Source organism: Paenibacillus sp. LHD-38 (assembly GCF_031157315.1).
Taxonomy (GTDB): domain Bacteria; phylum Bacillota; class Bacilli; order Paenibacillales; family Paenibacillaceae; genus Pristimantibacillus.
In genome coordinates, this window is sequence record NZ_JAVIFU010000048.1 from 1 (window position 1) to 48,928 (window position 48,928).

The window sequence follows — 48,928 nt, forward strand, 5'->3', positions numbered from 1 at the left end:
AGGCATAAAGGGCTGGCGGAGCAGGTGTTCGAGAAGCGAAAGCAAGTCTATGAAGCTGCGAAAGCCTCGCACCCTAATCGCTGGTCAGGTGCTACACGTGATTGGAGTTTGGAAGAAGAAGTTTGGCTTAACCCGGAAAAAGCTATGCCTATTCTGGCTGAGCAAAAAACGCAAACGTAACTATCTTATTTTCATTAAATCGCGACAACTATCTTGACAAATACCGGGGTTAGCACGCTCCATTACGAAGCCAACAGCAGCGAGTAAAAAACAAATTAATTCTTCGACACTAACCCTGCCATAATGCTGTCAGGGTTGATGAAATATAATTAAGCTCATAATGAGGAATAAGGAAGTTATGAGGAGGTTTTGGAGAATGCGTATAGAAACATCTCAGCACACCGGTTCTGCTTCGGCAGCCATTCTTAGCAAACGGCAACTAAACCGCGCATTGCTGGAGCGGCAAATGCTGCTGCAGCGCTCACGCGTTTCCGTACTTGAGGCTATTGAGCAGCTCGTTGCGATTCAAGCGCAGGCTCCTAATCCGCCATACTTCGCATTATGGTCACGGCTTGAAGGCTTCCGCCACGAGCAGCTCTCTAATTTAATGAATGAGCGGAGGGTCGTGCGTATTGCCCTTATGCGTTCTACAATCCATATGGTTAGCGCGCGAGATTGCTTGGAAATGCGCCCCTTGCTAGCAGAGGTTTCGGAAAAGGGTCTACGAAGCGCTTTCGGCAAAAAGCTGGCGGAATTAGATCTGGACGCTATTATCGCAGCTGGCCGCGCATTAGTCGAAGAGCGTCCACGCACCTTCAACGAGCTAGGCAAGGTGCTCGGAGAGCAATGGCCTGATGCTGAGCAAGCTGCTCTTAGCGCGATCATTCGGACCCATATCCCGCTAGTCCAAGTGCCGCCGCGCGGAATATGGGGTTCAAGCGGTCCAGCCGCGCATACCTCTGCTGAAGCTTGGCTTAGCGAGCCTCTTGCCGCGGCTCCTTCGTTGGATAAGCTGCTGCTCCGTTACCTCGCGGCCTTTGGTCCAGCCACCATCAAGGATATGCAGGTATGGTCGGGTCTAAGCAAGCTGCGCGATACGGTAGAAAGCCTTCTCCCTAAGCTGCGTACCTTCTCAGATGAGAACGGCAATGAATTATTCGACCTGCCGAATGCACCCTTGCCGCCTGCAGATACGATAGCGCCGCCGAGGTTCCTATCCGAATTCGACAACATGCTGCTCTCTTACGCCAACCGAAGCCGCATCATGGATGAGAAGCATAAACCCCAAATATTCACGATAAACGGCATTATTCGGTCAACGTTTCTTGTAGACGGATTTGTGCGAGGCACTTGGAAAATAGAACAAACGAGCAAATCAGCTGCTTTGCTTATTCAACCATTCGAGTCGCTGAGCGCGGCTGACCGAGAAGCGTTGGCACAGGAAGGAGCTCGGCTGCTCACATTTGCAGCTCACTCCGCCAGCACGCAGGACATTCACTTCATAGAATCGCAGTCAGTCAATGAGTAAACACTGCTGCTAACATCCTAGACTCATCGAAAAAAGAAGCAAACTATACGGTCTGCTCCTTCCGTTTTGTTTACAGCTTGAATCGTTTATCTCCAGCTGTATTATTTAACGCTGTCGAGGCCTGCTGCACTTCGTTTTTCCTATTGTGAATAGGACGTACTTCTCCCGTTCACTGCTTATATCCTTTTGTCCAGTTCCTATAATCTAACATCCACTACTGGATGATCTGCTAATTTCCGGATCGACCGCGGTTTGCCGCTAACAGACCAATAAGTCCACATCCGCAGCAGTCGCTCAAGCGGTCCATTTTTGAACCTGAACAATATAATGCTGGACACGACGGCCTGCACAGCATAAATGAAAAGTGCCAGCAGCAAGCCATTTAACATGCCAATTTCTCCGAACCAGCCGAGCCCATAGCCATAAAACAATGTCGTACAAATGACCGTTTGCATCAAATAGTTGGTCATGGACATCCGTCCAACCGCTTCAAACGCCGATATAACTAACGAGCTTTTTGCTAAAAACGATAATATAAGCGCCAACCCAAAAATATATCCGAGAGCAAGTATGCTCGCCCCAATATGCATCACCACACCGCTCCAAACCCAATCCGGCTGCAGCACGCCCAAGCTCTTTAACAATATGCCAAGCGGCAGCATACTGGCGGCTGCAAAGGCGTACCTTCGCCTCTCCCGTTCCGGGTTATGGAACCACTGCGCTTTGGCAGCCGCTATTCCAAACAGAAACATGGGCAGCATCAGCAGCGGCATTAAGATCATCAAAGCCACCATGCCGGCCAGAGGTAAATCTAGCGGGTCCTCATTTAAGCGAAAATCCATTATTTCCTCATATGTCCCGTCTCCGTAGATAGAGATAGACTGCATCACATATTCCTGCATGCGATCTTGCTCTTTTGGCGTACCTTCCTCTGCCCCATAGCTGATTCCCGCCAGTAACAAGGTTAAAGCGATGCCCCAAATGATAAGCGTCTTGGGCTTCCTTTTCACAAATAACAACAAACAAAAGCCCGTAACTCCGTAAGCGAGTAAAATATCACCCTCCCACAGCAATAGGCTGTGCATGAGGCCAAGCGCTATCAGCATGATAAAACGCCTTACCAAAGACCCACCCGATATTATCCCCTTCGACATCAAACCTTCTCGCAGCTTATACAATCCGTATCCGAACAAGAACATAAAAATAGGCATGAAGCTGCCCTCGACTACGATTTGCAGCGACTGATGCATGACTTCATCCATCCTGGAAGGGTTAAAATGCTGCAGCTCTTCTTTCCCGTATATCCCATATTGAAAAATGAGCATATTCGCTAGTAATATGCCTAGCAAGCAAAAGCCTCTAATCACATCAATAATGCGAATTCGGCTGCTCGTTTCGAATTGCTTAATGATCCCCATCACCTCTCCTATTCATCGCCTTACATACCTGAAGCACGCAAACAGCAATCCATGCGATCCAGCGCTTCGGTTAATCTCGCTACCGAGGAGGCATAGGAGCAGCGCAGGAAACCTTCTCCTCCCCGTCCAAACACATGTCCGGGAACCGTTGCCACTCCCGCTTCGAACAGCATCTTCTGTGCAAAAGCATCAGAATCAAGTCCCGTATGCGCAATCGACGGAAATGCATAAAACGCCCCTCGCGGCTCATGGCAAGGCAGACCGATATCCCGTAAACCCTTGACGAACATCCGCCTGCGCTGCGCGTAAGCATCGATCATCATATCCTTTTCCCCCAAGCCATTCCGAAGCGATTCAATCGCCGCAATTTGACCGAGTATAGGTGCGCACATGACCGTATATTGATGAATTTTCAGCATAGCGGCGATGAGCTCCTGATGTCCGCATGCATAGCCGATCCGCCAGCCTGTCATCGCAAAAGCTTTTGAGAAGCCGCTGATAAGCAGCGTTCTTTCTTTCATGCCCGGCAGCGAAGCAAAGCTAACATGCTTCTCATCATAGGTGAGCTCTGCATAAATCTCATCCGATATAACGATCAGGTTGTTCTTCTCCACCAATTTAGCGATCGGAAGCCAGTCTTCATACTTCATGATTCCGCCCGTCGGATTGTTAGGGTAGTTAATAATAAGCACCTTCGAGCGCGGAGTGAGCGCAGCCGTCAACGCCTCTGCCGTCAGTTTAAAATGATCCTTCGCAAACGTCTCCACCTCGATGACCTTACCGCCATTCAACTGCGCAATCGGGGAATAGGCGATATAGCTCGGAACAGGAACTAAGATTTCATCGCCTAGCCCGATTAACGCCCGCAGCGCAAGATCAATGGCCTCGCTGCCTCCGACGGTAACGAGAATCTCGCTTGCAGGCTCATATTGCACTTGAAAGCTATTGTGTAAATAGCTCCCGATCTCTTCCCTCAGCTCAAGCAGTCCGGCATTTGGCGTATAGGAGGTTTTCCCGAGCTCCAGCGCTCTCACGCAAGCCGCCCTCACATGCTCCGGCGTAACGAAATCTGGCTCCCCTACGCCGAGCGAGATAATATCCTTATTCCCCTCAGCCAAGCTGAAAAACTTACGAATGCCCGAAGGCGGAATTTGCTGTACCAGCGGCGAGATCTGCTCGCTCATCGACCATGTTTTCATGTCTGTTCCTCCTAAATTTAGGTTGCTGTGAAAACAAAAAAGAGACCCATCCCTATAAAGGGACGAGTCTCTACCCGTGTTACCACCCTAGTTTCACGCCAAAGCGCGACACTCTGCCCATGCATCAATCAATGCATGTTCCCGTTAACGCTGGAAATGCGGCAGAGCTTACTCTCGTTCAGCCTGCTTCTCGGAGATGGCTTTCCGTTAGTACCCGAACGTTGGTTTTCAGCTGCCCCAACTCTCTGTTCGATCAGGCCCATAACGTACTCTTTCTCGTCATAGAATGTAAAAGCTATTTAGCTTGTCATTTAGAATTTACGATCATCGAGAAATTTTCACCAATAATAACATCAATTACCCGGATGCGCAATACCCATTTTTTAACTTATGGACTCTCGCTATTTCATAGTTATTACCTATAAAGATTATTAGTTTTATATATTTACGTAATGAAGAAAGAAACTGTAAAATACAATTTAACTTAACCAGGAAGCGCACCAGGAGCACATTTAAATCTCTAGGAGGCTATTTTATGAGTGATATCGTAAAAAAACATTTCGATGCCGTCGCCCCCAATTACGATCAGCAGCGCAGGCAGCTTATTCCTTGCTTCGATGACTTTTACGGCATGGCAGCCGATGCCGTTGCATGCGTGAACCAGGCTCCCCGCATTTTGGATTTAGGGGCAGGAACAGGACTTTTTTCAGCCTTTATACGCAGTAAATATCCGCTTGCTTCTTTCACCTTAATCGATCTGAGCGAGGAAATGCTGAAGGAAGCACGCGCTCGTTTTGGCGATAATCCTGCATTTAACTATATCGCGGCTGATTATTCGAATTATCCCTATACGGAGAAATACGACGCCATCATTTCCTCCCTCTCTATCCACCATTTGACGCATACCGCCAAACGGGAGCTTTTCTCCACCATTCATGAGCGTTTAGTCGACGGCGGCGTTTTCGTTAATGCCGATCAAGCCGCGGGCTCGACTCCTTTTTGGGACGACTACTACATGTCGCAGTGGGTAAGCACGATTCAAAAAAGCGGCTTGTCTAACGACGCGATTGAAGCGTCGATTGAACGCCGCAAGGTCGATATCAACGCGAGTGTGCAGGATCAGATAAACTGGATTTGCGAGGCCGGCTTTGTCCATGCCGACTGCATTTATAAACATCATGGTTTTGCCGTTTTTGCCGCTTTTAAGAACGGAGTCACTGCTTAAAAAATCTCCTTAAAATCTTTCAAAAATAAATTATAATGAAAGACAAGCGAAAACATATAAATTCTTATATATCGAAAAAAGCAGCTGACCCGACTGTAAAAAGTCCGATCAGCTGCTTTTATATTAAACAAGTGTTATGCGTTTGTTTCCGGCTCCGGAGCGGCATTCTCTTTATGCGCTTCGATAAATGCCTTCGTATCATAAAGAATGGCCGCTGCTTCCGCACGGGTTAAGACATGTGCAGGATCAAAGTTTCCTTCTTCATCCAAGGAAATGATTTTGTACAAGAGCGCACGTTGAATGGTCCCCTGGTAATCAATCGTAATATCCTTCTCGTCTTGAATCGGGATAAACATTTTGACCGTTGGATATTGGCCCGTTAGCTCAAGCGCTTGGACGAGGTAATGCGTAAACTGCTCTTTCGTAAGCGGTGCAGAAGGATCAATATCCGCCGGGATATCAAGACCGTTGTAATGCGCAATAATAAAATCCTCCGCATACCACGCTTCATTTTTCACCTTTGTATAATAGTCGTCCGCGACAGGCGCCCTTTTGAAATCAATGGCAGCCAGGCTGATCTGCGTCGTTCTCACGATTAAGGAAATGCCCTGCGCGGCAGTTAGATTATCCTCTGGATGGAACGCCGTATCGCTCACCCCTTTTATGATCCCTTGCTGCTGCAGGGCTTCAATTTTGGCTTTGTTTCCTGAAGTAGCGATATCGCTAAAAGGCGCAGCCGCGAAGGCTTGCGATGTGATTGATGCAGAAAGCATGACTGCGACCGCTGCAATGGCTGTGCTCATTCGTTTCTTCATGGTCGTCCACCTCTTCTGTTCGGTTTTGGCCGTTCCCTTATTTGAACGGACCTGCGGCCAAAAAGGTTGCAGTCACCCTATATCTATGCTCCTTTCCTGATTCGTATATACCTTTCTTCGCAGCTGCATGTACAGCAAGCAAAAGCCGGCTATCCCTGCCGCTGCCAATATGCCGCATAGCTGATACATAGACTGAGGGCCGGCTTTCTCAAACATCCAGCCACCGATAATACCCGCCGCGATGCCGGATAAGCCGCCCCAAGTAAGCGCATAGACAGCCTGGCCCGAGGCTCTGAATTCAGCAGGCACCAGCAGGACGGTTAGCTGCGTGCCAATATAATAATAGCCGCCAAAGGTTAAGCAATGGAGCACCTGAATGAAAATGATTTGCTGCGCGCTGTCCGCACCAGACATGAGAAACCAACGCAAGGCAAACAGCATGCTGATTACCACAAGGCACAGCACCATGGTTCGCGAATTCTTTTTTAAATAACGGTCAAGCAGTAAAAATACCGGTATTTCAAAAATCGATGACCAAAAAGCGGACCAACCGATTAATGAAGCTTCTCCGCCCAGCTCTCTAATATAGAGGGAGATGAATGTGGTATTCATTGAATTAGGGATGGAGATGACTAATCCAATCATCAAAAAAAATAAGAAAGACCGGTTAACGAACATGGAGCGGTAATTAACTTTGCCCGCCGGAGCGGCCCCTCTCACCTCGCCCTTTGGAAGCGCAAAGGCAAAGACTAGTGAGATCAGCATCATAGCCGTATAAATCATCCAGAGATTATCGATGCCGATCTGTCCAATGACAGGCCCGGCCGCAACAGCCATCAGCGCCCAGCCAAGCGAGCCGAACAAGCGAAAAGCCCCGAATTTATGAGTTGTTCCCTCAATGCTGTTTAGAATCAGGCTGTTGCTCTGCGAAAATAAAGGCATTTGAAAAAAGAAGAAGAACAGCATGCTCGCGTAAATGATCGTATAGGATTGATACAAAAAGACGAGCTGCATGATGAGCATGCTTCCGGTAAGCATCACAATGAGAATAAGCCTGACGTTGCGGAGCCGATCGCTCAAATAACCCCATAAAGGATTTGCGATAATAGAGACGATAGGACCTCCTGCCATCAAGGCGCCGATCTCGAGCGTGGTCATTCCTATGGATTGCAAATATAATGCAAAAAAAGTGCTATAGACGGCGATCGCGCCGTATACGAAAAAGTTAAACGCCTTAATCAAATGAAAAGTCCGATTCGAATGGTTGTTCATATCCCTGTCCTTTATCCAGCTGCCAGCTCTCCTTGTCTTTATAGCTCGACCGCGGACGTTCGGGAACGCGTGATCACTTCCTCTGCGTCCACCTCACGTCCAAGCTCCTCCGACATATAGATGCCTTCGCTGATTAGCATGGTATTCAGCGCAATTTCCGCCGTTGGAAGCAGCGGCACTCTGCCTTGAAGCGCCGCAACCCAGTGATGCTGAGAGCTGCTGTAAGCATCCTCATTCTCATAAAGGCGATGCCTGCGCAAATCCATCATATCCAAATCCAGCGTGCTGTCCATATCCATATCGCAAACGGTGCTGTGGAAGCTGAACGGCTGCGCGCCTGCTCCTGTCAGCTCATTCGGCAGGCGTATGCCGCCTTTTGAGCCCGCGATGCTGCTGCCCTCGAAGCCGCCAAGATGCACAGCCCATGCCTCTACGATATCAAGCGTCAAGCCGCCTGTGAAACGGATAAAGCCCGCAGCCAATTCCTCTACATCAAAGCCGCTTTGCACTCTTCGCTCCAGCAGCATCTCCGTTTCTTGATACACTTTGCCTGAAATTCTCTCGACCTTCGGATTTCCCAGCAGATAGAGCAGCTGAGCAATATGATATACGCCCATATCCAGCAGCGCACCTCCGGCCGCCGTCTCCTTACGCGTAAAATAAGGCGTGCCGTAGCCATCGACAAAAGGCCGGTTCCTTCTGCGGAAGCCTGTTGAGCGCGCATGGTACAGCTTTCCGAGCATACCGCCGTCAATCAGCGTTTTGGCCGCCTTCGTGTCTTTACCATATAACGTAAACAGCTGTACATGCAATTGCTTTCCGTTTGCTTTGGCCGCATCGACCATCGCTTTGCCATCCGTATAGGTTCCCGCTATCGGCTTCTCGCAGTAAACATGCAGTCCCGCTTCCAGAGCGGCAATCGTTACCGGGGAATGAAAGTTGTTGTGCAAACATACATCAACCGCATCCAAATCCCCGCGCTTCAGCAGTTCACGGAAATCCGCATAAGCATACGGGATGCCATATTGCCCGGCAACCCGCTTTGCCTCCTGCTCATTGACGTCACACACGGCAACGAGCTCCGCGCCGGCGACTCCTTTATACTTTTCGATATGCATTTTGCCGATTTGTCCAACGCCGATGATACCGATTCTTATATTATTCATCATGCCGCTCCCCTCTGCCTGATTGCTGTTTGGCGTCGATCAAGAGCTTCTTCACCTTAGAAATAAGCAGCTCCGTTTCGGCATATTGATTGCCGGGCGCGTTATACTCCACGCTAAAGTAACCCTTATAGCCTGCTTCCTCCAGCATCAGAATGGTCTCCACAGCTTGGTCTCCATTCGCCGTTTCTTCGTCGAAATGGGTATGGTAAGCCCAAGGAGCAACAATGCTGTCGCCTTCCGCCTGGTTCTCTTTCCAGCGTCCCAGATGCACGAGAAAGCCAAAGGACGGATGATCAACCGCTTCTGCGAGGCGCTTCATCTCATTTGGATTCAGCGATGCCCCCATATGATTTTCCGGTCCGATAAGAAAACCATGCTCCGCCGCATAAGCCGCAAACTCCCGATAGCGCTTAACCGTGTATTCAAATTGCTCTTCGCTCATCTTTTCTTCGTTTTTGTAGCTGCCGCCCGTATCGATCCGAACGGTTTCGGCACCCAATAGAACGGAAGCGCGCAAATGAAGAAGCGCATTATCGTAAAGATACTGGCGCATCTCGTTGTCCGGGTCCCATAAATGCGCCCCGTCGATTGCAAAATTAACGACACGCATTTCTTTTTCATCCAGCGCCTCGCGTATTTTCCGAATATAGCTTTCATCCGCCAGCTTCATGATAGGCTTGCTGCTGCGGTTAATTAAAAAACCGTTCCACAAATCGACTGCATCCATCCGATATCGGTATTTGACGGTTTCCAAATAGCCGTATACATCCATCTTTCCTTCCAAATACATGTTGTTAAATGAATAACCTCCGATAGAAATGTTCATCGATTGATCCTCCAATTATGAATTAGATTCGCGTTCATACCCCATTATAAACCTCGTTTGAAGCTGGCTATGGTGCACTTTCTACTTATAAGGGGGGAAATATCTATTCTCCTGTCAGCGTATCAAAGCCTAGTTCGATATACCTCCTTTTATTTACAAATTCAATACAATTTCTAAATAATGGGATAATAAATAGCTGATAAGATCTAGTAGAAATGAACGACATGCTATAAACATGTTCCGAACAAACGCTGCCTGGGAGGGATCAAGCCACATACATACCGACCAAGGCGTCGGAGATTCGGTTTATACTAAAATACCCATTTGAGAAAGGTGATCCTATTCCATGCAAATGAAAAAAGCAATGGCCATCTCTATGATCGCAGCAGCAATCAGCGCATCGGCAGTCACTCCGGTATTCGCACAAACGGCAGCAGGAAATCAAGCTGTACAAATCAGCGCTTCAAGCTTTCTCGTTAACGCGAACCCGGTTTCCATCCGCACGATTGTAGATGGGGGCGTCACACTCGCTTCCGTTCGCGACATCACGAACGCTATTGGCGCTACGCTGCATATCAACAGTGACCACACGGTTGTCGTTAAGTTCGGCGAGAACACGCTGAAGCTAAAAAACGCTTCGAAATCCATTACGGTTAACGGCGCTGCCACTCCGCTTTCGCATCCGGTGAAGGAAGTCGCATACTCTACTTTTATCGAGCCTGCCGCATTCGTTAAAGCGCTTGGCGGAAGTTTTGAAAATAATGCCATCAGCACGGTGAAGCTGCTTGACGGAGCAGAGCATGCGATTTGGGTTAATGCTTCCCAGCTGATTGTGTCGGGCACAGCGGGCGAAGGACGCGAGGATTTCTTAGTTGATGCCGCTACTGGAAAAAACGAGCTCCTGCTGAAGTCCGAAGGCGCTTCCGAGCTCGTTCTTTCTCCTGATGGCAAAAGCGTCGCTTACTCCGATGCGAACGGTGCCGTATTCACGATTGACCTGAGCACGAAGCAATCGAAGCAGGTAAGCACGGACACCTCGATCAAAAATGAGCTGCAATGGTCAAGCGACGGCTCTTCCCTCTTCTTCCTGCAAGGCGACAAAAGCTCGGTTATCGCAAAGGTTGCCCTGGCTGATGGTAAAGTGACCAAGGTATTGGAAGACAAGGTCGACTACAAAGCGAACCTTGAAGTATCCGCTGACGGTACACAGTTTGCTTTCTACGTCTTCAAGCAACCGAAAGTAACTGCAGACAGCAGCAAGGACGTTGAGCTTGATGATGTCGCTATCGATGCTACGGGCACCGAGCCGCAAATCTACTTCTACAATACCAAGGCAGCAGACAACAAGCCGCTGCAGCTTACTAAAGATACGGCAGATAAGGTTTTCCTAGCACTGTCAGACGACGGCTCGAAAGTCAGCTACGTCAGCGTAAGCGCAGACGAGGCAAGCATCGGACAACTTGTAACAGTAGATAATGCAGGAAAAGCAAGCACGCCCCTGTTCGCTGACAAAGATGTTTATCAGCTCGTTCAAGGCGGAAGCAAACTCTATCTGTTAACAGCAGATGGAAACAACACCAACGCAATCTATGAGATCGACAGCGCAACGGGCGCAAGCAAGCTCGTACAAACGGTATCGGACAGCGCTTCGGAGCTGGTGGTTTCGAACGGCTCGGATATCGCGGCACTTATCGACGGTCAACTGGCTGTATTAACGAACGGCAGCTGGAAAAACATAACTAACTAATTTATGGAGGTTATTCCTAATGAAATGGTTTAAACAATTAACGATCGCAGCGCTCATCGCCGTAATCGGCTTCAGCTCCGTTCCTGCTTCCACGCCTACTGTTACCGCAGCTAGCAAGCTAAGCGGCAAAATCGTCATCAACGGCTCCTCTGCCCTTCTGCCGCTGACGCTTCAAGCAGCCAATGAGTTCAAAAAGCTCAACCCTAAAGTAAAAATCTCAGCTTCCGCTGCCGGTTCGATCACAGGGCCACAAGCTGTGCGCAAAGGCATCGCTAACATCGGAGCTGTTGACTGGGATGCTTCGAAGGATGTTCCCGGCTTCAAAAAATTCGAAGGCCAAGTTGCTCATAAAGTAGCCATTATTCCTTTCGCTGCCGTTGTAAATAAGAACGTAACGGCAACAAACCTAACGACAAAAGAGCTGCAAGGCATCTTCTCCGGAAAAATTAAAAACTGGAAAGAAGTTGGCGGCAAGGACGCTGAAATCATCGTTGTAAACCGTACGTTTGGTTCAGGCACTCGCGTAAACTTCCAAGACAAAGCGCTTGACGGTACCGATTTCATGACGAAAGGCGATAACTACAAGGAAGTAAAAACGAGCGGCGACATGAAGTCCGCAATCGAAACTACTCCTAATGCCATTGGTTATATGGACCTTGCTTATGTAACAGACAAAATGACGGCTGTAAAAATCAACGACATTGCTCCTACTGAAGTGAATGTCATCAACGGAAAGTACAAAGTATGGGGCTACGGCTACTATATGACAAAAGGCCAGCCGACAGGCGCAACGAAAGAATTCATCAAATATGTACAAAGCACGAAGTTCCAAAATGGTTCATTGAAGAAGCTTAAATTCATTCCGATCTCGGCAATTAAATAGTCTTTCTTCAAAGGAGCGGTCGGCTTGCGCGAATAAGCGCCTGAGTCGGCCGTTCTTTCCTTCAATGGCATTAATCATTATTCCCATTTATATTTCATAGCGAAAAGCGTCTGGGAGCCTAAAGACAAGGCCGGCTTCAGAATGCTTTTGCTTAGAGGAGCTTACCGTATATGTTGGAATCCACTCATGCCGGACGGCAGTCGCGGCCGCGGCTTTCCGCCGAGCTCGGCAAAGCCATACTGGCTGGCAGCAGCAAGCCTTTCGACCGAAGATCCCGCCTGTTCTTTACCAACCGTCTCTTTCGTTATCTCTGTATCGCGGCAGCCAGCTTCGTATGCCTGATTCTTTTTCTGATCCTGCTGCTGATGTTCCGTACCGGCGTGCTGACCTTCAGCCATATTTCGCCTATGGATTTCTTCTTCAGCACGGAATGGAATCCCGAGAATGAGCAATACGGCGCTTTGATCTTTATTTTTGGCACCTTCGCCCTAACGGCATTAACGCTGCTGATCTGCGTGCCCATTTCTCTGATCATTGCCGTGTTTCTATCTGTCTTTGTACCGCCCTGGCTCAAAAACATGCTTCGTCCGGTGCTTGACCTGCTCGTCGGCATCCCTTCCGTCGTTTACGGCTACTTGGGCTTGACGGTTCTGATTCCCTTGATTCGGAATGTGACCGGAAGCGGCATGGGCGATGGTCTGCTTGCAGCGGCGCTCGTGCTTACCATTATGGTTCTCCCAACCGTGAGCCGCATAAGCGATGATGCAATCAGCGCGGTTCCTTCCAAATTCAGCGACGCCTCCTACGCGCTCGGCGCTACCCGTTTCCAGACGGTGTGGAGAGTGCTGCTTCCTTCGGCCAAAAGCGGAATCATGTATGCCGTTATTCTAGGCATGGCGCGCGCGGTCGGCGAGACGATGGCTGTCGTTATGGTCATCGGCAATACGCCTCAGTTGGCCGACAGTCTGCTGAAGCCGACCTCCGTCCTCACAAGCAACATCGTTATGCAAATTTCGAATGTTCCGTTTGATTCCACGTGGAATTACGCGCTTTATTTGATGGGCTTCCTGCTCCTCGTCATATCGCTGTTCATGATCGTTGCCATCCGCTGGCTGCAAAGAAAGGGGTCACAAGCATGAAGCAAGTCCTAGATATTAACCCTTTGGCAAATCCGTTCAGCGGCAAAAAAGGACTCAACCGGCTCAAAGACCGCGTGTTCACTGGCGTGGTCTGGTCGCTCGGCATCCTGATCATCGTCTTTATTTTCGGTCTCCTTTTTTTAATTTTGCAGGATGGACTCCCGAAGATTACATGGGACTTCATATTCGGCCTGCCAAGCGAGATTGACGAGGGCGGCGGGATCGGTCCGACTCTGCTGAATTCCTTCTACGTTTTGTTTATTTCCTTGCTGATCTCCATTCCGCTCGGAATGGCAGCCGGCATTTATTTGGCAGAATTCGCGCCGGACAACAAGCTGATCGGCTTCGTTCGCATTTGCGTGGAAGGCCTAGCTTCGGTGCCATCTATTATATTCGGATTGTTCGGCATTGCGTTGTTCGTTGAATATTTCGAGATCGGCTTGACTATTCTAGGCGGCGCGGTCAGCTTAGCTTTTCTTAATTTACCTGTGCTGACCCGCGTAACCGAAGAATCGATACGTTCGGTGCCCAAGGAGCTGAAGAACGCTTCCTTCGCGCTTGGCGGCACTCACCTGCAAACGATCACCCGCGCGCTGATTCCCGCCGCATTAAACGGCATCATCACAGGCATCTGCCTTGTGGCTGGCCGCGCGTTTGGCGAAAGCGCGGTTATCATTTTGACTGCAGGCGTTACAACATCCGGTGAGATGTGGGATTTCAGCCTATTTTCGCCCGGCGCCACGCTGGCCGTCCATCTCTGGTATGTGCAGTCCGAGGCCATTGTCGGCGATGCGCAGGAAATTGCCCAAAAAGCGGCAGCCGTGCTCGTATTTGTCGTACTGCTCATCAATTTAGTCTTCCGTATTCCGCTTTGGCTTAATTCCCGCCGTATGAAGCGTTCCTAACGCGAGCCTCGAACCGCAAGCGGCATGCGCAGTATGCCGCTCCCTCCAGCCGTTCCTCTACGGATGCGGCTGTTTCTTTGCGTGTAAAATAAATGTAAAAAGGTTGGAACGGTACTCTACTACGTGGTGAAATTAAGAAAATAAAGCTGAAAACGCGTTCTACCATATTGTAGTTTCCATCTGGATAACTTTTTCTGATAGAATGGAGAACACAGGCTATCTATCGGAGGTTAAGATTTTGGATTATATTATATTGGATATTGAATTTAATGGACGTAAGTTTGCAAGTGAATTGCCCATGGAGGTCATTGAGATTGGCGCAGTTCGTTTAAATAGCTCATTGGAGCAGACAGATGAATTTTCCGCTTTAATCCGGCCCGTTTATTTTTCCAAGTTGAACAGCTTTATTAAGAAGAAAACCGGTATTCCACAGGAAGACATCGACACGGCGAGCCGATTTCCGAAGGTGATTGGCGATTTCACCGCATGGCTGAAAAAAAGTGACACCTTCCTGCTCTTTACTTGGGGCGGCGAGGACTTGAAGCGAATCGTCTACGATACGCGGATGCATAAGCTCGATGACAGCTTTTGGATGTCCGCTGATTATTTCGACCTGCTGAAAGGTTATATTCGGTACAAGAATGTCACGAATGATGTCAGCGTAGAAGCAGCCCTGCTCGATCTTGAAATTACGGCAGAAGGCTCTGCGCACCGCGCGCTCGATGATGCCCGCATGACGGCAGAAGTATTCCGCAAAATCTTTGGCGAGCTGGATTTCAGCCTCAAGCAGCAGTTTAAGGATATGTACACGAATGCCAAGGAACGCCGAATGGTTAAAAATGCGATTCGTACGATGACCTCGCAAAAAATCGTGCCGCAATGGGAAGTATTCGCCGAACGTTATCTTGCCGGCAAAGCCTCGTTTGAGGATGTAAGGAAGGTCGCGGAGCTTCAGCAGTATTTTGACGCCGAGCTGGAGAAGGCCGCCGCTAAGCCTACCGCCGGTCAAGTCGGTTAAGTCGGTTAAGTAGAGAATATAATACAAACCCCTGATCCTTGAAGAGCTGACGCTTTGAGAGAGTCAGGGGTTTTATAAGTATGGGAGATATTACAACGATGGAACGCAGCACCAAGTCAATCGCAACCTATGAATTGTTATACATTATCGGGATAATCGCTATCTCCTTTTCATCGATATTCGTAAGATGGTCCGATGCCGATGTAGCCGTCATTGCCATGTACAGGCTGTATTTAACCAATCTTATTATGCTTCCGCTCGTTTGGAAGTACCGCGCTGAAATGTTCCATCTCACCGCAAGACAATGGCGGCTGTTAGCCGCTTCAGGCGTAATGCTTGCCCTGCACTTTTTGCTTTGGATGGCATCCCTTCGCCTAACAACCGTTGCAAGCTCAACTGTTATTTTAACGCTTGAGCCTGTTATGGTGATGCTCGGCTCTTACTTCCTATTCCGAATCAAGGCGAACCGCATGATGCTGTGGGGCATGGGCCTTGCGCTTGCAGGCTCAATCGTCATCGGCTCGGGCGATTTCACTCTCTCCGGAGATGCGCTGCTTGGCGATATTCTATCCTTTCTTGGAGCGGCTGCCGTAGCCGTTCATATGCTGATCGGCAAGCAGCTGCGGAAGGATATGAGTGCCTTCGCTTATAACTTCTGGGTATTCGCGCTCGCTGCTACGGCGCTTGCATTCTACAATATCGTACGCGGCAATCCCTTCACGGGCTACAGCTCGAAGGAATGGGGCTTATTCCTGCTGCTGGCGATTGTTCCCACGCTGTTCGGCCATTATCTATTTAATTGGCTGTTGAAGCATATGAGCGCAGCTGCCGTGTCGATGTCCGTACTCGGCGAGCCCGTCATTTCCTCGCTGCTCGCATGGGTGCTTTTGAAAGAAGCATTGACGGGCTACCAGCTCGCGGCCGGAGCATTGATTTTGTTCGGGGTGTGGCTCTTTATCCGGCATGGCAAGGAGTAGGCAGCCTACATGGCATGCTTTATCTTCCAGATACGAGCTTTCATTCGGTTACTGCATTCTGTTACTGCATTCGGTAACCGCATTCGGTTATCGCATCCGGTTACTGCATTCGCTTACTGCATTCGGTTACCGCATCCGGTTACTGCATTCGCTTACTGCATTCGCTTACTGCATTCGGTTACTGCATTCTGTTACTGCATTCGGTTATCGCACCCGGTTACTGCATTCTGTAACCGTATTTTGTTTATACATCGCGCTGTAAAGGCTGATCGCCCTTTATCTACGCTGCAGATAATGCAACGTAATGCTCCTCTAATCGCTCCCTATGGAGCTACATTGTAGTTTGTACAACAGAATCAGCTATATGCGGTTCTTTTTCATATCTGAGTGCTGATTCTGTTGTATTTTCTGCAACGCAGCTGTCCGCTTCGAGGGTCATGTCAGGTTTCTAATGTATTTATTGCAGTGTAGCCATCTACTCTACGCCAACAAGTAAACGGCCGACGCCGTACTTGGCGGCAAAAGCTCGTTCGTTTCGCGGTGAAATATAAGCATCGCACGGCCGGAGCATTGATTTTGTTCGGGGTGTGGCTCATTATCCAGCATGGCAAGAGTAGGCAATAAAAAAGACGGGCTGATTCCAATGGTCAAATTGACCAAAGGAGCAGCCCATCTTTTTTTATTTTGCCAGCAAGTTGTAAATTACCTGCGCGCTTTCGGCGCGCGTCATATTGCCCTTCGGCACAAAGGCATCGTTCGCTCTGCCTTGAACCAGTCCAAGCTCCGCGGCAGCCGATACGGATGCTGCGGCCCACGTGCTAATCTCACTGCGGTCGGTAAACGCCGCTTCCGCCGATCCCGCGGCGCTCTCGTTCGCTTTGCGCACTTCATAAGCCCGAATAATCATAACCGCCATCTCCTCGCGGCTAATCTTTTCATTCGGCGCAAACTTGCTGTCGCTGCGGCCTTTTACGATACCCAGCTCGCTCGCTGCAGCCACATAACCGGAATACCATTTGCCTGTTTCAACATCGGAGAAGCTTGCCGATCCATCCGCTTTAACGCCAAGCGAGCGAACGAGCATGGCTGCGAATTCGGCACGGGTTACGCTTACTTGCGGAGCAAACTGCATCCCGTTAATCCCATTCACGATGTGCTTCGCTGTGAGCGACTTCACCGCCGCGGAAGCCCAGTGGCCGGCTTGAACGTCTGCAAATGATTTGTCGTATTCCAGAACCGCATATTTGCTGAAATGGAATACCTCCGCCGTCATCCAACCGCCGTTCAACGCGCCTCCGACGTACTCCAGCTTGCCGTCATCGCTAACATAATAAACGCCAACGATGTCTTTGTTCACATTCGCATCAACCTTGAAGGTAATCGTAATCGGCTTCTCGAACTTCGAAGCCTGAACCGTTTTCCCATCCTTCATGACTGCGCTTAAATGGAATTCATAAACCAAAGATGCTGCCTTCACCTGAGTCTGATCGGCCTCCACACGATCAAGCAATGCATTAGCATCCGCCGTCTTCACAGCTATTAATTCAAATACAAGCTGCGCGCCGTCTGTCTGGGCGGCTGGAACAAGGGCTTGCATCGCTGCCAGCACTTCATTTGGCAGATTAATCGTAATGCCGTTTGCTTTCAGCTCCAAGTCATTGCCCGCCAGCATAGCCGCTGCTTTAAACGGCAGCTGCACGGCATTTTTTCCATCGGCTATTTGCACCGTGGCTTTGCCGTCCTTGACCGTTTTCAAGCTGCTCTCATCCACGGTTTGAGCATCTGTTTCCTGCGGTGTGCTAGGCGATGGGCCATTGAATGATACCTCGCTCAAAATCACCGTTCCGCCTTCGTTTCTGCCTGGTACGGAAACCGTCAATTGACCATTTGCCGCCACTGTGTACATGGTTCCGCTATATTCATCCTTAACCGTCGCTCCTGCTCCGAAAGGAGCTGTCAGCACAACCGATTTGCTGTCTGCTGCCGTGTTAATGACCGTTACGATATTTACGCCGTTAAATTGTTTGTTAAACGCCAGATAGCCCAGCGCATCCGAGCCCGCAAGCTTCGTCCGCGTCCCTTTCGCATATACCTTCGAGAATTTAGCCCGAATATTGAGCAGCTTCTCATAATGATCATGCAGCGCTTGCTCAGCCTCAAGCTGTTCCCAAGGCATATCCGTCCGGTTTTCGCTGAATAGACCCGCGCTCATATCGCGTGCATTGGCACCCGAGCGGCCCAGCTCTTCCCCGTAATAAATGACGGGCTGGCCTTTGGCCGTAATTTGCAAAGCTGCTGCGATCTTCAGCTTTCCTTTGTCTCCATCAACAAAATGCGAGAGGAAACCATCCTCATCATGGCTGCTCAGAAACTGCCCCATGGTTGTCGTGTTATCCAGCTTGGTCTCGCGGTCCGCCAAGTAAGCGTCCACTGCGTCGATGGCTCCGTTTGCAAAATCTCTCGCTCTGTCATTGAAGCTGAAATCGAGCAAGCTGTCCATTTGACCACTGCGAAGCATACCTCCGTCACCGTCTACCGTACCGCCAAAATACTCGCCAATCAGCTTGAATTCGGGATCTGCGGCAGTCAGCGCATTTTTGAACGCCTTCCATGTCGTGCTCTCCACATGCTTGATCGTGTCAACGCGGAAGAAATCAATCGTATCTCCACGCTCCGTCTTCGCCCGCTCTAACCATCCTGCCTGCCATTCGATGATTTTTCCGCGTACAGCAGGATCCTCTGTCTTCAGGTCTGGAAGATGATCCAGCTCCCCTTCAACCGGATTCGTGCTGGCTTGAACGCCATTCGTCCTCAGCATGCCGTCAAAGCGCGCTTTGTCCTCAGGTGTAATGCCCGGGCGGCTTTCATCCGCCTTCAAGCCATAGCCAGTATGGTTTAACACCACATCGACCATGATTTTGATGCCTTTGTCATGGGCTTTGTTGATCAGCTCCTTGAACGTCTCCATATCGCCAAGATGCTCGTCAAGCTTCGTGAAATCTTTCGCCCAATAGCCATGGTAGCCGTATTGCTTGGCGTTAAAATCAGCGCCTTTGTTAAAATCGATATTATCGACAATCGGTGTAATCCAAAGCGTATTGATGCCAAGCTCCTGCAAATAATCCAGCTTGTCGATCATCCCTCTGAAATCACCGCCGTGGTAAGCCTCGAGATGCTCTTTATCCACGTCCGTATTATTTGTGCTGTCACCGTCCGCAAAACGGTCGGTTAACGCGAAATAGATGCGCGCCTCATCCCAATCAAAGTCCAAATTGCCGGCAAACGTTCTCGCTTTAACGGACACCGAGCCCGTATGCGTATGCTTATTGCCGTACTCGTCAACCAGTGTAATCGGTATTTCTTTTACGCCGGCAGTAACCGTATCTTTTACGGCAATGGTTTGAGCAAGCAGTTTAGTGTCCAGCTTCACCATAGCAGGTCCGCCTAATGCCGTCAGATCCATATAGCCATCCGTAAAAGCTACCTCTTCCGATACGGCGGTCGTGATCGTCAATACCGCATTTTCGTTGTACGAAATCGCAGCTGGACTGACGGTTGCCGTCATGGTGACGACAGGCTTCCGATACGTAATGACGGATTTGCCATCAGAAGTATTTTTCGGATCGTTAATTTCTACTGCCGCTTCGTCCTTCTTCTTCACCACAAAGGTATACTCGTACGTACCGCCTTCTACATTAGCAAGCGTATACGCAAACCATTCCTTCGAAGCATCATAAGCCATATCGTACTCCGAACCGTTTACCTTCACCTTAACGCTGGTCAAATCGCTGGATTGCCCGTTTTTGAACAACGTATCATCCCGGTAGAGGAAGGTAATGCCTCCATCCTTCAGAACAGGTCCATCAATCGTTGGCAAAATATCAAGTTGACTGACCATGCTCGTAATATTGACCTTTGTAAAGGCAGCCCCCGGTGCAATCGGTATGACCCGATCATCCGGAATATCCTGCTTCGCGGTGTTCCAGTCAGTTCCTTTGCGAAGCACAAAGCCTACGCTGGTCGTGTCGGCCGAAATTTCCAGCAGGACCGTAGCCACGCCGTTTTCGACTTTATCGAAATTGATTTGGTCATTTTTCACGCCGGTATTCCAAATCCACAGATTCCAATCCGTGTAGTTCTTATCTGGCCGGATGTAATTCAGCTGAACGTAACGCTTCACCGAATCCGTCGTAACTGAAACCGCCGCGCTCGCCGTGATGCCTTTGTACGTAGCCGTGATGGTCGTTTGCCCTGCGCCGATAGCCGTCACAAGACCGCCCGCTGTTACCGCTACTGCCTCCGGATTAGCCGATGAGTATACGGCAGCGCTCGTTACTTTTTTCTTGCTGCCGTCGCTGAATTTCGCGTAAGCTGCCGTTTGGTGCGTCGTTCCTACTTGAAGGGAATAGCTAGCGCTATCCAGCTCAAGCCCCGTAAGCTCCGGCGCTGCCGCATCCAGCTTAATAATGACGGCTGTCAAAGGCGCAAGCTTAATCTTGCTCGCTGTCAGCTCGAAGCCCGTTGGATCTGCAACGGCCTGGGTGCCCGCCTCGTCGCTGTCCACAACGACCGTGCCTCCCGTCAAATCCTCCGAAAGCGTAAGCGTTCTTTCTTTATTATCCGCATTCATAAATACGTAATAATTTCCCGTGCCGTCGGTTGCTTTGTTTTTATAGCCGATCACAAGGTCATTTGTTTTCATTTCCTCCGCGTTAATGAGCGTCACGTTGGAATCAACCAAATCCTTGTCGCCCAGACGGAACGCATCCGTATGCTTTCTGAGCTCAATTAAGCCTGAAGTATACTGCTGCGTAACATGGTTGACCGGATATTTTCCGGCATCCGTCGCCTTCTGCCAATCGAACTTATTAATGGCATCGGACGAGTCATAGGAGTCATGGATAAAATACCCGAATGGGATGCCTGACGCATCCGCAAGCTCATGGTATTTTTGCTCCGGGATGCCTTCGCCCAGCCATTGCTTCGTCCGGCCGTATTCTTGCCCTGCATGCAGGAAGGCCGTTCCTTGCGACGTCAGGATAAGCAAATTGCCCAGCCGTACCCGATTATGGATTTCCAGATCATTAGCCGCTACAGCAGGATCCTTCTTGATCGATTGCGCGATAACATCGTATAGCGGCAAGTTATCATGGGCTTCGATATATTGCACCATGTCCCCCGGGTCGTCCGCCGGCGTGTTGCCCGGCTGGCCCTTAATGTTATTAATAATCGTAGCGATGCTTCTCTCTCCGCCTGTTATGAATCTCGACTCGCCCTCGGAGCCGAAGCCCGATTTCAATTCATTGCGAATCTCATCGGAGAAGACGCCGACGCTGTCCGTTTTGTCCATCCAAGCCTGGTCTGCGCCCTTATCCTTTAAGGCAGGATCGGAAGCGGCGCCACCGAACGTTTTCCAGCCTTCCCCGATGAACAAGGCATTCGGATTAATGCCCGCAGCCGCGTCATACGCATGCTGAACGGACTCATAAGTGGCATCGCCCATCATATCCCAGCGCATGCCGTCGATTTTATATTCATCGAACCAATACTTAACGGAATCAACCATCAGCTTTTCCGCCATTTTGTGAGAGGTCGCCAGGTTGTTGCCGAAGCCTCCGATGTTGTTGCCGTTCGCATCCTGGAACGCATAATAGTTTGGCACAATGTCGTTCAGGAAGCTTGCTTTTGCCATATGGGTGTAAACGACATCAAGCACAACCCCCATGCCTTCCTCATGAATCGCATCGATGAGTCCCTTTAATTCTTTCACTCTAAGCTCAGGATCCTTGGCATTTTCTGAATAAGCGCCGTCTGGCGAGAAATAGCTGTGCGGATCATAACCCCAGTTATATTCATTATCGATCGCCGAATACTCATTCTCCCTTACACCCATGTTCGCTTCGTCGCCATAATACCAAGCCATGACTGGAAGCAATTGAATATGGGTAACGCCCAGCGATTTGATGTAAGCCAGTTTATCCTTGAATGCGTTGTAGGAGCCCCATCGTGCCGTGAGATCACCGGCAACGGAAGGATCGGATGTAAAATCCCGAATATGCGCTTCCCAAATAATCGCATCCTCTCTTTTCTCATAGCCGTCGATTTGGGCAAAATCATAGTCTAGCGAAGGATCGGTACCGCTTAGATCGACGATGGCCGCTTTCCCGACCGCATCGCCGTCAGGACCAGCCGCCCCTTTCGTATTGACTCTAAACTCCGCCATCGATTTCGCGTACGGGTCGAGTACGTTTTGGGTTACGCCGTCATTCGTTACTTCATATTGATAAAAATAACCCTTCAAGTCGGTTATGCCTTGACCGGCTAAATCGGCAGGAGCAATGGCTGCCGTCCACACACCCTTGTCGCCTTTCGTCAAATCCACGCTGCCGACAAGCTGGGCTGCGTCATTCTTATCGTAGACATTGGCAACGACAGTGCTGGCTTTTGGCGCCCAGAGCTTTAAGATAACGCCGCCGGAGTCATAGTTCGCGCCAAGATCATTGCCCTGGTAGTCGTACAGCTCATCCAGCATTCTCCAGCCTGAAGCGGCCGATATGGTTTTCCCTTGGTAGGTAACGCTGAGCGGAGCTTTGTCTAATTGGATATTCGCCAAAAGCAAGGCTGTTTTTTTATCCGTATTTAGCGTAACCTGATCAACGGCAACGGCTGCTCCGTCCTTATCTTTAATCGTGATCGCTGTCTTCAATTCATCCGCTGCGAGTCCGTCGGTCATCGTGAACCCGAGAAGGAGCTTGCTCTCAGATAAGATTTCGGCGGACACAAGTCCCGTTGGCAATTCGGAGTAAGGGGACACATAGACGTTGTTGTCGTCCTGCTTAATCCACAGCTGATTGTAGCGATCCAGGAGACTGAAGGTTCGGTCCCCTCCGTCTTTATCGCCTGACGTACGGTTAACGACCAGAAAGCTCATTTTCTGAGCATTTTCTAGAAGCGGTACATCCACATAACTGCCATAACGGTCAACATGCTCCGCTGTAAATGCGGATGCTCCCGCCGGCCACCCTGTAGAGGGCGCTGCCACCTGATCCCACAGCCATAGACCAAAATCGCTCTGTTTTTTATCGTCTCTTACATAGTGAATGCGAACGGTGTTAGCCGGAAGCTCTACCGGCTCGTAGTAGGATACCTTATCGGAGCCCTGCTGTATCCAAACCTCATTAACCTCCGGCGTGCTTATCGCTACGGCTTTGTCTCCGCCGTCCTTTGCGCCATCGATGCGGTTAACAATAAGGAAGCCTACTTTTTTGGCGTTATCCGCAAGCGGAATATCGACATAAGCTCCGTAGCTGTCGCGCTTATTTTCCGGGAAGGCGGTCGCGCCAAGCGGCCAGCTTGCCGATGGAGCAGCTACATGGTCCCACGCCCATACCCCTTGGTTCTCGTAAAGGGCATCGGTCCGGCTGTAGTGAACGCGAAGATGCTTCGCAGGGACCGGATCGATATTCGGATCTACCGGGTCCGGGTCCGGATCCGTTTCAACCGGTGCCTTGAAATCTGCCGCTACCGCATGCGTGTTGGCATCATATTTAAAGGTTACCGGCAGATCCGCGGGAAGACTGAGCAATTGATTTTCTTGCGGGTAAGCCTCATCCTCCCATGTCGTTCCCAGTACGATTTTGAACTCGTAATTGCCTTTGGGCACATCCTTCGTGATCGTGTACTTACCGTCAAAATCAGAATCGCCCATCATAGCGAGCGCCGTTTGCGGTGCCCAGTTCCCCGGATCTCCGATTGCCGTCTGCAGGCTTCCAACGATACGCGGGAGCTTATCGCCCGCTAGCGGCGTATAATAGCTGGAATCTGCGATTTTATGCGTAGCGTGATTATAGTAAAAAGTAACCTCAGCTGCTTCAGCCAGGCTCAGCTTGATATTGCCTCCATTCTCTGCGCCACTCGGATTCGTATAGCTGCTAAAGCCATAGCTTTCATCCCAGCCGCCGTTTAGGGCAACCTTATATTCATAAGCCCCAGCCGGCAGCATGGCCGTAAAGCTGTAATAGCCATTGCCGTTATCGGTCATTTTCGTAGCTTCGGCTGCCGGGTCCCAGTCCCCGGTATGGCCCAGCTCAGACTGCAGGTCGCCGACAAGCACTACCCGAGTCGGAGCCGCAGCGCTCGCCTGCATCGGTATGGTACCGGCAATCGACCAAATCATAGCCGCGATTAACAGGATAGCCAGCATTTTCTTTCGTTTTAGAGCAAAGCCCATTCGTGTGAACCTCCCCAAATTATCGTTAATGCTCGTTCAATTCTTATTGAAAAATCCCGTTTCACTGCTTCTTCGCGCTGAATTAACACCTCCCGGCTCCTCTAATCTTTGCGAAAGTGATTGTGCAATCGTTTGCACTAAAGACGAAACAAATGCAAACTTTAATTCAAAACCCCATTACTCAGCTGAATTGCTGCTTGAACAGGAATGAAAGCGTTTGCTTAGTAACATATTAATACTCTCGTTAAAGCGCTGTCAATTGTTTTTCACTGATTTACCTTATTTCGACATGTATATGCATCCCATTTATTGAAAATGACAACGTTTGCACAAAAAGTTGCACAGTGCCCGCTGCCCGAGAAAAATATTTAGCTAGAGCCCCATTATACAAGCGTAAACGGCTGACGCCGTCTTTGGCGGCAAAAGCTCGTTTCGCGGTGAAATATAAGCAACGTATAAGGTTGAATTTTATACTTTCTTATATTTGAACAATGGCAGCCATGGACGGGAAAATAACGTCCTTGACTGCCTCTGCTTCCCCGTTAGTGTAATTTGAAATCATCAACTATTATATTAATAATTCTATATGCTTCTTCTGCCACGGCATGGTTAGCATTTTTATTGCCGTCGTAGGTTATTAAAGCCTTCCATAAAGCCCATCCTCTTGCTCTGTTCCAAGTTTCTTCGTCCATATTTATTACATTCTTGAATATCTTTCTGCTGTTCTCGTCAAAAAATGTCCATGCCATAGCAGCATCACAAGAAGGGTCGCCTACACCCAATATTCCGAAATCAATAACCGCGCAAAATTTCCCATCTTTAACTAATAAATTCCCCGGCGCTATATCACCATGAATCCAAACGGGATCTGAATCCCATTTCGAATCTAATGCCAATTTCCAAATTTCTTTCAATACGTGTTCATTAAAAGCATCTTTATTATTCTCAATTGCATTTCTAGACTCTTCATCGTATACAGCTAAAGCTCCGCCTCTATAAAAATTATGCTTTCCGGCTAATGGCCCGCGCTAGCATCGATAGATTGTAATTCAATTAAAAATGCCCCTAAGTCTCTCGCGAATTGATTTATATCGTTAATATTCTTTGGCGTTAATGTCTCACCCCCCAACCACTTATTGATAGACCAAGGATATGGATATTCTTCACTTGGCTTACCTTTGGCTAAAGGTATAGAAATGGGTAAAGAAAGTTTTTTAGATAATAGGGGCAGCCATTTCTGTTCTTTCTCTACTTGAGGAACATAGGATGCTGCACTTGGTAACCTTACACTCATATGATCGCCTAAATGAAAGGTTCTATTATCATGCCCGCTAACTTTGACAGGCCTGATCTCTAAATCCGACCATTCTGGAAATTGTTCTTTTATTAATCTTATAACTAAATCGACGTTTATATTATCCATTGATTACCTCTCTAACCGCCCAAAATCTAAGACTTGATTTGCTTTTTTCATGCTGTATCCTAATTTTTAACCGCTGCGATCATCAAGAAAATAGGACGGCGAAGCTCGTCGTGCATTTCAGGAATTTGGTCCAGCATCTCTTGCGTCGGTTGAGGCTCGGAAAGCTTCGAGATGCTGAAGCCCGATTCAAGGAGTGCATTAACGTAACTGGAAACCGTACGATGATATTTAACGACGATATTATCGAGAAAATTCGCTTCTCTTGCACCTTCCAAATAGTAGCCGTCGACAGGCCAATGCAATTTCTCTCCGCTAGCGCCATAGTACCAGTCCTGAGACGCCACCGCTGTGAAAACCGGATGCTCAACCGAGAACACAAAGGAGCCTCCCGCGGCAAGCGCCTGATGAACTTTCCGGCATACATGATCAAAGCTCTCGACATAATGAAAGGCAAGAGAGCTGATCACCACATCGAATTCGCCCTCGCTAAACTCAAAATCTTCAATTGCGCAGCGGCGGTACTCGATCTCTGAATCGTTCGTCAGCGTTCTCGCACGCTCCAGCATATTCTCCGAGATATCCGCGCCAACCACCGAACGGGCCTGGCGATCGCGCGCATATCTGCAATGCCAGCCAAAGCCGCAGCCGAGATCTAGCACCTTTTTGTCACGCAGCTCAGGAAGCATTGCGCGGAAGGCATGCCATTCCCCTGCTGCATCCAGCCCGCCGATCGAACGAGACATTTGGCTGTAATTCTCGAAAAAACCGGGATCATCATATTTATTCTGTTTCATGATAAGCAAAGCCTCCCCGTTATGATTTGAGCAGTCTCTCATGATGATGCTATTCTGCTCTTACAGGCTAATCCAATATTCTTACTTTCTGCTGCTGCGCATCCCTGCAAGCACCTTTAAGCCCTCCTGCTTACCCTCAACATATTGTTGGTATTCGGCAGATTCCCTAGCCACAAGCGCAAGCTTACCCGCTTCATTAAAATGAATGCCCCAGCCGTATTTCTTCGGAAGCATCGATGCCCGCATGCATGCCATTGGCTTCGAAAAAAACGCCTCCCGAATTTCTGCGCCCTGTTCGGCTAATATCTCAGGCGCGATCTCCTTGTGGCGCACATGCACCTCGAGCATCAGCTCCTCCTGCGTATAGCAGTAAGGCTGCCCCGCGGCTAGCTCATATTCAAGGCTTGGTTTTGTCCGTCCGCCCTTCTTATCCGGCGGCACCATTCCGAACTCTACCGGACAATCCGCGGATACCGTAATAAACGTATTGTAATAATTCCATTCCATCACAAGTGCCCCCTTTGAGAAAAAGCTATTCCCATTATACCCATTTTTCCGCGCATTTGCTGCCGCTGAGGAAGTTAGTTTTATGCAAGCTTCACTTAGTTTCGTGTATGTAGCACGGGGCTGATATCTCATATAATCGGTGTATTCCAACAAACCTTAGGAGGACACCACTCTATGAATCCATCCCCACTATTGCTGACAGACGAACAAATGCGGAAGTTTATTACGGAAGGCTTCCTGATTTTGAAAACCGATTTCCCGGAATCCTTCCACCAGTCGTTGACCGCTGAGCTAAAGAAGGTTTATGACGAGGAAGGAAACCCCGGAAATAATTTACTGCCGCGAATCCGGGAAATTCAACAGGTATTCGACAGTCCCGTCATTCAAGGGGCCTTAACGAGCGTGCTCGGGCCAAACTATATGCTGCATGCGCATCGTCATGGCCACTATAATGCCCAGCCCGTGGCTGGCGGCTGGCACAAGGACAGCTACTGGGGTTATTCCCGTATGCGCAACCACCATCCATGGTGGGCGATGATCATGTATTTTCCGCAAAACACGCCGATGGAGCTCGGACCGACAGGCGTTATGCCCGGCACGCAAAATTACGAATCACGTACTTTTGTCTCCGACGAGACGGCTGGTGAAGCTTATGCCAGCGGCGAAGCAGGGACATTCGCCCTTATCCATTACGATATTTGGCATCGTTCAACGCCGAATGTATCAGGCCAGGCACGCTATATGCTTAAATTCGAATTTATGCGTACCGAAGCCCCTGCCCAGCCTTCCTGGAATAATCAGGTATCCGAATGGCAGGAGCCATCCGACCTTGCGCTGCCTATCGCTGTCAACGAAACCTTGTGGGAAGAAACTTGGAATTGGTTATCCGGAAGCATGGGCAGCCTGGCCGAATCAAGGGAAGAGAATAGCTTGAGAATAAACGAGCTTTCGGGGGATTTGGCGAATTCGTTTGAACCGACCGCGCTGAACGCGGCTTATGAGCTTGCCAGATACGGTAAAAAAGGCATCTCGGCTCTCATTGCCGGCCTTCGTCACGAGAACGTATCGATTTCGCGCATTTCCGCATACGGTCTTTCCGCAGCCGGCATCGACGCCGTCGAAGAGCTGACATCAGCGCTAACAGATGATCGCGAAGAGACCGTATTCCATGCGGTGTTTGCACTCGGCGAGCTTCGTCACCTTGCAGCTTCGGCGCTTGAAGCGCTTAGCTGCTTGTTATCTCACCCTTCCGCAGCCATTCGCAGCGCTGTGGCCGAGTCGCTCGGCATCATCGGGCCAGCTTCACCGGCTTCGGTCGATGGGCTAATCGCCTGCTTAACCGATGAGGATGTTCAGGTGCGGTTTACGGCTGGTCTCTCGTTATCCCGCCTCGGCTCGGCTGCGGCTTCCGCCGTTCCCGCTTTGGAGGCAGCCTTGGATGATGAGAACCGCTACGTGCGGGCACATGCGCTCGAAGCTCTCCGGTACATCGGCACGGAAGAAGCAAAGGACATCTTAATCAAGTCGCTATTCAACGCCCGCTGGTGCACGACCACTACGCCGGCAACCCCCTTCTATCCTTAATGCGAACAAGCGTAAACGGCTGACGCCGACTTTAGCGGCAGAAGCTCGTTTCGCGATGAAATATAAGCATTGTATAAGGTTGAAATTTATACTTTCTTATATTTTAAACAAAGAACCGCAGCGAATCCGCCGCGGTTCTTTGTTTTTCTTATGCCTTCATGGAAAGCTCCCTATATTCGCTTGGCGACAGCGCCGTGTACTCCTTAAAGAGACGCGAGAAATAGGTAGCATCCATACCGAGCGATTCTGCAACTGCCGAGATGCTTTGCGAAGTAAAGGTCAACAGCTGCCTCGCCTTATCCATTCGCTTGCGGTTCACATATTGAATCGGCGAGAGCCCGGTCGTATTCTTAAACATGCGTATAAAATAATTAGGGTGAAAATGTACAAGCTGCGCAAGGGTATCGACCGTCATATTTTCGGAAAGATGCTCCTCGATATAACTGAGCACCACATTCATTTTCTCGAATGAGCTTGTGGTTGGCGTGTTTATCCCAATAGGGCCGGCCTGCTCCAGCAGCATCGCCATGATCTCAAGAAAAGCAGCCTGCACATGCAGCTCGGCTGTCCATTCCTCGCTCTTATGATGCGCCACGAGGCGTTTGAATTTCTCCTTGAGCCCTTTATGATCGTTCACCGTTAAGATTACGGGCATTTCCAGCATCTGAAACAAATTGAAATTATCCAGCTTCGCAGTAAAATGGCACCAATATTTGCCGAACGTATCCGCGCTCAGCGTGCCGTAGGATTGCATGACATCCGCAGGCAGCAAACAAAGGTCGCCGGGCTTTGGATAAAATTTACGCTTCCCTATCTGGACGTACCCTTCGCCCTCTTGGATGTAATAAAGCTTGTTTACATCGGGTGTATAATCATCGTCCCTCCACGAAATGGGCACCTTCGTATAATTGGCAACGGCCACATGCAATTGTAAGCCGCTCAAATACGTTTTCCAAAATGTTTTCCGATCAGCGTTCACTGTTACTCCCGCCTTCCCGGCTTTTTAACGGGACTGCCCGGACAAAAAGCGGCGCAGCACTGAAACAAGCAAATCATGATCCTCTTGATCCGGCAATCCGGACACGGTGACCGTTCCAATTTGCCCCTCGCCGATCACGATCAGCGGAAATGCCCCTCCAGCTCCTACATAATCTGCGAAAGGCAGTCCATACTTCTCTTCCATGGTGACCCCTTCGCTTTGAAGCCGGCAGGCTGTATGCCACGAGCTGGTGCCAAAATGATTCGCTACATTAATTTTACGTCTGATCCAGTTCTCGTTCTCCACTGACGTTCCCTCCATCGCATGGAGAAACAAACGCTGGCCGGCCCGGGTAACGTCGACCGTAATCCGTTTACCTGTTTGCCGTGCTTCCTCTACAATCGCTAGTCCAAGCGCAAGTGCTGTGTCATTCGTAAATGATGAGAACCGAAGCTCCTGCTCCTCCAGTTCCATCTGTTTTAATTTTTCTTGGATCGTTTGCATCATGGTCACTTTGGCTCCTCTTTGCTTTGCCTTAGTAAAAGATGTGGGTTACCACCTTTATATCAACCATCTTATCTCTTATCGCATGCCTTGCCAACAAGCTCCTTCATCATTCAGCCCGGCTTTGAATGCGATAGGTATGTCCAGCCAACACGGAAAAGTTCTGCTCTTCGCATGCTAACACTTCTCCCGCTTCGTTCCTTACCTCGAATGCGCCCGAGTGTGAAATGGTGCAAATTCCGTCTGCTGCTGCCGTTACGGAAGCCTCCAGCCATTTGCCCCCGCGCCATGCGATATCGACAGTATAGCCTCCCCTTGCCCTAAGGCCCGACACGCTTCCTTCCGGCCATGCGCTAGGCAGCGCCGGTAATAATATTATCGAGCCGTTATGGCTTTGCAGCAGCATTTCGGCAATGCCGGCCGCCCCGCCAAAATTGCCGTCTATCTGAAACGGCGGGTGGTCATCAAATAAATTAGGATGCGTCGAACGGGCCAAAAGCGTGCGTATGAAGCGATGAGCTCCTTCTCCGTCCCGCAGACGTGCGAACTGATTGATCAGCCACGCGCAGCTCCAGCCGGTATGGCCTCCGCCATGGTTCAGCCTGCGCTCCAGCGTCGTCCTTGCCGCAGTCAGCAGCTCAGGCGTCGCTTCCGAGATTTGCTCCCCGGGATGCAAGCCGTACAAATGAGAGATATGACGGTGACCCGGTTCGCTTTCCTCAAAATCATAGAACCATTCCTGCAGCTGGCCATGGCGTCCGATTCGCAGCGGAGGAAGCTTGGCGAGCGCCGCTTCCAGCTCCTCCTTGAAGAGAGGATCAATATTTAAGATCATGCAGGCTTCAATACAATGTGTGAACAGCTCCCGAATAATGCTGATATCCATCGTACTGGCTAAGGATACGCTGCCTATTTCACCGTCCGCCGTAACAAATTTGTTTTCGGGTGAGGTCGACGGATTCGTGACCAGATAGCCTTCCGGTCCCGGCACAAGAAAATCAAGAAAAAATAGTGCGCTGCCCTTGAGCAGCGGGTAGGCCGTATCCTTCAAAAACACGGGATCCAGTCCGAACTGGTAATGCTCCCATAAATGGCGCGTCAGCCATGCTCCCCCGAGCGGCCAAAACGCCCAGCTGGCTTCCCCGCCGCTCGGCGCGGATGACCGCCACAGATCTACATTATGATGGGCGGTCCAGCCTCGCGCCCCATAATGGATTTTCGCCGTCCGCTGACCGGCTTCCGCCAGCTCGCCGAGCATATCAAACAGCGGCAGATGGCACTCGCTAAGCGCACAGACCTCCGCATGCCAATAATTCATTTGCACATTGATATTCGTTGTGTAATTGCTGTTCCATGGCGGCATCAGCTGATGGTTCCATATTCCCTGCAGATTGGCAGGCTGAGTGCCGGGCCTCGAGCTTGCCATGAGCAAGTAACGCCCGTATTGCAAATATAAAGCTTCAAGCTGCGGGTCCTCTCCGCCGCTCCGATAAGCGGTAAGGCGCTGATCCGTAGGCAGCTTCGCTGCCGGGGATATGCCCAAATGCAGCTCAACCCGTCCGAACAGCCGGGCATGCTCCGCCACATGCCGCTCGCGCAGCGCTTTGCAACCAAGCGCTTCGGCTGCTGCCATACGCTTTGTGCACCTGGCGCTGGCCTCGGCCGCTCCGGCGGGTGAAGTATCGTAACGGACAAAATCGGTAGCAGCCGCCAAAAGCAGCGTTACTTGCCGCGCTCCTGTAATATGGAGCCTGCCGCCGGCCGCTGCGCTGACCGTTCCGCCCTCCTGCAGCACCCGCAGCCGAAGTCCAAAGGACAAGCCCCGTCCTTCCTCGAACAAAATCGGCTGCGGATGATCCCCATGATAATTGTCCGCTACATGGGTCGGGCATTGTCCTGCCAGCACAAGCCCGTTCTCTCCAGCCTCCGCGTGATACGGCAGCAGGGAATCTACGGAAACGAACAATTCTAGATTCGAGGCGCTCGCTTCGTAGGTGACCACCATTACATCATCAACAGCGCTGACGTAGGCTTCCCGCTTTACCAGCGTTTCACCAAATCCGTATACGGTCGATGCGATGCCTGTAGCCAAATCAAGCTCGCGTCTGTAGCTGTCGGTCCCTTTTAACGCTGCCCCCGCATGCTCGATCCATAGATTGCCGAGCGGCTGGTAGGGCTCCGTATTGACGCCAAGCATTTTTTGGTTGATAAGCCTCTCCGCCTCGGCATATTTACCACCCTCTATGGAGGATCGCGCGGGCTGCAAATAGCGAAGCGCCTCATAATTGTTCGTATCCCGCGGGAAGCCCGCCCACAGCGTATCCTCGTTTAATTGAATCCGCTCGCGGCGGATGTCTCCAAACACCATGCCGCCAAGCCGTCCGTTACCGATCGGCAGCGCTTCCTCCCACCTGAGCGCCGGCTGCCCGTACCATAAATTCCATGCATGCTCCTGATTATCGTTTACCTTCATATGCCTGCTCTCCCTTTCTTCCTAATGAGCTCTGATCCGCGGCTGCAAAGGAAAAAGCGGACAAGCTTCCCTGTCCGCTCCGCTATTATTTAATTCCTTTTTTCTCTAAATCGGCCAAATGGCGCTCATACATAACCTTCTCTACTTTATCTGCGCCTACTTTTTCCATATCCTTCACGAAATCGTTATAGATATCGTCGAATTCCTTATCCGTACCCGCAAGTACGAGCATCGGAATCGTTTTGTTCCACAGGTTTTTAATTTTGGCGTTAATGACGCCCTCCGGCGTGGAGCCCTCCGGTTCGATATTTTCAAGGCCAAGCGAGAAGCTGTCGAAATTGTATTTCTTGAGCAGATCCTTCGCTGCCGCTTGCTCTGGCTGCTTCTCGTCGAAATCACGTTTTTCTGCAGCATCCCACAGCTTGCCGGAGCGCCACATCAGCGTTGATGCCGTAAAGCCGTATTGGCTGTACCATGCATTATTATCGCTCAGCTCAAGTCCCTTCACTTCGTCCTTCGCTTTCGGCAAGCCGTCGACCATGTCATAGGTTTCGCCTTCTTTGCCGTAACGGAAGTCTAGCTGTCCTTCATCGGACCATGCGTATTCCAGGAATTTAATAATGCGCTCCGGGTTTTTTGCTTTTTTCGTAATGAAGAAGCCCTGCCAGCCCATCAAGCGGCTCGCTGGATAACGCGGCTCTTGTCCGCCGACCTTCAAGCCATCGAGAACGACATACGTTTTATCCTCGCCTAACGTGCTTTTGATTTTTGGGTTGTACTGCGTATACATGCCGTTCATGAAAGCAGAGGTTACGATAAAGTTAGCGCCGTAAATTTTCTCGTCATACTGCTCCTGCTTTGCGATCAGCTGCTGCGGATCAAACAAACCGTCCTTCGCCAGCTTGTTCACGTAACGGAATGCATCGATAAATTTAGTATCGCGCATTGGATACAGCACGCGCTGCGTGTCATCCTTAATCCGGTTTTCCATATTCATTGGGGAGAAAGAATCAATCAAATAATCCATCGACAAGCTCCCTTGGAAGCCCCACATCGATACGTCGAAGGACTCCATGCCCACGGGGCTCAGCTCCGGATATTTTGCTTTGGCCTGCTCCAAGAACTCGAAGAGCTGCTGCTCCGTCTCAATTTTCGGTTCGCCCATCGCTTTATAGATATCCTTGCGTACGAACCAAGGGCGGATGCCCGTAATCGGCACGCCGTTCGTCAAGCGCTCTTCCGTCTCGTAGTTGTTCGGCAAATACCAAAGCTTGCCGTTCACGGAATGGTATTTAATAATTTCCGGGTCGATCAAATCCCAAAGCTTCGGCGCATATTGGTCGATAAGCTCATCCAGGGAATAAAGCATGCCGTTGTTGATCAGCTTCGTCACCTGCGGATGGTTCCAGTCCAGCATGAGCGTATCCGGCAAATCATTGGAGGCGATCAAAGTATTTAAAAAATCATTATCATTGCCTGTTGCAAGGAAACGGTCAATCGTTACGCCCGTTTTCTCCGTAATCTGTTTCATGCTGTACTGATCTTTCCACAAATAGTTTGATGCCCATGTTCCATAAAAATATTGGCGGAACGTAAACGGTGAGGTATCCTGCTTCCATTCCAGCTCATTCGGATCGCTGGATACCTGCGGGGCGTTGCCTTCTTCGCCTGTCTCTGTTTTGGCGCCGCCCGCGTTTGCCGCCGGCTCGTTATTTTTGCCGCTGCTGCAGCCCGTGATCGCTAAAGCAAGCACGAGAATGAATGCCAATGCAGCCGTAAGCGACTTTCTATTTGCTTTGTACATGATGAATGAATCCTCCCTTTTTGAATTGCTTCTATTTGCTTCTATATATCGGGCAGTTTGCCCGTGGAAGCCGTTGCTTAGCCTTTAACCGAGCCAATCATAATACCTTTAACGAAATATTTTTGCAGGAACGGGTAAGAGAATACGATCGGCAGCGTCGTTATAACCATCGTCGCCAGCTTGACGGATTCCGCGGTTACCGCCTTCATCCCGAGATTGCTCGCCATCAAGCTCACGTTGCTGTTGGAGCTGATGATTTGCATTAGGATTTGCTGCAGCGTTCGCAGGCTCTCGCCGCCGTACAGCATCGCGTCAAACCATGAGTTCCAGTGGAATACCGCATTGTAGAGCGCAATCGTCGCAAGTACGGGCTTTGAGACCGGCAGCACTAGCCTCCAGAAAATCGTAAGCTCATGCGCGCCGTCCACCTTAGCCGACTCCTCCATTTCCTTCGGAATGCCCCGGAAGAAGGTAATCATTATTAATGCATTGAATACGCTGAACAAATTCGGCAAAATGTAGGCCATGAAGCTGCCCTTCAAATGCAGGTATTGGGCAATCAGCAAATAGTGCGGGATAAGTCCGCCGCTGAAATACATCGTAATAATGGCCAAAATAAGAAACAGTTTGCGTCCAAGCAGCTCAGGCTTGGAAACCCCATATGAGAAAGCTGCCGTGAATAGGACCGCTGTTGCAGTACCGACAATCGTGCGGAGCACCGTTACAACAAAAGCGTTGATCAGGCTCTCGTCCTGCAGCACCATTTTGTAATTTTCAAAGGAAAGGACACGCGGCCAAAAGGTGATGCCACCCCGCGCCGCATCGGCGGGATCGTTTAATGACGTTATTAATATGTTGTAGAACGGATACAAGGTCACGAAGGCAAGCAGCAGAAGCAGCACGACATTCGCCGCGTCAAACAGCTTCTCCCCCGTTGTCCGGTGTACAGCATTCATACCTAACCCTCCTCATGCGTATTCATCGTGATGATCGCTGCTTTTAAACGCTTAGAATAGACTTTCGTTTGTCATTTTGCGTGATGAGTAGTTTGCGCCCAGCATAAGCACGAATGCAACGACGGACTGGAACAGCCCGACTGCCGTACCGTATGAGAACCGGCCAAGCACAAGGCCCATCTCGTAGGAATAAATAGAAAGCACGTTAGCCTGATCCTGCGTCATCGAATTTTTCATCAGGAACAGCTGATCAAAGTTGGCATTGACCAAGCCGCCTACGTTGAGGATGAGTAGAATGACCACCGTCGGCTTAATGGCCGGCAGGGTGACATGCCATATTTTCCGAAAGCGTCCCGCCCCATCCACCGTTGCAGCCTCGTAAAGCTGCGGGTCAATGCTGGCAATCGCCGCCAAAAATATGATGGAATTCCAGCCGATGTTTTTCCATACCTCCGAGATGACAACCAGCGTGGTAAAGGTTTTCGGATCGCCCATCAGCAGCTGATCCTGCGTGACGAGGCCCAGCCATTGCAGAAGCCCGCTGAGCGCGCCCGTTCTCGGATCAAGCAGCGTGTACATGAAGCCGACGACAAATACCCATGAGATAAAATAAGGCAGGTACGACAGCGATTGAACGACCTTCTTAAGGCGCTGCGCCCTTAGCTCATTGAGCATAATCGCCAGCAGGATCGGCGCCGGAAAGCCGAACAGCAGCTTCAGAAAGCTGATCTTAAACGTATTGACAACCGAATCCAGAAAGCTCGGATCGATAAACAGCTCTTTGAAATTTGCCAGACCCACCCATGGACTGAACGTAAAGCCCTGTACCGGGTTGTACTCCTCAAATGCAATAATAATGCCGTACATCGGCACATAATGGAATATAATCAGCCAAATGACAGCCGGCAGCGTCAGTATCATCAGATAGCGCTGCGCCCATAAGCGCTTGCCGAAATTGCCGCGTTTGGTCCCGCTGGTCACAATAGGCCTTGCGGCCACGCTCAAGTCTTCCATCTGTCCACCTCTTCTCTTGATGTTTTCCCTAACCCTATTGTAGAAGATGGGAATGGGGCGAGATATATCAAAAAGTGTGGTTTGTTTAAAATATCAACGCATTATTTAAACGCTTTCATACGCTTCCTGCAAACAAAGAAGACTGCCTTAGTGACAAGGCAGTCTTCAACCCGTTCCGTTTTCGTTATTTTCGATGCAGCATTTCCTGATATTCGCCCGGCGATATACCGAAGGCGTTCTTAAATACGGTACAGAAATACGATGTGCTCGGTATGCCAACCTCCTTCGCAACCCTCGCTACCTTATATTGAGGGGAAGCCAGAAGCTCCTTGGCTTTGTCCATTCTGATCTGTGCGAGCTGATCATGGAAGGAATGTCCGGTCGTCTTCTTATAAAGCGAGCCTAAGTAGTTAGGAGACAGGAATACTTCCTCCGCTACCGACTTTAAGCTGATATCCGGCGACATAAATTTCTGCTCGATCAGCCTGTTCACCTGGCGGATGACATAATCCTCCTTGCCGTCACGCTTCTCGCGAAGAGCCCTAATCGTTTCCTTTATATATTGAAGGCTGTACGCTTTATTAGAGGCGAGTGTCGGCAGCAAGTACAGCTGCTCGCCTGGATCGCCTCCTCCGTTTTCCTCGTCCTGGCGCGCACCTGCGACAACAGACAGCTCGAACAGCAAACCGCTCACATAATGCCGAATGTAATCGCCGTCAGCTCCTTTGCGAAGCATCACATCATGAAACAATTCTTCCGCGCTCGCAACCGCCTGTGCTTCATCAAGCGCATGAACGCTGTGCACGATCGCTTTCACCTGCTGGCTGCCCTTGTGCAAAAAATCTGCTACCTCGCTCAGAAACCTCGCCCGCTCCCGCTCTGTCTGCTCCAGGCTGATTACGCCGTTTTCATCCCAAAACGATGCATACGCAAGCACATGCTCAGCCTGCTTGACGGACTCCGCAATCCGCAGCAGACCATCTACCGGCGCACCTGCTCCGACCTTCAAATCAGCCGGCCACAAAAGCCCTCCTTGTCCCGAAATGCGCGCGCCAAGCTTGGCGGCGTATTCCTCGGGCTGCTCCTCCGGCTCAGGAATGACGATTACAAGGTGTCCGCTGCGTTTATCCGAATAGGAGACTAAGCTAGGGCCGGTAAACAGGCTCTTCAGCCGTTCAGCGAAGCGGCCTTGCTTTTCATCCGAAATCGCAAATGCAACGAACCTGCCGTGCTCCGAGACGAAGCCCTCCGCTTGGATAAGCTCCCTTATATATTTGGGCTCAAGCGTGCCGAACAGCAAATCATCCAGCCATTTTTCCTTCATCAGCTGACGATGCTCCTCCACCTCAGCCCGCAGTTTATCCCGCTCCTCTTTGGATTGGACATCCTCTTCGCATTCATCTCTAACCTTGCGCAAAGCCTCCAACAGCTTTTCCTCGCTAATCGGCTTCAGAACATAATGGCTCGCCCGCAGGTCTATAGCCTTCCGCGCATATTCGAAATCACCATAGCCCGTCAAAATTATGATCCTCACATGCGGCTTAAGCTCCTTAATCCGGCGAGACATCTCGAGGCCGTCCATGCCGGGCATCCGAATGTCTGTAATGACGATATCCGGATCAAGCTCGAGCGTTTGCTCCAAGCCTTCAATGCCATCGCGCGCCGTTCCCGCAATTTCTATCCCAAGGGAAGCCCAGTCGAGAAAATCGACCAGCCCTTCCCGCTCCCAACGCTCATCCTCAACTATAAGCAGCTTATACATAGGTCACGCTCTCTCCTTGGCAAAAGTAATCATAACCGACGTTCCGATGCCCGGTGCGCTGTGAATGTGAAAGGCATGCTTGTCGCCGTAATAGGAATTTAGCCGTTCTGTTATATTTTTCACTGCGTAGCCGCTCCCGCTCGTACGTTCAATGTTGCCGACAAGCAGTGCAGCAAGCCGCTCCTTTGACATCCCGACCCCGTCATCGATAACCTTAAAGCAGAGCATGTCATTTGCTTCAAGTGAAGCCTTTATCTGCAGCGTGCCGCGATCCCGCTTCGGCTCGATCCCGTGGTTCAGCGCGTTTTCAACGATGGGCTGTAGAATGTTTTTGACCACGCAGTACTCATACACGCGTTCATCAATATCGTAAACGACGTCAAACATTTCTTCGAATCTGAATTTCTGGATCGCAAGATACGCTTTGACCATTTCCAGCTCATCCTTGATCAGAATCTCGCGTCTGCCTTTGTTCAGGACCAAGCGGTAAAACTGCGCCAACGCTCCCGAGAGATGAACGATTTCCGTCGATTTGGCTTTTCGCGCTACCCAAGAAATCGTAGCAAGCGTGTTATAAAGGAAATGCGGATTGACCTGCGACTCCAGCGCCTTTAGCTCGGCCTCCCGCTCCATCAGTTGGCTTTTGTACACCGTTTCGACCAGCTCATGGATTCTCTCCGTCATATGGTTAAAGCTGATCGCGATTTGCGAGAATTCATCATTCGACTGGACCGGTACCGATACGGTGAGCGAGCCTTCTTTTACCCGCTTCATCGCAAGCACGATCCTTTTCAGCCGTGACAGCAAAGCATTTGTGATCAAATAAACGATAAAACCGAGTACAACGAGCGCAATAAGCAAAATGCCCGTAATCGAGAACGCGGACTCCTTCATTTTTTCATTCAGACCGCTCACCGGAAAAATGCCGATTAAACGCAAGCCAAGACCATGAAGAGGGACGGAAATGACAACCGATTTGCGGCCATTCACATTTAGCACCTGGTTGAAGGACTTTTCGAGCGGAATCGTCGCCAAGCCTGCGTCCGTAATCTTCTGCTTAAACAGCTCGCTCTTATTGCTGGATACGACATTACTTTCCTGGTCGATCATAAAAATATCTCCGATCTGCCCCGTGCTCTCCGTATTCAAAATATCGAATAAATCGCTTTCCAAAATTTCAATTTCAAGCAAACCGACCGTGTCAAAATAACGGATCGAGTTGATTTTTTGATAAAAGGAAAAGACGCTCTCCGGCTCGCCGCGCCTCGGAATGTTCAATAGAAACTTCTCGGTATGCAGCCCGCGCCAGCCGGATATGTTGGAATCGTTTTTCGTAACCTCGCTAACCCACTGCTGCTCCTTGATCCGGCTGATCTGATAAAAGCTGTCATAAACCTCCGGAATCGACGGATTCGTCATATAGACTCTGAGCGAATGCACATTCGGATTTTGCCGCAGCACGTTTTCCACGTACGGGCTAATGTTTGACGTATAGTCGTCATAAGCAAACGAATTGTTATTGAAATCGCTTCCCAAAAACGTTTGAAGACGAATATCCGAGGTCAGCAGCTTCGATATATTTTGAATCATATTCATTTTGTTCATGACGCTGTTTCGCGTTTGCAGTAAATTTTGCTCCATGACCATCTGTGCTTGCGAGATCGCCGAGCCCGACAGCTGCAGATACAAATAAATACCGCAGGCGGACAGGGATACGGCCAAAATACAAAGAAAGGTCGCGACAAACTTCCAGGTCACGCTTAAATTACGAAACAGCTTGGTTATCTTTTGCATGCGGCATTACCTTCTTCTCTGGCATAAACGGCGAAAACCGGCTTTCCAACGATGCCGGTTTTCTCCCTTTAATATGATTAACTATCCTTTATCGGCATATCCATTGCCCAGTACCGTTTGAAGCCACTGCTTCGCGATTAATTCATGACCGGCTGCAGTAGGATGGACGCCATCCCACAGCCAAAACGCAGCATCCGCACGGCTGCAAGCTTCATCGAATGCCGCCTGCAGCGGCACAAAGACGGCGCCAAACTGCTCGGACAGCGCTTTGACCGTTTGGCGATAGGCCGTAATCCGCTCGGACCAAGCCGGCCAATTTTGCGAAGGAGCACCCGTATTTAGTATAAAAGGCTCGCATAGCACGAGCTGCGCTTCCGGAAGCACCTGCTTGGTTTCCTCCAGAATGTGGCGGTATGCCCTTTCAAATCGATCCGTAACCCCGCTCGGCTCTCTGTTCATGATCCGCCAAGCATCGTTTACGCCAATAAGAATGCTAATTAAATTCGGATTCAGGCTAATCGCGTCTTCATTCCACCTGGCATATAAATCTGAAGCCCGGTTGCCGCTTATTCCGCGGTTTATAAAGACAGGCTTTTGTTCGGCCCAAACGTAGCCAAGCCTCGCTCCAATGATATAAGCATAGCTGTGACCCAAGATATGGTTTGGATCATCATTTCTTCCCCTTGCTCCATCGGTGATGGAGTCGCCTTGAAATAAAATAACCCTGTTGGTCATGCCGAGTGCTCCTTTTCATTACGCTATTGTTCGTGTTTTCGATTACATCTATTATAGGCGATAATCCATCGCTGCGTAATTGCAAAAAACAACGATCCTTTCGATAATCAACGAAGGAGCGCGAAAAAAAGAAGCCGGCATGGCGCCTGGCCTCTTCACATTTATATCTCTTCCTATGATTAGGCCTCGGCGATTCCTTTTTTCACCCACTGCGCTACTGTTACCGTTCGCTTGGCTTGGTATTCAACCGCCGCCTTTACGTCCTCAACCATTTTACCGCCTTGGACGGTTACGCTTGTGCCATAGGGATTGCCGCCAGCCTCAAAGGTCACCGGATTCGTATAGCCTGGCGCAGCCACGATGGCTCCCCAATGATACATAGAGGTATATAGACCGAGAATGGTTTGCTCTTGGCCGCCATGGGCATTCTGGGCAGAAGTCATCCCGCTTACGACCTTATTGACCAGCTTTCCATTAAACCACAGCGCACCGGTCGAATCAAGGAACTGCTTAACAGGTCCGGGAATGCCGCCAAAGCGCGAAGGAATACTGAAAATAATGGCATCCGCCCACTCCAAATCCTTATAGGAAACCTCTGGTATTTCCTTCGTTTCCGCCAAATGGGCTCTCCATATCGGATTCGCTTGAATGTCCTCCTCGGCTGCCAGCTCCGGTGTCTTCAAAATTCTAACCTCGGCTCCCGCCGCCTCGCCGCCTGCTGCGGCCCATTGCGCCATCTGATAATTCGTTCCGGTTACGCTGTAATAGATAATGGCCAGCTTCACGTTTGACATACTTATCCTCTCCCTCTCCATGCTGTAGTATGCTTCAACGCTGATATAACGGGTATTCTACTTGAGTCGGCAGTTGAATGACGATCATGCGCACTTGATCGTCCCCGCTTTCCAAGTGCAGCAGCTCTGCCTGATTATCTGTCTCCAGCACCGTAAAATCCTTTTGCTTGAACAGCGCCCTGCTTCCTCCCTCTGCGCCGAAGCTCCATACGCCGTCTCCTCTAATTGCAAGCGCAGCGACGGAATAGCCTTCGGGGATGGTCAATTCATATTCGGAATCCGGCTCTAAGGTTAGGTCCCACATTTGCGCATCCGTTACCAGCTGGATAGGAGAACCCTCACCAAGAATGGTTGTCTTATGCACTTGGCTGCCGCTGGATTGAGGGAAGTCCTCTGCGTTATATTCGTTGTATGCCGGTTTTCTTTTCACGGCTTCATTAAGATCAGGCTCAAACCAAATTTGAAATATTTCAGCATCAGGTCCTGTTATTTTCTCACGATGCGATACGCCGGAGCCGGTCTGCATGACCTGTGCGCCGCCGGGGCCTACGGTGCTTGCCGTGCCCAAGGTATCTCCGTGCTCAACCAGCCCATTCACCACATAAGTCATAATTTCAAAGCCCTTATGAGGGTGAAGTCCGATGCTGCCGCCTTCCTTTGCATGTGCCCAAGCCCAATAAAATAACGGACCTACCCGTTTCACTGCCCCCTGATCCTGAGGAAATCCAATCGGCTTCTGCTCGATAATTTTACCGCCTTCAAATGAACCAACCGCCTGCTGCAACGGTGTATACACATTCACCTTCATGATTTATCCCCCTTCTCGCCAAGTGCTTCCGCACCAAGGCCGATTGCCTTTAACAGCACAATTAGCTGTTCTTTATCCACATTGCTGACAAAGCTTAAATTCCGTGAAATAACCTCGGCATGCTTCGGAAAAATATCATCAAACAAAGTCTGTCCCGCTTCCGTTAGGGTCACATTTGAGCCTCTGCGGTCAGTAGGGCTTGGCTCCCGTTTCACATAACCTTTCTTCTCAAGCTTGTCTACTACGTAAGTGATACTGCCGCTTGGGATCGAAAATTTCTCGCTTATTTTTTGTATGGCCTGCGGGCCTTTGCTGTACAACAGCTCCAAGATCATAAATTGCTCTTGGCTGATGCCGTAGCTGGCAATGTCCTTGCTGATATTGTCTACGATCGTCTTGGAAGCTTTACTCCAAATACGAAACAATCTTAAATCAAGCTGGCTTTGCTCATCCGGCTGATACATATTTGCGCCTCCTTGCATCTATATCTTAAATTAATGAATTCTACAATTAGGATATATTTATCCTAACACTAGGATAAAAAGTTGTCAACATGTTTTCTTCACAAAAAAACCGAGAGCCATCTCCATTGGAGAGGCGCTCGGCCCGATTTGCTCTTTATCATCCTAACCGTTTATCGCTTTCCTTACTCCCGGCAAACCATAAGCAGATTATCATCCGGATCCTTAATAACAAACCAATGCTCATGCTGAATATCCGTCACCATATTCACCTGATTAGCAACCGCAAAATCATAGGACGCTTGCAGATCACTCGTCAGCAGCATAAAAGCCGGCGTCTTAAGATTGGGAGCCCCGCCCGGTTCTTTTCCTCCCCACATCGGCATGGTATCAAGAATAAGTCCGGTGCCCTGCATGGGCAAAGGACAAAGATGGCCGTTCATGATTTCGCAATCATTGTTCAGTCCCAGCAAACGACAATACCAGTCCCGTGACTTTTCTATATCCTTAACCGGCACAAAAATACTTCCTACCTTGTTCATGATCGGGCTTTTGACAGCCTCGCCGCTTGTTTGCTCAATATGTTTCATTTGAACGCCTCCAAACAAAGTTTTGACAGCCTTAGGAACGACTACAGGTTTGTACCATTTAATCGCTTGAACCATTCCCTGCTCTCATCCAATCTATATTCCTCGCTTTGAGCGGCCCATGCATGAAGCTTATCCAGGACACCGGTCATTACACCGTAAGCGCTGGTCGTCATGCTTCCCCACTTACAAAATGTTATTTAACTTCATCACTCTGATTCCAGCCAATTGGCAGTATGTTCATAAGCAATCGGGCTTGCAAGCAGTCCGTCATGGTTCGATCCAGGGACGATGTGAACATGCGCTTTGGTATATGTATCAAGCAGCGACTCATAGCGATCTGCATAAAAAACCTCGTCCTCCACTCCTACAAGTACAAGAGTCGGCTTCGTAAGCTTCGTTAGATCGCGTTTATACTTCATCGGCGTGCGAGACATTAAGAGTCGAAAGCTGAGCTTGGTAGCCATTCCGTCGTGCAGCTCGTCGGAACGCTTGTAAAGCTCCATGGCGGGGAGCCCGTGCCAGATCTTGACTCCTATCGAATCCAGCATGCTGAGGATGATCACTATTCCCATATGCAGCTTGCGATGCCCTTCCGCCGGACGCTCAGTCGGGTTACCCGGGCCTAGGTGTGGTGCGAGCAGAATGTAAGAGTCGGCGCAGTTGGCATATCGGCTCCCAGCGAAACGTATAGCCGTTCCTCCACCAGCTGAGTGACCGGCCATCACGATTCGCTTGATGTGAGGGAATTCGGCTTTAATGTACTTAATCAAATCCGCAAGATCATCCTCTAGCTGGCCGATATAGTCGATGTCACCGAGTTTGGAGGATTTTGGTCCATAGCCGCGAAGATCAGGCGTGAAAACGTGAGCGAGCCCTGTTGATGAAACATTTTGAGAGTATGGGTATAAGTATTTGCTGTCTTCAGATATTCCATGAAGAAGAATAATTCCCGTCACCGTTTTAGCTGCGCTAGGATAGTATCGATAGTAAAGTTTGCTGCCATTGCGGGTCACGTAAGGCTTAAGCTCAGGTACGGGATATTGAGATGGATTTACATAGACCAGATGGAATCTCCTCCTACTTTCTTATTATGATATACGGACCTGAGAGACAAGTTAACTTAAAAAACTTATATGCGTCTCCTTTATTACGGACTTATATTATCATGAATATGCATACTGGAATAATTAACAAGGCAAAGGCTGCCAATCTCGTCCGGCTGCCTTTGCCTGTATTGTGCTATAGTTCCCCGTTAGTTTAATGATCTATCGTTTAGCATACGCAACGTCTCTATGGCTTTAATAACAACCTCTGTCTTTTCTTCTTTGGAATTTGTATTGACTTCTAACATGTCTAATATATCTTTGCTTTTTCTAAGTAACAACACATCGGAGTACATATCTATGCTTTTTTCTTCAATTGAGCTAAGTGGCCTGACTGATTTATAACCGTTTAAGATCGCTTTATATGTGTTGTTATCAAAACAAAGCCTTATTACCGCTAAATCATGTATCCTCCATCCGTACGCACAATGATCGAAATCGAAAATTTTAAATCCATGTTCTGGACAATAGTGAACGTTAGACGGATTTAAGTCTCCGTGAATTAATCCAAATGCCTCATTAGTTGAAGGAAGTTGATCAAAATGCTCATGCATGAGGTTTGCACGTGTTTTGAAAAAAGATATATCGGATAACTTTAAGGTTCCGATATACTTTTCCAAAGTTTCTAATGGCTCATTTATCAAATAGCCTTGATCAATCTTAAAACGAGAGTGTTCACTTTTAAATTGATCGGCTCTCTTATGAAGAGTCGCGACTAATTTCCCAAAGATCTTTGCATCACTAATATTGATATTGTCTATTTGACTCCCTTCGGCATAATCAAATAAGGCTATATATCGAAGCTCATTTTTACAAAATACTGTGTTTAGGGTTTCATTTTTAATACTTCGAATTGGATAAGCCACAGGGATCCCACTACTGTGAAGATACTCCAGGAAATCCAGCTCAAAACGAATATCTGTAATATTTCTGATGTAGCTTTTTTTATTTTTATAAACCCTTAGAATAAATTTGCTTCCATTTGTATCAATGGAGTAATGATCATTAAAACTTCCTCTTATGAATTTACACTTTATTGGATTTGAAAGGTTGTATATTTCCTCCAAGGCACCCGGCAGTTGATCTTCTTCCATCATTTCACCGCTAATGTTCATATCGCTCCCATTACTTTTTTTACACCACTTTAACACAATATGGAATTCAACTGATAGCGCCCATGCTAGGCGCACTGTAAAAGGAGCTGCCGCGGCAGCTCCTTTATCTTTGTATAGAGTCCTTCATTGAACTAACGTTTTCGTTAGCTTAAGCAAGCCCGCCGATTGCTGGCACCTTGGTTATTGAATGGTTCACTCCCAATTTGTAATATATAATCTATCATGTTCGCTTTCCGTAAATAATCCCTCTAATCCGATCCTCACTTAAATTGAATTTTTCAGAAAGTTCTGCAAAGCTTAATCCTCCGTGGTATTGCTGGCATATTTCCTCGTTACGCAACTCCATTTCATCACGAATTCCAGTCGAAGCTCCCCAATCTTGGCGTTCTGTTTGCGGTATATAAATGTGTTGGCCTTTTACATACTTTTGAATCTCCTTTATGAGAGCATCAGGTAAAACTTCCTTTGCATTTACATACTTTTTCATATCGTGTTAACCATTAAACAGATCTATATAAACGCATTATATTAGCTTTTTCTAAACCTTCATTATGGAATCCTTCGCTAACCATCGCAGCAAAAACATTAAAATTTTTCAAAGTGATTCGTGTAATAACGTGAACCAAACCTAATTGTTTCATCGAAACCAAGCAGCCCTGCAAAAATCTTCTTATTTCCTTTCGATTCAATGAATATTGCGGTCTAATATGGAGTCCAAAACCGTTAGCTTCAAGGAATTCATTGTTAGTGCCTTTATTGACAATAGCCACCCGATAGTACGCGATACCAGCAATTTCACCACTGGTTTCATCTTTAAGCGTAAGCACTACTTGATCTGGTTTTTTGGTAGAGGAATATTGATTTTGGAATAATTCCGCCATTTCGTCTTCCCCATCTTCAATTAGAGTTTGCTTTATGTCTTCATAATCCATTTCAACCGCGGGTTCTATTCCTGTGACATTAAATTCTTCTGATTCTTTCCAATTTCTTAAATCTAATATTGTTGTAACCATTGAATATTCATCCGAAGTGAAGCCCAATTTTTCCCATAATGTAATTTCCTTATTTCTTACCTGCCCGAATTTGGTTGATGTAAATTTAAAGATTTTGTTGCCCCCTCTATCTCGAATAAAAGGAGTACATTTAATCAATAATTTATCAAGTATATTGTCATTCTCATAACCGTCTAAAAATCCGCATTCAATATGACCATTGTTTGTTGCCTTTGAAGGAAGGACACCCATGAATGCTACAATTCTGTTTCCTTCTTCTCCAATAAAACCTTTGTCTTGAGAACTGGGATCAAAATATTTACTTTTTAATCCATTCCCCGTCCCATCATAGATCGCTATTTCATCACCTGAAAATCGTTGAAAGGTCTCGTTAATCAAGTTATAAATAGCTTCGAAATCATCCGTTTCCCTTACTTCCCTAATCAGAACCATGTTCGCCATCTCCTTTATCCTTGATAAGGATATTATGACAACAAACTACAACAGATAAAATATTGAAAATTATTATAAAAAAAGTTAACAAAGCTTCTTGTTGAACTATCCTGCCCGTTAGCTTAATGAAGCTCCGTCAGTCTAAGACTTTATTTTCTTCTGACAGTAATATAATTGGTTTGATGAGGGGGACCGTCTTGAGCGCTTAGTACGATGTAAACTCACTAGTAGCCACTGTCTTTTTCCATTCTACTTGTATAGTATACGACCCTGGCTGTAAATTTTTAAATGACTTTGTATCTTTATACTCTTCCCCTGGTTTCAAATCAATGTAGTCTTTTATTGGAACAGCACCTTTTTCAACTACTTTGTTATCTTTCTGTAATGTATATCTTGCTCCTCCAATAACAGTTATTGTTTCCTCGCTTTGGTTTTTGAATGTGTAAGACGCTTTCGTATCTGTACCTACGATTTCTACTTTGACAGAACCTTGCAAGCCCGTTGTAACTATTGCATTGTTAGAATCCGATGGTTTCTTAGGAGGAGCATTGGCCTCCGATGGCTCTTCCTGTGCTGGTACGGGATATTCTGTTTTTGTTTCAGAACATCCAGCAAAAACCAAGGAAGCCCCCAGTCATTAGGTCCGACAGAAAAAAGGCTTTTGTAGTTCCGTCTTGGTTAACAAATTCTAATTCGTAGCCTTCCGTTGGCAACGAATAAACCTCGACATTTGTTGCTGTATCTCCTATATATACGCCTTCTTCAGGATAATTCTTGAGTGATTTCACCACCTCGAACAACTTAAACCTCACAGTTAACACCTCAATTAAAATTGAATTTAAGTCTCCCGATAGCTTAATAACCTAACTCAACAAAACTCATCTTAATGATTATCATAAAATGCTTATTATTATATAACGTGAAATACTATATTTTTGAATATAGTTCTATTATTTTGGTCTAAATTTCTCAGGCTTTTTGACATAACTCTCCACAATAAAACCACATTTTAAACAGAATACGTGAATCAATTCGGAACCACTATTAAATATACTTAAGTTCTTTGGCAAAATATTGGCAGGCCCTACTTGGACTCCTTTTGAAAGGTTAAGGCATCCACATTTTGGACACTCATTCATAAACTCACCCCTAAGACATACTTTGGTTTAGGATGACTCCTGTTGAAAAAATCCAACATTTTGTTTTATCCCATTCTTGGAGTATTCTCGAAATCCAATAGATATCCCTTTAATACCCATTGTAAGACCTTGAGTTACTAAACACATTACTGCCAGTTAGCGGGGAAAGGCAGCCGATAATAATGGTTGCCTTTTCCTGATGGTGTATTGAGGTATAGTTACCCGTTAGTTGAGTAATCATCTCAGTTATTAATTGTTATTTCTTATCTAAATAAGAAGTATAGAAGCGTTCCAATAACAAGCACACAGGTTCCGATTAAACTGGGATAACCAACGATGGCCCTTCCCAAGCGGTAATGAAAGTGGCTATTCGCATTTTTGCGAATGTCCTCGGGAAGTTCTGGTTCGGATGATTTGTGTTCTATTCGTAACCCCTCCCGCTCTCTTAGCAATCTTTACTATTTATTCGAGGAACTGATTAAGCATACCTGCTCGATAGCACAACAGGCTGCCGAGCGAATCATCAGCAGCCTCGGTAGTAAAACATTATGGAGCTATCGTACCCGTTAACATTCCTGTAGGTGTTAGTAGATCCGATTTGCAGAAAAACGAACGCCTCGCTAGGATGAGTATGTACTGGGTTGAAGCCCTCAGAACTCACCTTAGGAGGCGTTATTATGAAGTCTAGACTAATTAAAGCTCAAAATCAACGTGTAGAACGTGTTTCCACTTCTACTCTTGTCATTGGCATCGACATTGCCAAGGAGAAACATGCTGCTCAAGCTATTAACTTTCG

General features: G+C 48.6%; 39 protein-coding genes, 2 pseudogenes and 1 other annotated feature. Of the genes and pseudogenes, 10 read left to right on the forward strand and 31 right to left on the reverse strand.

All coding sequences use genetic code 11. The features are described 5' to 3' along the window. A pseudogene (locus tag RCO25_RS27915) lies at positions 1-180 on the forward strand (IS3 family transposase); the annotation flags it as partial. A 196-nt stretch (positions 181-376) separates the two neighbouring features. Further along, the gene (locus tag RCO25_RS27920) at positions 377-1,528 is read left to right on the forward strand and encodes a winged helix DNA-binding domain-containing protein (RefSeq protein ID WP_308999356.1); all 1,152 of its coding nucleotides are present in this window, start codon (positions 377-379) and stop codon (positions 1,526-1,528) included. A 197-nt stretch (positions 1,529-1,725) separates the two neighbouring features. On the opposite strand, the gene RCO25_RS27925 is transcribed toward RCO25_RS27920, so the two are convergent. Together RCO25_RS27925 and RCO25_RS27930 are read right to left on the reverse strand one after the other, a co-directional pair. Further along, positions 1,726-2,946 (reverse strand): DUF418 domain-containing protein, encoded by a 1,221-nt coding sequence (locus tag RCO25_RS27925; RefSeq protein WP_308999357.1) that lies wholly within the window; start codon positions 2,944-2,946, stop codon positions 1,726-1,728. A 20-nt stretch (positions 2,947-2,966) separates the two neighbouring features. Beyond that, complete coding sequence (locus tag RCO25_RS27930; RefSeq protein WP_308999358.1) at positions 2,967-4,145, reverse strand: aminotransferase class I/II-fold pyridoxal phosphate-dependent enzyme; 1,179 nt, start codon at positions 4,143-4,145, stop codon at positions 2,967-2,969. 55 nt (positions 4,146-4,200) lie between these two features. Continuing rightward, positions 4,201-4,437, reverse strand: a binding site (T-box leader). A gap of 243 nt (positions 4,438-4,680) precedes the next feature. Here RCO25_RS27930 and RCO25_RS27935 point away from each other — a divergent pair. Continuing rightward, entirely contained in the window at positions 4,681-5,370 is a 690-nt protein-coding gene (locus RCO25_RS27935; protein ID WP_308999359.1) for a class I SAM-dependent methyltransferase, read from the forward strand. Positions 5,371-5,504: 134 nt separating this feature from the next. On the opposite strand, the gene RCO25_RS27940 is transcribed toward RCO25_RS27935, so the two are convergent. From RCO25_RS27940 to RCO25_RS27955, 4 genes are all read right to left on the reverse strand, one after another. Continuing rightward, positions 5,505-6,185, reverse strand: coding sequence for an S-layer homology domain-containing protein (locus tag RCO25_RS27940; RefSeq protein WP_308999360.1), 681 nt, complete (start codon positions 6,183-6,185; stop codon positions 5,505-5,507). A gap of 72 nt (positions 6,186-6,257) precedes the next feature. Beyond that, positions 6,258-7,457: an MFS transporter gene (locus RCO25_RS27945; RefSeq protein ID WP_308999361.1), complete on the reverse strand. Its 1,200-nt coding sequence runs from the start codon at positions 7,455-7,457 to the stop codon at positions 6,258-6,260. A 38-nt stretch (positions 7,458-7,495) separates the two neighbouring features. Beyond that, positions 7,496-8,626: a Gfo/Idh/MocA family protein gene (locus RCO25_RS27950; protein WP_308999362.1), complete on the reverse strand. Its 1,131-nt coding sequence runs from the start codon at positions 8,624-8,626 to the stop codon at positions 7,496-7,498. After that, entirely contained in the window at positions 8,616-9,449 is an 834-nt protein-coding gene (locus tag RCO25_RS27955) for a sugar phosphate isomerase/epimerase family protein (RefSeq protein WP_308999363.1), read from the reverse strand. The genes RCO25_RS27950 and RCO25_RS27955 overlap by 11 nt, the downstream gene beginning before the upstream one ends. 346 nt (positions 9,450-9,795) lie before the next feature. Between RCO25_RS27955 and RCO25_RS27960 the strand changes: the two genes are divergently transcribed. The 6 genes from RCO25_RS27960 (at position 9,796) to RCO25_RS27985 (ending at position 16,118) form a co-directional block, all read left to right on the forward strand. Continuing rightward, positions 9,796-11,196: a stalk domain-containing protein gene (locus tag RCO25_RS27960; protein WP_308999364.1), complete on the forward strand. Its 1,401-nt coding sequence runs from the start codon at positions 9,796-9,798 to the stop codon at positions 11,194-11,196. 19 nt (positions 11,197-11,215) lie between these two features. Then, positions 11,216-12,079, forward strand: coding sequence for a phosphate ABC transporter substrate-binding protein (locus RCO25_RS27965; RefSeq protein WP_308999365.1), 864 nt, complete (start codon positions 11,216-11,218; stop codon positions 12,077-12,079). A gap of 170 nt (positions 12,080-12,249) precedes the next feature. After that, a complete protein-coding gene (gene pstC / locus RCO25_RS27970; protein ID WP_308999366.1) occupies positions 12,250-13,218 on the forward strand; it encodes a phosphate ABC transporter permease subunit PstC in 969 nt (322 codons plus the stop codon). Next, a complete protein-coding gene (pstA, locus tag RCO25_RS27975) occupies positions 13,215-14,123 on the forward strand; it encodes a phosphate ABC transporter permease PstA (protein ID WP_308999367.1) in 909 nt (302 codons plus the stop codon). The genes pstC and pstA overlap by 4 nt, the downstream gene beginning before the upstream one ends. Positions 14,124-14,361: 238 nt before the next feature. Then, positions 14,362-15,141, forward strand: a complete 780-nt coding sequence (locus tag RCO25_RS27980) for a 3'-5' exonuclease (protein WP_308999368.1) — start codon at positions 14,362-14,364, stop codon at positions 15,139-15,141. Between the two features lie 80 nt (positions 15,142-15,221). Next, a complete protein-coding gene (locus tag RCO25_RS27985) occupies positions 15,222-16,118 on the forward strand; it encodes a DMT family transporter (RefSeq protein WP_308999369.1) in 897 nt (298 codons plus the stop codon). A 480-nt stretch (positions 16,119-16,598) separates the two neighbouring features. Here RCO25_RS27985 and RCO25_RS27990 read toward each other — a convergent pair whose 3' ends face one another. From RCO25_RS27990 to RCO25_RS28010, 5 genes and pseudogenes are all read right to left on the reverse strand, one after another. After that, positions 16,599-16,778: a hypothetical protein gene (locus tag RCO25_RS27990; protein ID WP_308999370.1), complete on the reverse strand. Its 180-nt coding sequence runs from the start codon at positions 16,776-16,778 to the stop codon at positions 16,599-16,601. Positions 16,779-16,797: 19 nt separating this feature from the next. Next, positions 16,798-24,348, reverse strand: coding sequence for a pullulanase (locus RCO25_RS27995; protein ID WP_308999371.1), 7,551 nt, complete (start codon positions 24,346-24,348; stop codon positions 16,798-16,800). A gap of 542 nt (positions 24,349-24,890) precedes the next feature. After that, positions 24,891-25,771 (reverse strand): annotated as a pseudogene (locus RCO25_RS28000) (aminoglycoside phosphotransferase family protein). Positions 25,772-25,830: 59 nt separating this feature from the next. After that, the gene (locus RCO25_RS28005) at positions 25,831-26,565 is read right to left on the reverse strand and encodes a class I SAM-dependent methyltransferase (RefSeq protein ID WP_308999372.1); all 735 of its coding nucleotides are present in this window, start codon (positions 26,563-26,565) and stop codon (positions 25,831-25,833) included. 81 nt (positions 26,566-26,646) lie between these two features. After that, entirely contained in the window at positions 26,647-27,072 is a 426-nt protein-coding gene (locus RCO25_RS28010) for a DUF6157 family protein (RefSeq protein ID WP_308999373.1), read from the reverse strand. Positions 27,073-27,246: 174 nt separating this feature from the next. Between RCO25_RS28010 and RCO25_RS28015 the strand changes: the two genes are divergently transcribed. Next, the gene (locus RCO25_RS28015; protein ID WP_308999374.1) at positions 27,247-28,656 is read left to right on the forward strand and encodes a HEAT repeat domain-containing protein; all 1,410 of its coding nucleotides are present in this window, start codon (positions 27,247-27,249) and stop codon (positions 28,654-28,656) included. A gap of 148 nt (positions 28,657-28,804) precedes the next feature. Here RCO25_RS28015 and RCO25_RS28020 read toward each other — a convergent pair whose 3' ends face one another. From RCO25_RS28020 to RCO25_RS34950, 20 genes are all read right to left on the reverse strand, one after another. Further along, complete coding sequence (locus RCO25_RS28020) at positions 28,805-29,635, reverse strand: AraC family transcriptional regulator (RefSeq protein WP_308999375.1); 831 nt, start codon at positions 29,633-29,635, stop codon at positions 28,805-28,807. A gap of 24 nt (positions 29,636-29,659) precedes the next feature. Then, positions 29,660-30,142, reverse strand: coding sequence for a heme-degrading domain-containing protein (locus tag RCO25_RS28025; protein ID WP_308999376.1), 483 nt, complete (start codon positions 30,140-30,142; stop codon positions 29,660-29,662). 106 nt (positions 30,143-30,248) lie between these two features. After that, positions 30,249-32,612, reverse strand: a complete 2,364-nt coding sequence (locus tag RCO25_RS28030) for a glycoside hydrolase family 95 protein (RefSeq protein ID WP_308999377.1) — start codon at positions 32,610-32,612, stop codon at positions 30,249-30,251. Positions 32,613-32,697: 85 nt separating this feature from the next. After that, positions 32,698-34,416: an extracellular solute-binding protein gene (locus tag RCO25_RS28035; protein WP_308999378.1), complete on the reverse strand. Its 1,719-nt coding sequence runs from the start codon at positions 34,414-34,416 to the stop codon at positions 32,698-32,700. Positions 34,417-34,493: 77 nt separating this feature from the next. Continuing rightward, positions 34,494-35,372: a carbohydrate ABC transporter permease gene (locus RCO25_RS28040; RefSeq protein WP_308999379.1), complete on the reverse strand. Its 879-nt coding sequence runs from the start codon at positions 35,370-35,372 to the stop codon at positions 34,494-34,496. Positions 35,373-35,423: 51 nt separating this feature from the next. After that, positions 35,424-36,386 carry an ABC transporter permease gene (locus RCO25_RS28045; RefSeq protein WP_308999380.1) on the reverse strand — a complete coding sequence of 321 codons (963 nt, stop codon included), beginning with the start codon at positions 36,384-36,386 and terminating at the stop codon, positions 35,424-35,426. Between the two features lie 184 nt (positions 36,387-36,570). Further along, a complete protein-coding gene (locus RCO25_RS28050; RefSeq protein ID WP_308999381.1) occupies positions 36,571-38,148 on the reverse strand; it encodes a response regulator transcription factor in 1,578 nt (525 codons plus the stop codon). 3 nt (positions 38,149-38,151) lie between these two features. Further along, on the reverse strand, positions 38,152-39,942 hold the full coding sequence (locus RCO25_RS28055; protein ID WP_308999382.1) for a cache domain-containing sensor histidine kinase: 1,791 nt from the start codon (positions 39,940-39,942) through the stop codon (positions 38,152-38,154). Positions 39,943-40,023: 81 nt separating this feature from the next. After that, positions 40,024-40,677 (reverse strand): SGNH/GDSL hydrolase family protein, encoded by a 654-nt coding sequence (locus tag RCO25_RS28060; protein ID WP_308999383.1) that lies wholly within the window; start codon positions 40,675-40,677, stop codon positions 40,024-40,026. Between the two features lie 179 nt (positions 40,678-40,856). Next, a complete protein-coding gene (locus tag RCO25_RS28065) occupies positions 40,857-41,471 on the reverse strand; it encodes an NAD(P)H-dependent oxidoreductase (RefSeq protein WP_308999384.1) in 615 nt (204 codons plus the stop codon). A gap of 34 nt (positions 41,472-41,505) precedes the next feature. Beyond that, positions 41,506-42,279, reverse strand: coding sequence for a pirin family protein (locus RCO25_RS28070; RefSeq protein ID WP_308999385.1), 774 nt, complete (start codon positions 42,277-42,279; stop codon positions 41,506-41,508). Beyond that, the gene (locus RCO25_RS28075) at positions 42,276-42,743 is read right to left on the reverse strand and encodes a MarR family winged helix-turn-helix transcriptional regulator (RefSeq protein ID WP_308999386.1); all 468 of its coding nucleotides are present in this window, start codon (positions 42,741-42,743) and stop codon (positions 42,276-42,278) included. Before RCO25_RS28075 ends, RCO25_RS28070 begins: the two co-directional genes overlap by 4 nt. Before the next feature lie 182 nt (positions 42,744-42,925). Further along, positions 42,926-43,330, reverse strand: coding sequence for a VOC family protein (locus tag RCO25_RS28080; protein WP_308999387.1), 405 nt, complete (start codon positions 43,328-43,330; stop codon positions 42,926-42,928). A 41-nt stretch (positions 43,331-43,371) separates the two neighbouring features. Next, a complete protein-coding gene (locus tag RCO25_RS28085; protein WP_308999388.1) occupies positions 43,372-43,503 on the reverse strand; it encodes a hypothetical protein in 132 nt (43 codons plus the stop codon). A 33-nt stretch (positions 43,504-43,536) separates the two neighbouring features. Beyond that, complete coding sequence (locus tag RCO25_RS28090; RefSeq protein WP_308999389.1) at positions 43,537-44,286, reverse strand: alpha/beta hydrolase; 750 nt, start codon at positions 44,284-44,286, stop codon at positions 43,537-43,539. Between the two features lie 296 nt (positions 44,287-44,582). Further along, positions 44,583-45,548, reverse strand: coding sequence for a phosphotransferase (locus tag RCO25_RS28095; protein ID WP_308999390.1), 966 nt, complete (start codon positions 45,546-45,548; stop codon positions 44,583-44,585). 220 nt (positions 45,549-45,768) lie between these two features. After that, complete coding sequence (locus RCO25_RS28100) at positions 45,769-46,035, reverse strand: CD3324 family protein (RefSeq protein WP_308999391.1); 267 nt, start codon at positions 46,033-46,035, stop codon at positions 45,769-45,771. 13 nt (positions 46,036-46,048) lie between these two features. After that, positions 46,049-46,993, reverse strand: a complete 945-nt coding sequence (locus tag RCO25_RS28105) for a hypothetical protein (RefSeq protein WP_308999392.1) — start codon at positions 46,991-46,993, stop codon at positions 46,049-46,051. Between the two features lie 205 nt (positions 46,994-47,198). After that, on the reverse strand, positions 47,199-47,615 hold the full coding sequence (locus RCO25_RS28110) for a hypothetical protein (RefSeq protein ID WP_308999393.1): 417 nt from the start codon (positions 47,613-47,615) through the stop codon (positions 47,199-47,201). Further along, positions 47,593-47,814, reverse strand: a complete 222-nt coding sequence (locus RCO25_RS34950; protein ID WP_374992179.1) for a DUF4926 domain-containing protein — start codon at positions 47,812-47,814, stop codon at positions 47,593-47,595. The genes RCO25_RS28110 and RCO25_RS34950 overlap by 23 nt, the downstream gene beginning before the upstream one ends. Positions 47,815-48,928: the final 1,114 nt, after the last annotated feature.

Coding starts and splice junctions, on each gene's coding strand:
- RCO25_RS27960 (WP_308999364.1), top strand. CDS start 9,796: ATGCAAATGAAAAAAGCAATGGCCATCTCTATGATCGCAGCAGCAATC.
- RCO25_RS28065 (WP_308999384.1), bottom strand. CDS start 41,471: ATGTCAAACGTGAAGCTGGCCATTATCTATTACAGCGTAACCGGAACG.
- RCO25_RS28035 (WP_308999378.1), bottom strand. CDS start 34,416: ATGTACAAAGCAAATAGAAAGTCGCTTACGGCTGCATTGGCATTCATT.
- RCO25_RS27935 (WP_308999359.1), top strand. CDS start 4,681: ATGAGTGATATCGTAAAAAAACATTTCGATGCCGTCGCCCCCAATTAC.
- RCO25_RS27950 (WP_308999362.1), bottom strand. CDS start 8,626: ATGATGAATAATATAAGAATCGGTATCATCGGCGTTGGACAAATCGGC.
- RCO25_RS28100 (WP_308999391.1), bottom strand. CDS start 46,035: ATGAAAAAGTATGTAAATGCAAAGGAAGTTTTACCTGATGCTCTCATA.
- RCO25_RS27955 (WP_308999363.1), bottom strand. CDS start 9,449: ATGAACATTTCTATCGGAGGTTATTCATTTAACAACATGTATTTGGAA.
- RCO25_RS27925 (WP_308999357.1), bottom strand. CDS start 2,946: ATGGGGATCATTAAGCAATTCGAAACGAGCAGCCGAATTCGCATTATT.
- RCO25_RS28040 (WP_308999379.1), bottom strand. CDS start 35,372: ATGAATGCTGTACACCGGACAACGGGGGAGAAGCTGTTTGACGCGGCG.
- pstC (WP_308999366.1), top strand. CDS start 12,250: ATGTTGGAATCCACTCATGCCGGACGGCAGTCGCGGCCGCGGCTTTCC.
- RCO25_RS27995 (WP_308999371.1), bottom strand. CDS start 24,348: ATGGGCTTTGCTCTAAAACGAAAGAAAATGCTGGCTATCCTGTTAATC.
- pstA (WP_308999367.1), top strand. CDS start 13,215: ATGAAGCAAGTCCTAGATATTAACCCTTTGGCAAATCCGTTCAGCGGC.
- RCO25_RS28105 (WP_308999392.1), bottom strand. CDS start 46,993: ATGGTTCTGATTAGGGAAGTAAGGGAAACGGATGATTTCGAAGCTATT.
- RCO25_RS27945 (WP_308999361.1), bottom strand. CDS start 7,457: ATGAACAACCATTCGAATCGGACTTTTCATTTGATTAAGGCGTTTAAC.
- RCO25_RS27920 (WP_308999356.1), top strand. CDS start 377: ATGCGTATAGAAACATCTCAGCACACCGGTTCTGCTTCGGCAGCCATT.
- RCO25_RS28055 (WP_308999382.1), bottom strand. CDS start 39,942: ATGCAAAAGATAACCAAGCTGTTTCGTAATTTAAGCGTGACCTGGAAG.
- RCO25_RS28010 (WP_308999373.1), bottom strand. CDS start 27,072: ATGGAATGGAATTATTACAATACGTTTATTACGGTATCCGCGGATTGT.
- RCO25_RS28030 (WP_308999377.1), bottom strand. CDS start 32,612: ATGAAGGTAAACGATAATCAGGAGCATGCATGGAATTTATGGTACGGG.
- RCO25_RS28005 (WP_308999372.1), bottom strand. CDS start 26,565: ATGAAACAGAATAAATATGATGATCCCGGTTTTTTCGAGAATTACAGC.
- RCO25_RS28045 (WP_308999380.1), bottom strand. CDS start 36,386: ATGGAAGACTTGAGCGTGGCCGCAAGGCCTATTGTGACCAGCGGGACC.
- RCO25_RS28085 (WP_308999388.1), bottom strand. CDS start 43,503: ATGACGACCAGCGCTTACGGTGTAATGACCGGTGTCCTGGATAAGCTT.
- RCO25_RS28025 (WP_308999376.1), bottom strand. CDS start 30,142: ATGATGCAAACGATCCAAGAAAAATTAAAACAGATGGAACTGGAGGAG.
- RCO25_RS28070 (WP_308999385.1), bottom strand. CDS start 42,279: ATGAAGGTGAATGTGTATACACCGTTGCAGCAGGCGGTTGGTTCATTT.
- RCO25_RS28075 (WP_308999386.1), bottom strand. CDS start 42,743: ATGTATCAGCCGGATGAGCAAAGCCAGCTTGATTTAAGATTGTTTCGT.
- RCO25_RS27965 (WP_308999365.1), top strand. CDS start 11,216: ATGAAATGGTTTAAACAATTAACGATCGCAGCGCTCATCGCCGTAATC.
- RCO25_RS28015 (WP_308999374.1), top strand. CDS start 27,247: ATGAATCCATCCCCACTATTGCTGACAGACGAACAAATGCGGAAGTTT.
- RCO25_RS27930 (WP_308999358.1), bottom strand. CDS start 4,145: ATGAAAACATGGTCGATGAGCGAGCAGATCTCGCCGCTGGTACAGCAA.
- RCO25_RS28080 (WP_308999387.1), bottom strand. CDS start 43,330: ATGAAACATATTGAGCAAACAAGCGGCGAGGCTGTCAAAAGCCCGATC.
- RCO25_RS27985 (WP_308999369.1), top strand. CDS start 15,222: ATGGGAGATATTACAACGATGGAACGCAGCACCAAGTCAATCGCAACC.
- RCO25_RS27940 (WP_308999360.1), bottom strand. CDS start 6,185: ATGAAGAAACGAATGAGCACAGCCATTGCAGCGGTCGCAGTCATGCTT.
- RCO25_RS28095 (WP_308999390.1), bottom strand. CDS start 45,548: ATGAACATTAGCGGTGAAATGATGGAAGAAGATCAACTGCCGGGTGCC.
- RCO25_RS28050 (WP_308999381.1), bottom strand. CDS start 38,148: ATGTATAAGCTGCTTATAGTTGAGGATGAGCGTTGGGAGCGGGAAGGG.
- RCO25_RS28060 (WP_308999383.1), bottom strand. CDS start 40,677: ATGACCAACAGGGTTATTTTATTTCAAGGCGACTCCATCACCGATGGA.